Raw genomic sequence first — 56,328 nt, 5'->3', positions numbered from 1 at the left:
CATCAAGACCCAGTACATCGGGCCGGACGAGATGCTGGTGGCGGCCAAGATCGCGCTGAACCCGGGCCTGTCGATCGACGAGGTGGCCGAGGCCATCGACGCCGCGGAACAACGCGTCCGGGCCAAGGTCCCCGCCGCCCGCCTGATCTACCTGGAACCCGACCTGGACCGGTCGCTGACCACCAAGTCGTAGCCCTCGGGCGAGGAAGGGCGACGAGCTGCTGTGCGCAGCGCTCGTCGCCCTTCGCCGTTCGGTCCCTTTGGCTTCGTGCGGATGGCTCGGTGGCCGTCGAGGTCCGGCCGGGGACGGACTGTCCCTCGGTGCAGTCGGCTCGGTGGCCGTCGAGGACCGGCAGGGGACGGGACCGTCTCTTGGTGCGGTGGCTCGGTGGCCGTCGAGGATCGGCCCGGACGGACCGGTGCCACGGTGCCGGGACTCGACCGGGCCGTGGTCGTGCTCGCGCGGGCCCGGTGTCCGGTGGGCCGGGGGTGCGGGTCGAAGTTGAGAGGGGCTGCTGCCCCGCCGGCACCTCGACGCGCCCCCGGCCCACCGTTCGCGCCGTTACGGGATCTCGTCGTGCTTCACCACGGGCGTGGCGGTGGTGCCCTTGCGGCCCAGGAGGGAGTGGCGGCGGCTGTAGGCGAAGTACACGACCACGCCCAGCGCCATCCACACCAGGAACCGGACCCAGGTCAGGGCGGTCAGGTTCAGCATCAGCCACAGGCACGCCAGGATCGCCAGGACCGGGACCACCGGCACCCACGGCACGCGGAACCCGCGCGGCAGGTCGGGGCGGGTCTTGCGGAGCACCAGCACGCCCGCGGAGACCAGGATGAACGCGAACAGCGTGCCGACGTTCACCATCTCCTCCAGCTTGCCCGCCGGGAAGAAGCCGGCCGCGAAGGCGACCAGCACGCCGATGATCACGGTGATCCGGACCGGCGTGCCGCGCTCACCCGTGCGGGCCAGGCCGCGCGGCAGCAGGCCGTCGCGCGACATCGCGAACAGCACCCGCGACTGGCCCAGCATCAGCACCATCACCACGGTGGTCAGGCCGGCCAGCGCGCCGACCGAGATGACGGTGGCCGCCCAGTCCACGCCGTTGGCCGAGAACGCGGTCGCCAACGTCGCCCGCGTGCCGTCCGGCTGGGTCTTGAGCTGGTCGTACGGCAGCATCCCGGTGATCACCAGCGACACCGCCACGTACAGCACGGTCACGATCGCCAGCGACCCGAGGATGCCGCGCGGCACGGCGCGCTGCGGGTCGCGGGTCTCTTCGGCGGTCGTCGCGACCACGTCGAAGCCGATGAACGCGAAGAACACCAGCGACGCGGCGGCCAGCAGCCCCAGCACGCCGTACGTGCTGCCCTCGAAGCCCGTGAGCAGCGAGAACAGCGACTGCTCCAGGCCGGTCGCGGTGGTGCCGCCGGACTGGGCGGGCGGGATGTACGGGGTGTAGTTCGCCGCCTTGATGTAGCCGATGCCCAGCACGATCACCAGCAGCACGACGGCCACCTTCACCGCCGTGATCACCGCGCTGACCCGCGACGACAGCTTCGTGCCCAGCGCCAGCAGCACGGTCAGCACACCGACCAGCAGCAACGAGCCCCAGTCGACGTCCACGCCGCCGACGGCCGAGGTGGTCTTCACCTCCAGGCCCACGTGCGCCAGCACCGTCTGCAGGTACACCGACCAGCCCTTGGCCACGGCCGCGGCGCCGACCGCGAACTCCAGCACCAGGTCCCAGCCGATGATCCAGGCCATGAACTCGCCGAACGTGGCGTAGGAGAACGTGTACGCGCTGCCCGCCACCGGCACGGTCGACGCGAACTCCGCGTAGCACAGCGCGGCCAGCGCGCAGGCCACCGCCGCGAGCACGAACGCCAGCGACACCGACGGCCCCGCGAGGTTGCCCGCGGTGGACGCGGTGAGCGTGAAGATGCCCGCGCCGATGACGACCGCGACGCCGAACACCGTCAGGTCCCACGCGGTGAGGTCCTTGCGGAGTCTGGTGTCCGGCTCGTCGGTGTCCGCGATCGACTGCTCGATCGACTTAGTGCGCCACAGCCCGTTGCCTGGCACGGTGTCGCCTCCTGTGTTGGGTGGCCGGTGTCGTCCGCAGGCGGTCGCCTGGTTGGTCCGTTCAGACTAGAGGTGACCACCGACATCCGGCGTCACCGGTAGTTTCGCCGGCATGACCGTGCTCTGCCTCGACATCGGCTCGACGTGGACGAAGGGCGCCCTCGTGTCGGCGGACGGCGAGCTGCTGGGCACCGCGCAGCACCCGACCACCCCGCCCGAGGTGCTCCGAGGTATTGACGCCGTCGCGGGTGCGTTAAACCCCGCCGAGCGCACCCTGGCCTGCTCGTCGGCGGGCGGCGGGTTGCGGCTGGCGGTCGTGGGGCAGGAACGGCTGGTCAGCGCCGAGGCCGGGTACCGGGTGGCGCTGTCGGCGGGCGCGAAGGTGGTGCACGTCAGCGCCGGGCCGCTGGACGGCGCGGGCGTGCGGGCGTTGCGGGCGTCGAGGCCGGACCTGGTCCTGCTCGTCGGCGGCACGGACGGCGGCGACGCGTCGGTCCTGCTGCACAACGCCCGCGCGTTGAGCCGGGTGGCGTGCCCGATCGTGCTCGCGGGCAACGCCGAGGCCCAGCCGGAGGCGGCGCGGCTGCTCGCGGGCCGGACGGTGGTGCGCACCGCGAACGTGCTGCCGGACGTGGGCGAGCTGGCCCCCGGTCCGGCGCGTGCGGCGATCCGCGAGGTGTTCCTGCGGCACGTGATCGGCGGCAAGGGGCTCTCCCGCGGCAGGAGGTTCCGCGGGCTCGTGCGCGCGGTCACCCCGGACGCCGTGCTGCGGGGCGTGTCGCGGCTGGCCATGCAGGACCGGGAAGGCGCGGTGCTCGTGGTGGACGTCGGCGGGGCCACCACCGACGTCTACTCGGCGGTGTCCACAGTGGAAGGTCCGGAGCGGGCGGTCGCGCTGCCGCCGGACCGCCGCACCGTCGAGGGCGACCTCGGCCTGCGCTGGTCCGCGCCGGGCGTGGTGGCCGAAGCGCTGGCGGAGAAGCTGATCGACAAGGACGAGGCCGCCGCGCTGGAAGCGGAAGCCGCCGCCCGGGCCGCCGACGTGACCTGGCTGCCCGACGACCCGGCCGCCGACCACCGGCTGGCCGGGCTCGCCGCCGTGCTGGCCGTGCGTCGCCACCTCCGGCTCGTGGACGGCCGACTGGGGCCGCAGGGGGCGGGTCTGCTCGTGCTGTCCGGCGGGGTGTTCCGGCACGCCGAGTCCACCGACGACGTCGAACGGGTGCTGCGCGCCGACCCGGTCCTGCGCCCGGTCCTGCGCACGGCCGCGATCGCGGTCGACCGCGACTACGTGCTGGCCCCGGCCGGGCTGCTCGCCGAGGCGGGCCGCCCGGACGCCGCCGACCGCCTGCTCACTTCGGTTCGGGCTCGGGAGACCTGACCTGCGCTTGCCCGCTCGGTTCGGGCGCGGGCGACCTGATCGGTTCGGGTGCGGGCGACCTGACCGGGGCCTGTCGCGCCGTCGGCAGCACGGGTGGTGCGGGTGGTTCCGGCGTCTCCAGCCCGGCCGCGATGGCGATCGCCCGGTCCCACTCGGGGTCGGAGGTGTAGTCGGCGTGCCGGTTCACGCCCGGCGCCCACCGCCGTCCCGGGAACGGTCCCCGCTGCGGGTCCGGCAGCCAGTGGTCGCCGCCGAGCACCAGCGCGCCCGTCGGGCCGCGCAACGCCGGCGGCAACGCGCCCGACGTGCCGTCCGGCCGGAAGCCCGCGCCCAGCAGCATCCCGTCGAACACCTGCCGGTTCCACGTCATCACCGCGCCGCCCAGCGCGTCCGTGCCGCGGCACAGCGCGCGCCACCGCCCGGCCAACCCGCCGGCCAGTGACGCCAGCGAGCTGTGCGGCACCACCGCCGGGAACGCCCGCGGGTACGCCCACTGCAACTGCGACCCCGCCGTGACCAGGCCCACGCGTTCGGCCTCGTGGGGCGGCAGCTCCTCCAGCAGCCGCGCCGCCGCCACGGCCGCGAGCAGACTGCCCTGGCTGTGCCCGGCCAGCACCACCCGCGTGCCGGGGTCGGCCAGGTGCTCGCGCACCCGTGCCACCAGCTCCGGCACCACCTTCAACGCGTAGCACGGCGGCACCACGGGGTGCGCCTCCCGCGGCCAGAACGCGGCCAGGTCCGCCAGCACGCCGACCTGCCGTGCCTTGTCGGGCCGCCGTGCCGCCAGGTACACCGCCCTGAGCAGCGACAACGCCAGCACGGCCAGGACGACCACGCCGAAGGTGATGACCGGCTGCGCCCACGTCGGCGGGTGGACTCCCCGCAACCGCAGCAGCGCCGCCGGCACCGCGCCGACCGCCAGGACCGACGACATGACCAGCACCACGTGGTGGCTGTGCCGTCGCTGCCACCGCGCCCACCACCACGCCCGCGCAGCGCGCTTCGCGTCCCGTGCACGTCCCGCGTGCAACAAGGACGCCTCACGCGCCCACTCCTTGTCCCGCCGCAGGGAGCTCCACCGCATCATCCCGGTGGTCGCCGCCATGGCCACCCCGGCCAGGAACGCCAGCACCCCGGCCACGCCCCACAGCAGCGCGATGTAGTCGTAGCCGTCCGGCAGGTCGCCGTGCCCGAGCACCCGCTGGACGGCCAGCGCCACCCCCGCGCCGAACCCGCCGCCGAGCAGCGCGGCCACCGCCACCACCGGCGCGGCCATCCACCCGCCGGCCCACGGCCGCAGGTCGCGCGGCTGCGCCGACCAGGTGCGCCGGGCCAGCAGCGCGGCCGGGACCAGCAGCAACCCGATCAGCACGCACACCAGCGCGACCAGCGCCGCCACCATCTGCACGGCCAGGTCCGCGCCGGGCAGCCGGGCCGGCAACCGGACCAGCAACGCCGCCGCGGCCAGCAGCGACAGCCAGGCGACGGCCTGCAACACGCGCCGCGGCTTGCGCCCCAGTGCCGCCCTCAGCCACCGGCCACCGCGGTGGGGCGCGCCGCCGGTGGGGTCGTCCAGCAGCATCGCGCCCAGCGCGGCCACCGTGAGCAGCGCGAGCCCCGCGGTCCAGCACGCCGTGATCGCGACGCCGTGCCAGCCGGGCGCGAGCACCGGTCCGGGCGGCCCGCCCAGCGCGACCACCACGGCCGTACCCAGGCCCGCCACCACGTGCAGCACCCGCAACGCGGGCGTGTCCGGGTCGGTGGCCACGTGCGCGCCGGGCAGCCCGGACCGCCCGCCCTCGGCCGCGGGCACCTCCTTGCGCTCGATCCGCCAGTCCACACTGGACATCCGGTGCAGCACCAGCACGGCCAGCGCGATCGGCGCGAGCCCCACGACGGCCCGCACCCACGGCGTCGTGCTCAGCCACGACGGGCCCCACAGGCACGGCGAGCCGGGCGCGAGGCACTGCGCGGCCACCAGGTCGAGGCTGATCACCTCCAGCTGGGCGACCAGCAGCACGGTCAGCAGCAGTGCGGCCAGCCGAAGCATCGCGCGCAGCGCGATCCCCAGCAGGTGCGCGGGCGCGGAGCCGGTCGGCACGGGCGGCAGCATCCAGTGCGCCACGTTCGCCAGCGAGAAGGGGAACAGCAGCGCCCACGTCGCCTTGGCCCACCCGCCGGAGGTCATCGCGCCCCAGACGTAACCCTCGACCACCCTGGTCACGGGGCGTCCGGCGGCCTGCAACACCGGGCCGGGGGCGGGTCTGCGCAGCCGGTCGGCCGGGCGCACGACGCGGCCGAGCCCGTCGCCCGCCACGTCCACCGCCGCCACCGCGTCGACCAGCGACTGCGGGGTGGTGCCCTGCACACCGTGCACCCGCAGTTCGACCACCCGTGTGTCGGGCCCGGGAATCAGCACGAATCCTCCCGCGAACATCACTTCCGCCTGGTCCTACTCTGGTCCATCGGTGCGCAGATGCCGCCGACCTCCGTGGCCCGGCGTGGCGGGCGGTAGTGTCGGCTCGTCCTACCCGAATATGGAGGAACCCGCGATGACCGCCGAGAGGCTCCAAACCCGCAACGGCATCGACTTCGCCGTGGCGGACCTCTCCCTGGCCGAGTTCGGCCGCAAAGAGATCCGGCTGGCCGAGCACGAGATGCCCGGCCTGATGGCGTTGCGCCGCGAGTACTCGGAGGTCTACCCGCTCAAGGGCGCGCGGATCTCCGGCTCACTGCACATGACCGTGCAGACGGCCGTCCTGATCGAGACCCTGGTCGCGCTGGGCGCCGAGGTCCGCTGGGCGTCGTGCAACATCTTCTCCACCCAGGACCACGCCGCCGCCGCGGTCGTCGTCGGCCCCCACGGCACCGAGGACGAGCCCAAGGGCGTGCCGGTGTTCGCCTGGAAGGGCGAGACCCTGGAGGAGTACTGGTGGACCGCCGAGTCGATGCTGACCTGGCCCGACGGCGGCGGCCCGAACATGATCCTGGACGACGGCGGCGACGCGACGCTGCTGGTCCACAAGGGCGTGCAGTACGAGAAGGCCGGTGTCGTCCCGCAGCCCGAGGCCGACGACCCCGAGGAGTGGGCGCTGATCCTGGAGACGCTGCGCCGCTCGCTGGCGGCCGACAGCGGGAAGTGGACCAAGATCGCCGAGGGCATCCGCGGCGTGACCGAGGAGACCACCACCGGCGTCATGCGGCTCTACCAGCTCGCCGCCGCCGGTGAGCTGCTGTTCCCGGCGATCAACGTCAACGACGCGGTGACCAAGTCGAAGTTCGACAACCGCTACGGCATCCGGCACTCGCTGATCGACGGCATCAACCGGGGCACCGACGTGCTCATGGGCGGCAAGGTGGCCGTGATCTGCGGTTACGGTGACGTCGGCAAGGGCGCGGCGGAGTCGCTGCGCGGCCAGGGCGCGCGGATCATCGTGACCGAGATCGACCCGATCTGCGCCCTGCAGGCCGCGATGGACGGCTACGAGGTGCAGACCCTGGAGGACGTGATCGACCGCGCCGACATCGTGATCACCACGACCGGCAACAAGGACGTCGTGCGCATCGAGCACATGGCGGCCATGAAGCACCAGGCGATCGTGGGCAACATCGGCCACTTCGACAACGAGATCGACATGGCCGGCCTGGCCCGCTTCCCCGGCATCCGCCGGATCAACATCAAGCCGCAGGTCGACGAGTGGGTCTTCCCCGACGGCCACTCCATCCTGGTGCTGTCGGAGGGCCGCCTGCTCAACCTGGGCAACGCCACCGGCCACCCCAGCTTCGTGATGTCGAACTCCTTCTCCAACCAGGTGATCGCCCAGATCGAGCTGTTCACCAAGTTCCAGGAGTACGACAAGGAGGTCTACCGCCTGCCCAAGAAGCTGGACGAGAAGGTCGCCCGCATCCACCTGGAGGCGCTGGGCGGCAAGCTCACCAAGCTGACCAAGGACCAGGCCGAGTACATCGACGTCGACGTCGAGGGCCCCTACAAGCCCGAGCACTACCGCTACTGATCGAGTTCGCGGGCGACGGCCGGGGCGTCCACCGCCCCGGCCGTCGTGCTAGGTCCACTCGACGCTGATCCCGGCCACGCCGGGTCCGACGTCCTCGAAGTACGCGCTGGCGAACCCGCCCAGCCCGCACACCAGCTCCTCCAGGTCCACCGGCACGGCGTCGGCCTCCACCCGGAACTGCTTGGTGCACCGGGCGGGCAGGGCGCGGCGGTTGAAGGCCAGTTGCAGCAGGTAGCCGCGGCACGGTTCGCGGAACGCCCGGCGGTGGCCCGGCGTCGGCCCGCCGGTGTCGTCCACCACGGTGAAGCTGAACACGTGCTCCTCGCCCTCGGCGAGCCTGCGGTCGAACAGCAGCTCGAACGCCAGCCCGCGGGTGGCCAACTGCCTGCGCACCCGGCCCAGCCGGCACCCCTCGCCCGGTCGCACGAGCGCGTTGTCGATCAGGCACCCCTCGTCGCCCTGGTGCACGGCCAGGTACCGGTCGGGTCCGGCCTTCGCCGCCCGCACCACCAGCCGCGTGCTGATCGACCGCTGCTCCCGTTCCGGGCCGATGAGCACGGTGTCGTGCACGGACAGCACCTCGATGTCGGTGTTCGCGCCCACGTCGGTGACGGCCTCGAACTCCGACAGCACCGGCACCGGCGACACCCAGCCGCTGGGCCTGGTCAGCCGGGGTTGCGGCCGGTTGCCGACCAGCGCGACCAGCGACTCGGGCGGCAGCTTCAGCACGGTCTCCAGGGCGCGCACGGTGGCGATGGCGCGGGGCACCTCGGGGTGGCGCAGGCCGCGCTGCCAGTAGCTCAGGGTGGACTGCCCGACCTGCACGCCCAGCTGCTCCAGGTGCGCGCGCAACCGGGCCAGCGACAGGCCGCGGTGCGCGATGGCGTCGTGCAGGGCCCGGTGGAACGGCCCGTACCGCAGGGTCTCGGCGAGGCCGCCGGGCAGGTTCCCGGGCGGGTGCTCGTCAACCGGTCTGGCGTGCCCGGAATCCGCGGTCACCGCGGCACCACCCTTTCGCGCAACCGGAAATGGGGTTCACCGTAGTCACTCAATCTGGTGACGCAAAGGATCTCTTGTCACCCGACTGGGCGATGTGATGCCGCCGATCGTGAGCAGGGGGTGCCCCTTAGGGTGTTCTCGTGGGAAAACTCGTCGTGATCGAGGGCCTGGACGGCGCGGGCAAGCGCACCCTGGCCAAGGCGTTGACCGACGCGCTGGGCGCACGGGGGGCGAAGGTCGCCACGGGCGCGTTCCCGCGCTACGACGAGGACGTGCACGCCGACCTGGTGCGCGACGCGCTGCACGGCAGGCTGGGTGACCTCACCGACTCGGTGTACGGCATGTCCGTGCTCTACGCGCTGGACCGGCGCGGCGCGGCCGACCGCATCCGGGCGGAGCTGGACCAGTACGACGTGGTGCTGCTCGACCGGTTCACCGCCTCCAGCGCCGCGTACGGCGCGGCCCGGCTGCACCAGGGCGCGGACGGCGAGTTCGTCGAGTGGGTGCGGGCGCTGGAGGTGGACCGCTTCGGGTTGCCGATCCCCGACTTGCACCTGTTGCTGCGCGTGCCCTCGGGCGTGGCGGCGGAGCGCGCGGCGCACCGCGAGGCGGAAGAGGCCAGGGGGCGTGACCTGTACGAGTCGGACGGCGGGCTGCAAGCGCGCTGCGCCGCCGTGTACGACGGGCTGGCCGCGGCCGGGTGGCTCTCGCCGTGGGAGGTGCTGGACGGCACGGCTGACCTGCGCGTCGAGGAGTTCCTCGACCGGTGGTTCACCCATTAGTGTAAGAAAGTAACGAAACGTCACCACCGTGCCGATGAGTCGCTGAGGATTCTCGTTTCAGCGGGACGAGGTGGGCACGTGGATCGGCGGCAGAGACTGGCTACGGAGTGGACGCGCACGACGACCAGCAGCGATGACCGCTGGGCGGTGCGTGGACAGCCGGCCACTAGTGGGACGATGTTGGGTATGAAGGCACGCGTGCTCGTCGTGGACGACGACCCCGCTCTGGCGGAGATGCTGACCATCGTGCTGCGGGGCGAGGGCTTCGACACCGCTGTGGTGGCCGACGGCGCCCGCGCGCTGCCCGCGCTGCGCGAGTTGAAGCCCGACCTGGTGCTGTTGGACCTCATGCTGCCCGGCATGAACGGCATCGACGTCTGCAAGGCGATCAGGTCGGAGTCGGGCGTCCCGATCGTGATGCTGACCGCGAAGAGTGACACGGTGGACGTGGTGCTCGGCCTGGAGTCGGGCGCGGACGACTACGTGGTCAAGCCGTTCAAGCCGAAGGAGCTGGTGGCCCGCATCCGGGCGCGCCTGCGCCGCACCGAGGCCGAGCCCGCCGAGGTGCTCCAGATCGGCGACCTGACCATCGACGTGCCGGGGCACGAGGTGCTGCGCGAGGGCAAGCCGATCCAGCTCACGCCGCTGGAGTTCGACCTGCTCGTGGCGCTGGCCCGCAAGCCGCGCCAGGTGTTCACCCGCGAGGTGCTGCTGGAGCAGGTGTGGGGCTACCGGCACGCGGCGGACACCCGGCTGGTGAACGTCCACGTGCAGCGGCTGCGCTCCAAGGTCGAGCGCGACCCGGAGCACCCCGAGGTGGTGCTGACCGTGCGCGGCGTCGGGTACAAGGCCGGCCCTCCGTGATCGGGACCCGTCGGACATGATCGGACGCCGGCTCGACCCCGTGGTGCGCGAAGTGCGCCGCGGGGTCGAACGCGCTCGTCGCCAGATGGTCGCGTTCGGCGAGCTGTGGCGGCGCTCGCTGCAACTGCGCGTCGTGGTCAGCACGCTGGCGCTGTCGTCGGCGGTGGTGTTCGTGCTGGGCATGGTGCTCCAGGTGCAGATCACCGGCCAGCTGCTGGAGACCAAGATCGAGGCGGCGGTCCGGCAGACCGAGGCGAGCGCCGCGGCGATCCAGCCCGACCTGGCGGGCCTCAACCCCGGCCCGGACAGCGTGAAGACCCGGTTCACCACGGCCCTGAACAAGATCAACACCTCGGGTGTGGACCTCGACCCGACCAGTTCCGGCGCGGGCGCGTTCGAGCCGGTGCTCCGCGACCCCGTCGGCACGGGCTCCGACGGCCTCCCGGTCGCCGTCGGCCAGTACGAGGACGTGCCGGACGGGCTGTTCAAGATGCTCGAACGGGGCAGCGCCGGCTACCAGATCACCACCGTGGAACGGGAGACCGGACCCACCACGCTGCTGGTCGTGGGCAAGCCGGTGAACAGCTCCGCGCGCCCCATGCACCTGTACCTGCTGTTCCCGCTGACCAGCGAGCAGGCCACCGCCGACGTCGTGCAGAGCACCCTGGTCGTCGGCGGCGTGGTGCTGCTCCTGCTGCTCGCGCTGATCGCGAACCTGGTCACCCGGCAGGTCGTGCGGCCGGTGCGGCAGGCGGCCGAGATCGCCGAGCGGTTCGCCGACGGCAGCCTCGACCAGCGCATGCCCGTGGTCGGCGAGGACGACGTGGCACGGCTGGCCGAGTCCTACAACGAGATGGCCGCGAGCATCCAGCGCCAGATCCACCAGCTGGAGGAGTTCGGCCAGCTCCAGCGCCGCTTCACCTCCGACGTGTCGCACGAGCTGCGCACGCCGTTGACGACCGTGCGGATGGCCGCCGACGTGCTGCACGCCTCCCGCGAGCAGTTCCCCGGCGGCCTGGCCCGCTCCACCGAGCTGCTGGTCGACGAGCTGGACCGGTTCGAGTCGCTGCTCGGCGACCTGCTGGAGATCAGCAGGCTCGACGCGGGCGTGGAGGAGCTGGCCGCCGAGCTGGTCGACATCCGCGTGCTGGCCCGACGCGCCCACGACGCGGTGCGCGCCATCGCCAACAGCAGCGGCACCACGATCGTGCTGGACCTGCCCGACCACGAGGTCAACGCCGAGCTGGACTCCCGCCGCGTCGAGCGCATCCTGCGCAACCTGCTGGCCAACGCCATCGACCACGGCGAGGGCATGCCGGTCGAGCTGACCCTGCGCGGCGACGGCGAGGCGGTCGCGGTGACCGTCCGGGACCACGGCGTCGGCCTGCGCCCCGGCGAGGCCGACCTGGTGTTCAACCGGTTCTGGCGCGCCGACCCGTCCCGCAACCGCCGCACCGGCGGCACCGGCCTGGGCCTGTCGATCAGCCTGGAGGACGCCCGGCTGCACGGCGGTTGGCTGGAGGCGTGGGGCGAACGCGGCCTCGGCGCGGTGTTCCGGCTCACGCTCCCGTGCCGGCTGGGCCACGAGCTGACCTCCAGCCCGCTGCCGCTGGAGCCGCCCGACCTGCCGCCCGTGGTCGAGCCGGAGCCGGACGAGCCCGAGCCGGTGGAGGAGGTCGAGCTGACCGAGGAGGAGTTCACGTGGCAGCCCGCCCAGCCCGTCACCGGCGAACGCGAGGAGGTCCGGTGAGGCTGCTCGCCGTGCTCCTGGCCGTGCTCGTGGCCGCGGGTTGCGCCGCGATCCCCACCGAGACCTCGCCGATCGCGGTGAACCCCTCGGCGGGCAACGCCAGCGAGGCCGCCGCGCCCAAGCCGGTCAAGGACATCGACCCGTTGACGCTGGTCCGGGAGTTCGTCAACGCCTCGGCCAACCCCGAGGGCGACTACGCGGCGGCCAAGGCGTACCTCACCGAGGACGCGAAGAAGGCGTGGAACACCAAGGGCACGCCGACGATCATCGACACCACGTTCAACACCGTGCCCACGCCGGGCGTGACGGCGGACGACAAGCACCGGATCGTGCTGCTCCAAGGGCGCAACGTCGGCCGGTTGCAGCTCGAGGACAACTCGTTCATCCAGCTCATCGGCCCTCTCGACACCCCGATCGGGATCGAGCGCGACGCCGAGGACCAGTGGCGGATCTCCGCGCCGCCGGACGGCATCTACGTGCCGCTGGGCGGGTTCCAGCAGAACTACCGGCGCGTGACGCTGTTCTTCTACAGCCCGGACTTCAGCGTGCTCGTGCCCGACCCGCGGTGGGTGGTCATCGCGCCGTCCACGTCGATCCCGAGCCGGGTGACGAGCCTGCTGCTCAAGGGGCCCGCGGTGGGGATGAGGGGCGCGTTGGCCTCGGCCATCCCGAACGGCGCGGCGCAGCGCAAGAACACCTCCGAGGCCGACGACGGCGCGCTGGAAGTCGACCTGACCAAGGTCGGCGACATCACCGTGCAGGCGGGCAAGCAGATCGTGGCGCAGGTGGTGAGGTCGCTCGCGGGCGTCTCCAGCAGCCGGATCCGGGTGCTGGTCGAGGGCCAGTGGATCAACGCCGACCAGCACGAGTGGCGGCCCGCCGACGTGCAGACCGGCGAGGAGCTGGCCACCCCGATCGCCGGCCTGAACGGGATGCTGGTCGGCAACGGGCGGGTCAAGCAGGTCAACGGCGACCCCGTGCCCGGGCCCGCGGGCGCGGGCGACTACCAGGTGCTCAGCGCCGGGCAGTCGATGGACGGCAGCCAACTGGCGGTGGTGAGCCGGGCCGTCGACGGCTCCGCGCGGCTGCGGGTGGGGCCGGTGCACGAGCCGTTGGCCGAGGTCGACCTGCACGCGTCCGCCATGACCAGGCCGACGTGGCTGCTCAGCGGGCGGCAGGGCGAGCCGAGCAACGAGGTGTGGACCGTCGCCGACGGCAACAACGTGGTGCGCGTGATCAAGACCGACCGCGGGTGGACGGCGAACGCGGTCAACGCCTCGGAGCTGACCGAGCTGGGCGGCATCACCGAGCTGAGGCTGTCGCGCGACGGCACGCGGGTGGCGGCCGTGGTGGACGGCAAGCTCGTGGTGGCGGCCGTGGTGCGGGGCCAGGACTCGGCGGTGTCGCTGCGGTCGCCGCGCCACCTCCAGCCGTCCGTGCTGGGCACGAGCGCGTTGGCGCTGGACTGGCTGGCGCAGGACGTGCTGGTGGTGAGCACGTCGCTGGTGGCGTACCCGATCGCCAAGGTGAACATCGACGGCGTGCGCGTGGAGCGGTACAACACGTCGAACCTGACCGTGCCGGTGGCGTCGGTGACCGCCGCGCCGGGGCGCAACGTGCTGGCGGTGGACCAGAGCGGGTTGTGGAGCGCGAACGACGTGGGTGACGTGTGGCGTGCGTCGACGACGAAGGTGGAGCCCGGGACCCAGGCGTTCTACCCGGGCTGAGGGCTCGGCCCCATCTTCACCCGATCGTGCAAGCCTCGCACCTCGGCGGAGGGGCCTGGATTGTCGGTGGCCGCCGGCATCGTCGCGGGCATGGTGCTGATGAACCTGCTGTTCCCGCCCCGTTGTCCTGGTTGCGGCACGTGGGGCGCGCGCGTGTGCGCGCGGTGCCTGGCCCTCTTCGGGCTGCCGAAGCGGGTGCCCGGCGCCGGTCCGCCGGTGTTCGCGCTCGCGGCCTACGCCGGCGCGGCCCGTGAGCTGGTGCTCGCGTTCAAGGAGCGCGGGCGGCGCGAGCTGGCGGCCGTGTTCGGGGCGCTGGTGGCCGCCGCCGTGCCGCACCTGCCCGGCGTCGGACCCGACCCGTGGCTGGTGCCCGCGCCGTCACGGGCGTCGGCCGCCCGTGCCCGCGGCGGTTCCCACGTGATGAGAATGGCACGCGCGTCCGGCTTTTCCGTCGCGCCGGCACTCGCGTTCGCGAGAGGAGTTCGCGATTCGGTGAGCCTCGACGCGGCCTCCCGAAGGGCGAATCTGGCTGGTCGCGTCCGACTCGTGCCGGATCGCCTGCCACCACCGGGCACACCGGTTGTCCTGTTGGATGACGTCGTGACGACCGGATCCACGGCACGCGCCTGCGTTTCGGTGTTGAAAGCAGCCGGATTCGGGGTACCCGCAGTGCTCACGCTGACAACCGCACGCAGAACCCACCCACACGGGTGAATCGGGCCGGGAACCTCCCGGGACGCTCGCCCGTTGGCCGGATATGACGCCCGCGCAGAGGCCGTTCGACGCAACCACTCTGCTGGCGAGTGCCTGTGCTCGCCTCGGCCTTTCGGGTGAGCGGGAGGCGGCGTGGCGTCCGGGCGTGCCCGCGTGGCGCGCCGCCGGCACCGGTTTTTCGTCGCTCTGCGTCACGACAAGAAAATCTTGGACTTCCCCCGCCCCGGGGGCTGTCGCAGCGGCGAATACCGGGCTAACGTGCACCGCTATCAGCGTTCCCGGCACGCGGGGAGGAGGCGAACAGCCCATGACCCTGGCGCCGGTGGGGCGCTGAGGGGCCACCCTCAGCGACAAGTCCGCGAACATGATCGCGGATCCGGCGCCCAAGCGATCCGAAGCCATTGCTCGCAGCAAAGCGAGGGAGGTCGTGTATGGACATCGTCGTTAAGGGCCGCAACGTCGAGGTGCCCGATCACTACAGGGTTCACGTCGCCGAAAAGCTGGCCAGGCTTGAGCGTTACGACCGCAAGGTCATCCGCTTCGACGTGGAGCTTTTCCACGAACCGAACCGCAGGCAGTCGAAGAACTGCCAGCGCGTCGAGATCACCGGCAAGGGACGCGGTCCGGTGGTTCGTTCCGAAGCATGTGCGGGCGACTTCTACGCCGCCTTGGACTCCGCGGTGAGCAAGCTCGAGAACCGGTTGCGCCGCTCGCATGACCGCAGGCGCGTGCACCACGGGCGACGCGGCCCGACATCGGTCGCCGAGGCGACCAGCGGACTCGGGGAGCCGCTCCCCTTCCACCCCGACAGCGACGGCGGCCAGGCGCAGGGCATGTGGGTCGGCCACACCGCCCTGCTGGAAGCGGCCGAGCCGGAACCCGCGGACGAGGGCATGGCGGAAGTGCCCGCGCAACGCTGGGAAGACGGCGTCGAAGACAGACTGCCCGGCCAGATCGTGCGCGAGAAAGAGCACACGGCCAAGCCGATGACCGTCGACCAGGCCCTCTACGAGATGGAACTGGTCGGCCACGACTTCTACCTGTTCTCCGACGCCGACAGCGGCCGTCCGAGCGTCGTCTACCGCCGGAAGGGGTTCGACTACGGCGTGATCAGGCTGGCCTGAGCACCACCTGACCACTCTTCCCTCACTCGACTTCGCGCGACCCCCGGCGTCCTCGCACGCCGGGGGTCGCGGGCCGCGGACCGCCTTTTCGAAGATCGAACGGCGTGATCACCGGAAAATGCGTCACGGGACAACCCCGTGACCATGCGAACGACTAACGCCTCCGCATTCGACCTGTGTCGAACACCACCGCCGTGAATACCGTGATCACCTCTCGCGCGGTCCGTGCTCCGACCCCATTACGTCCAACCGGGTGGTACGCGGCCGTGACCGGTCACGGAACGCGATCTTGGCCGGCCTCCGTGACGCCGGAGCGGACCGTTCCGAAGCGTCCCCGGCCCCTCCGCCAACAGGCTTCCTACCTGTGTCTGTGCACACACCTTCACGACTTGCCTACGATGGTCGGTGGTGAAGGCTCGCCATGGCCGTGGCGAGCCCCTGTGGAAGGCGCCCGTCCCCCGGGCGCGTCGCGATGAGGTAATGAGGTCGACCCGGATGGTGCTGTCCCGACTGCTCCGCGCTGGCGAGGGCAAGATGCTCAAGCGCCTGCGCAACATCGCAGCGCACATCAACAACCTCGAAGACGACGTCGTCGACCTCTCCGATGCGGAGCTGCGCGCGAAGACCGAGGAGTTCCGCAAGCGCTACGCCGACGGCGAGACCCTGGACGAGCTGCTGCCGGAGGCCTTCGCGGTCGTCCGCGAAGGCGCCAAGCGCACCCTCGGCCAGCGTCACTTCGACGTCCAGCTCATGGGCGGCGCGGCGCTGCACCTCGGTCAGATCGCCGAGATGCGCACCGGTGAGGGCAAGACGCTGACCTCCGTGCTGCCCGCCTACCTGAACGCGATCGCGGGCGAGGGCGTCCACGTCGTCACGACCAACGACTACCTGGCCAAGCGTGACGCGGAGTGGATGGGTCGCATCCACCGCTTCCTCGGCCTGACCGTCGGCGCGATCCTGTCGGAGATGACGCCCGAGCAGCGCCGCGTCGCCTACAACGCCGACATCACCTACGGCACGAACAACGAGTTCGGCTTCGACTACCTGCGCGACAACATGGCGTGGAGCCGGGACGAGATGGTCCAGCGCGGCCACTTCTACGCCATCGTCGACGAGGTCGACTCCATCCTGATCGACGAGGCCCGCACGCCGCTGATCATCTCCGGCCCGGCCGACCAGTCCTCGCGCTGGTACGTCGAGTTCGCGCGGCTGGCCACGAAGATGCGCCGCGACACCCACTACGAGGTGGACGAGCGCAAGCGCACGATCGGCGTCACCGAGGCGGGCGTGCAGTACGTCGAGGACCAGCTCGGCATCGACAACCTGTACGACTCGACCAACACCCCGCTGGTCGGCTACTTCCAGAACGCGATCAAGGCCAAGGAGCTGTTCGCCAAGGACAAGGACTACATCGTCCGCAACGGCGAGGTCATGATCGTCGACGAGTTCACCGGCCGCGTGCTGGCAGGTCGTCGTTACAACGAGGGCATGCACCAGGCGATCGAGGCCAAGGAAGGCGTCGAGATCAAGGCGGAGAACCAGACGCTCGCCACGATCACCCTCCAGAACTACTTCCGGCTCTACGCCAAGCTCGGCGGCATGACCGGTACCGCCGAGACCGAGGCGGCCGAGTTCCACCAGACCTACAAGCTCGGCGTCGTGCCCATCCCGACGAACCGCCCGATGCAGCGCAAGGACGAGTCCGACCTGGTCTACAAGACCGAGGAGGCCAAGTTCGAGGCGGTCGCGGAGGACATCGCCGAGCGGCACGCGAAGGGCCAGCCGGTGCTGGTCGGCACGACGAGCGTCGAGCGCTCCGAGTACCTGTCCAAGCTCCTGGTCCGCAAGGGCATCCCGCACGAGGTGCTCAACGCCAAGCACCACGAGCGCGAGGCGCTGATCATCGCCAAGGCCGGCCGCAAGGGCGCCGTCACGGTCGCCACGAACATGGCCGGTCGCGGCACCGACATCGTGCTGGGCGGCAACCCGGACATCATCACCGACCACGAGCTGCGCGAACGCGGCCTGGACCCGGTGGAGAACCCGGAGGAGTACGAGGCCGCCTGGGCGAAGCTGATCGAGGAGATCACCTCCGAGGTCAAGGCCGAGGCGGAGGAGGTCCGCGCGGCGGGCGGCCTGTACGTGCTGGGCACGGAGCGGCACGAGTCGCGGCGCATCGACAACCAGCTGCGCGGTCGTTCGGGCCGTCAGGGCGACCCCGGCGAGTCTCGGTTCTACCTGTCGTTGAAGGACGAGCTGATGCGCCGCTTCAACGCGGCCATGGTCGAGTCCGTCATGACGCGGCTGAAGGTGCCGGACGACGTGCCGATCGAGCACAAGATGGTCACCCGGGCCATCCGCAGCGCGCAGACGCAGGTCGAGCAGCAGAACTTCGAGATCCGCAAGAACGTCCTCAAGTACGACGAGGTCATGAACGAGCAGCGCAAGGTGATCTACGCCGAGCGCCGCCGCGTCCTCGACGGCGAGGACCTGCGCGAGCAGGTCGAGCACATGATCACCAGCGTGGTCGGCGCGTACGTCGACGGCGCGACCGCCGACGGCTACGCCGAGGACTGGGACCTCGACCAGCTGTGGACGGCGCTCAAGACGCTGTACCCGATCACGCTCGACCCGAAGAAGGTGCTCGAGGAGGACGACGACCTCACCCGGGAGTCGCTGAAGGCGAAGCTGGAAGCCGACGCCCTGGCCGCTTACGAGGCGCGTGAGGCGGACATCGACGGCCGGGTCGGCCCGGGCGCGATGCGCGAACTGGAGCGCCGCGTCCTGCTCTCCGTGCTCGACCGGAAGTGGCGCGAGCACCTGTACGAGATGGACTACCTGAAGGAGGGCATCGGCCTGCGGGCGATGGCCCAGCGCGACCCGCTGATCGAGTACCAGCGGGAAGGCTTCGACATGTTCAACGGCATGCTCGAAGCCCTGAAGGAGGAAACCGTCGGCTTCCTGTTCAACCTGCAGGTCGAAGCCGCCGAACCCGAGCCCGCCGCCGAACCGCCGGTCCAGGTCTCGATCGCCAACGGCGGCCCCCTGGCCGGCAGCCGAGCCCGCGCCCGCGCCGCCGCCGCTGCGGCCGCCCAGCAGCAGGCCGAGGCCAACGCCAACCAGGCCCCCGCCGGCCCCGCCCTGGCTCAACTGCAGAGCGGCAACGCCATCCCCCCGGCCCTGCGCGGCAAGGGCCTGGACGGCCGCGCCCAACAGGGCCTGACCTACACGGGCCCGTCCGAGAGCGGTGACGCCGAAACCACCGGCAACACCGCCCAGCAGGGCGGCAACCAGCCAGGCGGCACCCGAAAAGAACGCCGCGCCGCCGCCCGCGCCCAGGCAAAGGGTCAGCGCAAGGGCCCGCGCCAGTAACCAACCCCAGACCCAACCCCAGCTGAACCCACGAAGCGGGCCACCGACCACCATCGGCGGCCCGCTTCCTCACATCCCGCCCCCTTCACTCACACCCCACCCGCGGCCCCCATCGCCGCCACCACCCGCACCCACCCATCTCCCACCCGCCGCGCGCTCCGCCACCTCCCCGACCCACCCTGCCGTAGGTCTGGACCTGCTCGACTCCACCCCCGCCGGCCCGGCGGGAGTGGCTGGCGGGGCGCTGGCTGGCGGGGCGCTGGTCGGCGGGGCTGGCTCGGCCGGGCTGGCTCGGCGGGGCGTGGTCCGGCCCGGTGGCTCAGGCCAGCCCGGCCTCGACCTGCCCGGCCTCGACCTGCCCGGCCTCGACCTGCCCGGCCCAAGCCCCAACCTGCCGCCCGGCTGGCCTGCCATCACCCGGCCCGGCGCGATCTGGTGCCACCCGTCCCAGCTCGGACCTGACCCCGGCCGTCCCGGCTCGGCCCGGCCCCACCCCGGTAGGCCCCGGCCTGGCTCAGCCCGGCCTCCCGGCGGCACGCGGCCTCAGGCCGTGTCAGCGGCCCAGGCTGCGCAAGCCGTCCTAGTTCGCGCGCTCAGGGCCCTATCCCGCTGCAACGCGCGATACCGGATCACACGCTGCGGTGGCGGTCGGGTTGCGTCGAGCGTCTCAGCGGTGTCGGGGGCGTCATTTGTGGCTCCTCTGGGGCCTGACTGCGGCGGGGTGGTCGAAGCGGTCGGGGGTGGTTGCGGGGCTCCGTATTAACAACCGAGGTACGAGAACAGTGTTTCCGTACATTTTTGAGTAAATGTCACTCGATCGTGTTCGGCTGGCGTTAGGGGAGCAGGTGGAATTCGGTGCAGTGCCAGCGGGAGCCTTGGCGTTCGACCCGGGCGGCGAAGGCGCGGACTTTGGTGGGCAGGTGGAGGGTGCCCGCCAGTTCCGCCGCGTCCGCCGACACGTGGCACAGGCGGTAGCGGCCCAGGCGGGTTTGGGTCGGGGTGGCGGCGCTGGTCACGGTGGACAGGGCGCGCGGGGTGAAGGTGGCCGACAGTTGTTTCGGTGGTCGGCGGCCACTCAGGGCCTCCACCAGTGGGAACAGGAAGTGGCGGGCGTCGAGCGGGGTGAGGGTGGGCGCGGCCGGTGAGGGGGTGGGCGGGGCGTTGTCGGTGTCGGTCGGCTTCGTCGACGCCAGGGCGCGCAGTTGAGGTGGCATGCTGAACCGAGGGCGGACACCCCGGGTTTCGTACCAAGATCACCCGATGGAGGCACGGTGCGGGGACTGGTTCTGGACTTCGGCGGTGTCCTGACGGACCTCGGCGACGACCACGCGGCCGCCGAACCGCCCCTGCTCTCGGCCACGCGCCAGGCTCGTCACCAGGGCATCCTCACCGCGATGCTCTCCAACGCCGACTTCCTGTGGCGACGGCCGGCGGGCTGGGAGGGCCTGTTCGACGTCGTCATCACCTCCGGCGAGGTCGGCATGGCGAAACCCGACCGCCGCATCTACCTGCTCGCCGCCGAACGGCTCGGCCTCCCGGCCCACGAGTGCGTCTTCGTGGACGACCTCGCCGTCAACGTCCGGGGCGCGGCGGCCGCCGGAATGGTCGGCGTGCACCACCAGTCCGTGCATTCCACGCTCGAGGAACTCGAAACTTTGCTCCAGATCCCTCTGCAGGGTTAATCGGTCACGAACGGCCACGAACAATGCACCTGGGCGGTGAATTGCCGCTCACTCGACTTCCACCGTACGTTCTGAGCGATACGGACGGATGTCACGCGATGAACAGCACGACCGCGTGCTGCTGTTCCGCACCCGGTGCCGTACGAGGGGCGCGGGTGCGGGACGTCGAGGGCTGATCGGGACGGCCCGACGGGTACCGCGTCGGGTGGCTGTGGTGAGCCGCCGATCAGCCGGGTTAGGCAGCGCGGGTGTCTGAGCGGCCCTCCGGCACCCGCGCTGCGCACCCGCGCGCCCGAGCGCCTACGACACCCGCCGGCGGACCACCTCGAAGCACAGCACCGCCGCCGCGCTGGCCACGTTCAACGACTCCACCCCGGCCGCCATCGGGATCGACAACCACCCGGTCACGTGCGGCCGCACGTCGTCGGAGATCCCGGCCGTCTCACTGCCCAGCACGAACGCCGCCCGCGCCGGCAACTCCGCCGAGTACACCGACGACCGCGCCGCCGCGTCCAGCGCGAACACCGGGTAACCGGCCTCCCGCAACTCGGCCACGGCCTCCGCCGCCGTCGCGCACCGCAGCACCGGGGCCCGGAACGCCACCCCCGCCGACGCCTTGACCACCATCGGGTCGATCGACGCGACACCCCGCCGCGGCACGACGATGCCGTCCATCCCCGCCGCCGTCGCCGTGCGCAGGATCATGCCGACGTTCGCCGGGGTGGTGATGCCGTCGAGCACCAGCACCGACCGCGGCCGGTCCCGCAACGCCGCAGCCAACGGCCGCATCCGCGGCGCGACGACGTCCGCCAGCACGCCCTGGTCCTGCTTGCCGTTCCCGGCTAGCACCTTGACCCGCTGCGCGGAAGCCCGCTGCACCGCGACGCCACGCCGACCGGCCGCGTCCAGGATCTCCCGGGCGGCCGGGCCGCGGGCCGTGTCGGCGAGCACGACCTTGTCGACCTCGAGCCGCGGGTCGTCCAACGCCTCCAGCACGGGCTTGCGGCCGTACACGGTGACGAACTTGTCCTTGGGTGACACATCCACGGAACAAGTGTCCTCTACCCGTTTGGGGCTTGTTTCTTCGCTGTCAATCATGATGATCGTCACATGACATCGCGCGACGAGGCGCACCGTCTGCTGGCCAGCGGCCGGGAGGCGGACGTCTACCTGCGTCCCGACGGCCTGCTGGTCAAGCGCAGCCGGGCGGGCCGCGACCTGGGGCCCGAGGCCGAGCTGATGCGTTACCTGCGGCGGCACGGCATACCGGTGCCCAGGGTGGCCGACGCGTCGGAGACGGACCTGGTCATGGAGTACGTGCCCGGCCCGCGCATGTCGCAGGAACTGGACGCCAAGCCGTGGCGCGCGGGCGCGTTGGGCCGGGAGCTGGCCGAGCTGCACCGCAGGCTCGACGGCGTGCCCGCGCCGACCTTCCTGCCCGGTGACGGCGACCTGCTGCACCTCGACCTGCACCCCGGCAACGTGGTGCTGGGGCCGGAGGGCGCGGTCGTGGTCGACTGGGGCAGCGCGCGCAAGGGTGACCGGAAGGTCGACGTCGCGCTGAGCTGGCTGGCGATGGCGGTCGCGCCGCTGCGGCCGTTCAAGCGGCTCGCCCGGTCGCGGATGGTGCGCGGGTTCCTCGCCGGGGTCGACCACTCGGTGCGGGTGGAGGCGCGGCGCGCGATGCCGGCCGCCGCGGCGATCAGGCTGGCCCGGCACGAGCGCGACGAAGCCGAGGTCAGCGCCGTGCACCGGCTGGTGCGCGACTGCACCGACTAGCCTGGACCGCATGCCCGACCGCCTGTCCGCGCTGGACGCCTCGTTCCTGTACCTGGAGGACTCCACGACGCCGATGCACGTCGGTGGGGTGGCGGTGTTCCGGCGACCGCGCACGGGCTTCGACTACGACCGCCTGGTCGACCTGATCGAGCAGCGGCTGTCGCTGGTGCCCCGGTACCGGCAGAAGGTCGTGCACGTGCCCGGGCGGCTCGCGCGGCCGGTGTGGGTGGACGACGCGGACTTCGACGTCACCTACCACGTGCGGCGGTCGGCGTTGCCGAAACCGGGCAGCGACCAGCAGTTGCACGACCTGGTGGCGAGGTTGATGTCCCGCCCGCTGGACCACACCCGGCCGTTGTGGGAGGTCTACCTGGTCGAGGGCCTGGCCCGGAACCGGACCGCGGTGATCACCAAGACCCACCAGGCGATGGTGGACGGCATCGGCGCGCCGGAGATCGGGCAGGTGATGCTCGACGTGTCCGCCACGCCCCGGCCGCCGGTGGAGTCGCTGTGGATGCCGTCGCCGGAGCCCAGCGGGTTGCAGCTGGTGGCCGACGCGGTCGCGGAAGCCGTGCAGCGGCCCGGCGAGGTGGTGGAGAACGTCCGCTCGGCGGCGATGGACACGGTCGCGACCGTGCGCAAGGTCGCCGGGGTGTTCGGCGGGTTGGCGTCGGCGGTGCGGACCGCCGCGACGCCCGCGCCCGGCAGCCCGTTGAACGTGCGGATCTCGCCGCAGCGGCGGTTCGCGGTGGCGCGGACCAGGCTGGACGTGTTCCGCGCCATCCGGCGCGCGCACGGCGGCACGGTCAACGACGGCGTGCTGGCGGTGTTGTCGGGCGCGTTGCGGAACTGGCTGCTGTCGCGCGGCGAGGTCGTGTCGGCGGGCACCACGATCCGGGCGATGGCCCCGATGTCGGTGCGCGACGACGAGACGCAGGTGTCGGCGTACCTGGTCGACCTGCCGGTGGGCGAGCCGAACCCGGTCGTGCGGCTGCACCACGTGTCGCACGCGATGCGCGCGCACCAGGAGTCGGGGCAGTCGGTGGCGGCGCAGACCTTGGTGCGGTTCTCCGGCTTCGCGCCGCCGACGTTGCACGCGTTGGGCGCGCGGGCGGCGTCGTCGTTCTCGCGGCGGCTGTTCAACGTGGTGGTGACGAACGTGCCCGGTCCCCAGGTGCCGCTGTACGCGGCGGGGGCGAAGATGATCGAGATGTTCCCGGTTGTGCCCCTGGCGAAGAACCAGGCGCTCTCGATCGGCGTGACGTCTTATGACGGTGGCGTGTACTTCGGCCTGAACGCCGACCGTGACGCGATGTCCGATGTGGACGTGCTGGCGGCGATGGTCGAGGAGTCGGTGGAGGAACTGATGGGAACGGTGTCCGCATGAGGGTGTACCTCCCGGCGACCGTCGCGATGTTGCGCGACTTGGCGGAGAAGGGCGAGTTCGTCGCCGTGGGCGGCACGGCGTTCGCGCTGACGCCCGCGTTGCGCGAGTCCTACGCGACCGGTGACACGGAGGAGCTGGAGTACTCGGCCATGCTCGACGCGGCACGGGGTTCGCTGCGGTTGATCGCGGGCGACGAGAAGGCCGTGCCGAGGCGTGCGGTCGTGTCGGCGGACGTCGACGACGTGAAGCTGAGGCCGGACCTGGACTTCTCGGTGGTGAAGCTGTCGGCCCCGGTGCCGATGAAGGCCGTTGCCGCGATCCACTTGGACACGTCGGAGGCGGAGGAGGACGTGCGCGCGGCGGCGGAGGTGATCGACGCGGCGGACCTGGGTGATCCGGACGCGGAGTTCGCGCTGGGCGGGGCGGAGGACCACGAGTTGGCCTGGTACGCGCCGCAGGAGCTGCCGTTCCTGTTGGAGTTGATGTAGGGGCGGGTCGCTTTTGATCTTCTGCTCTTTCAACCTCTCCGCCCCCGCCAAGCCGTCACATGCCATCCGCCGGCTGCCACAGCTCGATCCGGTTGCCCTCGGGGTCGACGCACCACCCGAACCGCCCGTACTCGGAGTCCTCGGTCTGCGGCAGCACCTCGACCCCTCGGCTGCGCAACTGCGCCAGCAGCTCGCCCAGGTCGTCGACCCGGAGGTTGATCATGGCGCGTTGGCCCGGCTCGCCGAAGTAGTCCGTGTCATTGGCGAACAGGGCGAACGTCGTCGTCTCGGCCTCACCCCAGTGGAACGTGATGGCGCCGCCGTCGCTCATCGGCACGCCCAGGTGCCGGCGGTACCACTCGGCCATCCGCTCGGGGTTGCGGGCGCGCAGGAACACGCCGCCGATGCCAGTCACCTTCGCCACGGCTGGGCACCGTACTACCAGTGACGGTGACGGGCCCATGGAAGCGGTCACGGCGCCACCCGATCCGGGCAACCGAACAGCGCGGGCGTACCCACCCGGCCGTGCCGGCCGTGACGCTCCGCTGTTGCCGCCGACCCCCGTGAGCTCCCACCACCACGCCGAGCGCGCGTTCTGAGTGTTGAACTCGGGGGTTCTGAACGTAGGACACACGCGACCTGGGCGTAGGACTCGCGGGGTTAGTCGTATTCCTCCAGTTTGCCGCGGGAGGCGAGGAGGCGGCGCAGGGAGGCCAGGCGGCCGGGGGATGCCTCACCCGTGCGGACGAGCTCGTCCAGCATGCAGTCGGGGTCGTCCGGTTCGCCCAGGTGGCCGCAGCCCGACGGGCACTCCTCGGCCATCGCCTTCATGTCCGGGAACGCGCCGACGATGTCGTCCGGCGTGATGTGCGCCAGGCCGAACGACCGGATGCCGGGCGTGTCCACGGCCCAGCCGCCCTCGGGCAACGGCAGCGCGACCGTCTGCGTGGACGTGTGGCGGCCCTTGCCGACGCCGCTCACCACCCCGACCGCCCGGTGCGCGTCGGGCACCAGCTTGTTCACCAGCGTCGACTTGCCCACGCCCGAGTGCCCGATCAGCGCCGACAACCGGTTCACCAGCCGGGACCGCAGCTCCTCCGGGTCCTGGTCCGACCGCGTCACGACCACCGGCAGGTCCAGCTCGGCGTACGCGGCGACCAGCTCGTCCGGTGGCGCGAGGTCCGACTTCGTCAGGCACAGCAGCGGTTCCAGGCCGCCCGCGTAGGCCGCCACCAGGCAGCGGTCGATGAAACCTCGGCGCGGCTGCGGGTCCGCCAGCGCCGACACGATCACCAGCTGCCCGGCGTTGGCCACCACCACCCGCTCGAACGGGTCGGTGTCGTCGGCCGTGCGCCGCAGCACGCTGCGCCGCTCCTCCACCCGCACGATCCGCGCCAGCGTGTCCGGCTGACCGGACGTGTCGCCGACCAGCCCCACCTGGTCGCCCACGACGACCGGTGTGCGGCCGAGTTCCCGTGCGCGCATGGCGACGACCAACCGCGCCGGGTCGTCGTCCAGCGCGCACGTCCACCGCCCCCGGTCGACCCCGACGACCATGGCGGGCACCGCGTCCGCGTGCTCCGGCCTGCGCTTGCTGCGCGGCCGGGTCCCCTTGCCCGGTCGCACCCGCACGTCGGACTCGTCCAACCGCCGCCAGTCGCCGCGTGCCACGTCAGCGCGCTCCCGGCTGCGACAGCATGGCCGCCCACATCCCCGGGAAGTCCGGGATCGTCTTGGTGGTCGACCCGATGTCGTCCACCGACACGCCCTCGACCACCAGGCCGATGATCGCGCCGGCCGTGGCCATCCGGTGGTCGGCGTAGGCCCGCCACACGTCCCCGCGCAGGGGGCGCGGTGTGATGACCAGGCCGTCCTCGGTCTCCACCGCGTCGCCGCCCACCCGGTTGATCTCGGCGGCGAGCGCGGCGATCCGGTCCGTCTCGTGGCCGCGGATGTGCGCGACGCCGCGGATGCGGCTGGGGCCGTCGGCGAGCGCCGCCAGCGCCGCCACGGTCGGCGTCAGCTCGCTCTCGTCGCGCAGGTCCACGTCGATCCCGGTCAACCGGTCGGGCCCGCGCAGCTCCAGGCCCGCGTCCGACAGCGTGACGTGGCAGCCCATCCGCTCGAACAGCTCCCGCGCCGCCCCGCCCGGCTGGGTCGTCTCCGCGGGCCAGCCGGGGATCGTCACCCGACCGCCCGTCACGGCCGCCGCCGCCAGGAACGGCGTGGCGTTGGACAGGTCCGGCTCCACGTGCCACTCCCGGCCCCGCACCGCGCCCGGCTCGACCCGCCACACGTCGGGCGTCGCGTCGTCCACCACGACGCCCGCCTGCCGCAGCATGGTCACGGTCATCTCGATGTGCGGCAGCGACGGCACCGGCTTGCCCGAGTGGCGCACCGTCACGCCGCTCTCGTACCGCGCGCCCGACAGCAGCAGCCCCGACACGAACTGGGACGACGCCGACGCGTCGATGGTGACCTCACCGCCGGGCACGCCGCCCTTGCCGTGCAGCGTGAACGGCAGCGCGGCGCCCGCCACGTCGGCGCCCAGCGCGCGCATGGCGTCCAGGATCGTGGTCATCGGCCGGGTCCGCGCGTGCGGGTCGCCGTCGAAGGTGATGTCGCCGACCGCGAGCGCGGCGGCGGGCGGCAGGAACCGCATCACGGTGCCCGCGAGGCCGCAGTCGACCTGCGCCGGGCCGCGCATCTCGTGCGGCGTGACCAGCCAGGAACCGTCGGGGCCGTCGGCGACGTCGACGCCGAGCGACCGCAGCGCGGCGACCATCAGGTTCGTGTCGCGGCTGCGCAGCGGGGCGTGCAGGGTGGACGCGCGGTCGGCCAGGGCGGCGAGCACGAGCGCGCGGTTGGTGATCGACTTGGAGCCGGGCACGGGTACCGTCGCGTCGACCGGGCCGTCGGCGGTGGGAGCGGACCACTGCTGAGTCATGGCCTGATGATTCCGCATCGGGTGGTCGACAGCTCGCACCGGGCTTTCCGACGTGCGACGATGGCACTGCCCGAGGGTGACCCGTGGAGAGGTGATCGGTGTGTGCGGCAGGTACGCGTCCACCAAGAACCCGGCGCTGCTCGCGGCGGAGTTCGACGCGGTCGACGGCACCGAGGGCGCGGCGCCCGGGCCGGACTACAACGTGGCGCCGACCAAGCAGGTGCTCGCGGTGGTCGAGCGGCACCCGCGCGACGACGAGGGCAACCCCGACCCGGAGACGACCGAGCGCAGCATCCGCGTGATGCGGTGGGGCCTGGTGCCGCACTGGGCCAAGGACCTGTCCGGCGCGGCGAAGATGATCAACGCGCGGGCGGAGAGCGTGCTGGACAAGCCCGCCTACCGCGACTCGGCGGCCAAGCGCCGGTGCATCGTCCCGGCCGACGGCTGGTACGAGTGGCAGCCCGGCGAGGGCCGCAAGCAGCCGTACTTCATCAATCCCGGCGACGGCTCCAGCCTGGCCCTGGCCGGGATCTGGTCGGTGTGGTGGCAGCAGGAGGGCGACGAGCGCAAGCCCGTCATCACCTGCGCCGTGCTCACCACGGACGCGATCGGCGAGATGGCCTCCGTGCACCACCGGATGCCGCTGGTGCTGCCGAAGGACCGCTGGGCGGCGTGGCTCGACCCGGACAACGCCGACCCCAAGGACCTGCTCCAGCCCGACCTGGGACTGGTCGACGCGCTGGAGCTGCGCCCGGTGTCGATGAAGGTCAACAGCATCAAGAACAACGACCCGTCGCTGATGGACGCGGTCGCGCTGGGGGAGTCCGAGAAGCCCGAGCCCACGTTGTTCGAGCTGACATGACCTCGCGGGTGGTCGACACCCCGTACGGCCCGGCGCGGGCCGAGCTGCACTGCGCCTCGGAGAGCCGCGCCGCGCTGCTGCTCGGGCACGGCGCGGGCGGCGGGATCGCCGCGCCCGACCTGGTGGCGGCGGCCCGCGCGGCGGTGGACGTGGGCGTGCACGTGGCGCTGGTGGAGCAGCCGTACCGGGTGGCCGGCCGCCGCGCGCCCGCGCCCGCCAAGCAGCTCGACGCGGCGTGGCTCGCGGTGGCCGACGCGCTGGGCACGACCTGGTTCGACGACCTGCCGCTGGTGTTCGGCGGCCGGTCGTCGGGCGCGCGGGTGGCGTGCCGGACGTCGTCGGAGGGCCAGGCGGTGGCGGTGCTGTGCCTGGCGTTCCCGGTGCACCCGCCGGGCAAGCCGGAGAAGACGCGGATGCCCGAGCTGGACGGCGTCGAGGTCGCGACGCTGGTCGTGCAGGGCGAGAACGACCCGTTCGGCCGACCGGGGGCGGCGCACCACCGGGACGTGGTGCTGCTGCCCGGCGACCACAACCTGAAGGCCGACGTGGCCGCGGTGGGCCGGGCCGTGGGCGAGTGGCTGGACCGCGTGCTGCGCCCGCTGGAGGTGTAGGTCAGGCCGAGATCGGCGCCACGACCGCCTGCGTCAACCGGACGAGGTCCGCCGGCGCGATCTCGACCTCCAGCCCGCGCCGCCCGGCCGAGCAGTAGACGGTCTCGAAGCCCTCCGCCGAGGCGTCCAGCGCCACCGGCAGCCGCTTCTTCTGCCCCAGCGGCGAGATGCCGCCCGCCACGTACCCGGTGGCGCGCTCGGCCGCCGTGACGTCGGCCATCTTCGCCTTCTTGCCGCCCACGGCGGCGGCCAGCGCCTTGAGGTCCAGCTGACCGGTGACGGGGACCACGCCGACGGCCAACTTGCCGTCCACCTCGGCCACGAGCGTCTTGAACACCCGTTCGGGTGCGATGCGCAACGCCTCCGCCGCCTCCAGCCCGTACGACTCGTGGCGGGGGTCGTGCTCGTACGCGTGCAGCGTGTACGCCACCTTCTGCTTGTCCAGCAACGCGGTGGCGGGCGTCCCACGTCCGGCCATGATCGCGCACGATAGTGCAGGCCGTGCCGGGGAATGCGCGGCGAGGTCGCCGCGTTGGTGCGAGCGTGGCTACCGAGGTGATGGATCAGCAGGTCGGCAGGCAGGTCAAGGCGCGCCCGCCGCGTGGCTCGGCTCACTGCCGTCCGGGTGACCGCCGCGTATCCTCGACTGCGTCCCAGACAGTTCCGACCACCGCGCTGACCAGCCGGTGGGAAGGGAGCGCGGTGCCAGCCACGCGAACGCAGGACACGCCGACTGACGAGACAACGGCCGAGCGCGCCGCCAGGTTCGAACGCGACGCCATGCCGATGCTCGACCAGTTGTACTCGGCGGCCCTGCGGATGACCCGCAACCCGGCCGACGCCGAGGACCTGGTCCAGGAGACCTACCTCAAGGCCTACGCCGCCTTCGCGTCCTTCTCGCAGGGCACGAACCTCAAGGCCTGGCTGTACCGCATCCTCACCAACACCTACATCAACGGCTACCGCAAGAAGCAGCGCCAGCCGATCCAGCAGCCGACGGACGAGATCACCGACTGGCAGCTGGCGCAGGCGGAGAGCCACACGTCGACCGGGCTGCGGTCGGCGGAGGTCGAGGCGATGGACCGGCTGCCGGACTCAGACGTCAAGGAAGCCTTGCAGCGACTGCCGGAGGAGTTCCGGATCGCGGTGTACCTCGCGGACGTGGAGGGCTTCGCCTACAAGGAGATCGCAGACATCATGGGCACCCCCATCGGCACCGTGATGTCCCGGTTGCACCGGGGCCGCAGGCAGCTTCGCGACCAGTTGGCGGACACCGCGCGCGAGCGCGGCATCATCCGCGACGGCCACCAGGAGGTGGCGGGCTGATGAGCTGCGGCAAACCCCACGAGACGGACTGCTCCGAGGTCCTGTCCGAGGTCTACCTGTTCCTCGACCACGAGTGCGACGAGAAGCGCAAGGAGCTGCTCCAGACCCACCTGGAGGAGTGCCACCCGTGCCTGGAGCAGTACGGCATCGAGGAGCACCTGAAGGCGCTGCTGGCCCGCAAGTGCGGCGGCGAGCACGCCCCCGAGGAGCTGCGGCGGCGGCTGCGCGCCCGGCTCTACCAGACGGCGGAGCAGACGACGGTGGAGGTCGAGGTCACCACGACGGTGACCAGGACCGAGACGTCGAACAGCTGACCGGCGGCGGGGCACCCCGGTAACCCCGAACCCCCGGCAAGTCGAAGGCCCCGGAGCGGTGCTCCGGGGCCTTCGCACGCCGTGACACGGGTCAGGCGTTGGGGCGCTTCCCGTGGTTGGCGCCGCCCTTCTTGCGGTCGCGGCGCTTGCGGGCACGCTTCGACATGGGGTTCTCCTAGTGCTCGAACTACCTCCCGTCAGTGTGTCACGCGGTCACCTGGGCACGGCACCGGGTCTGAATCGTGGTTGGATGGGACCGGGAGAAGGAGGACCATGGCCGAGGAGATCCGGGCCGAGATCGTGGCGAACGTGGCCCAGGTCACCGTCGCGGAGGGTGACGAGGTCACGCACGAGACCACGGTCGTGCTGCTCGAGAGCATGAAGATGGAGATCCCGGTCCTCCCCGAGGGCGCAGGCAGGATCACCCGCATCGCCGTGTCCGCCGGGGACGTGGTCCAGGAAGGCGACCTCATCGCGGTGGTGGAGTAGCTGTCCACGCTCACCGACCTCCTCGCCGAGCACACCAAGCTCTCCGGCGGCGCCGTCGACCACCTGCAACTCGTGGTGGCCGAGTGGCAGCTGCTGTCGGACCTCAGCTTCGCCGACTTCCTGATGTGGGTGCCGCTGGACGACACGACGTTCCTGTGCGTCGCCCAGGCCCGCCCGACGACCGCGCCCACCGCGCACCCCGAGGACGTCGTGGGCAGCATGGTGGACGTCGAGGAGCACCCCCAGCTGCGCCGCGCCATGACCGAGGCCCGCATCTGCCGCGAGGAGGACCCGCGCTGGCACCTGGGCGTGCCGGTGCGCCGCGAGGCGATCCCGGTCAAGCGCGACGGCGAGGTCATCGGCGTGCTCAGCCGCAACACGAACCTGGCCGTGCCGCGCGTGCCGAGCCCGTTGGAGATCTCCTACCTGGGCAGCGCCGCCGACCTGTGCCAGATGATCTCCGACGGCACGTTCCCGACCACCGAGCCGTCCCCGGACGTGCACACCAGCCCCCGCGTCGGTGACGGCCTGATCCGGCTGGACGCCTCGGGCGCGGTGGTGTTCGCCAGCCCCAACGCGCTGAGCGCCTACCACCGCATGGGCCACGCGTCCGACCTGGTCGGCGTGCACCTGGCCCCGTTGACGCGGTCGCTGATCGGTGACCCGTTCGACGCCACGGAGGTGGCGCAGCGCATCCGGTCCGCCCTGGACGGCCAGCCGTCGATGCGCATCGAGGCCGAGTCGCGCCGCGGCGCGGCGGTGCTGTTCCGCGCCCTGCCGCTGCGGCCGCGGGGCAGCGCGGCGGGCGCGCTGGTGCTGTGCCGCGACGTCACGGAGGTCCGCCGCCGCGACCGAGCCCTGATGTCGAAGGACGCGACGATCCGCGAGATCCACCACCGGGTGAAGAACAACCTGCAGACGGTGGCCGCGCTGCTGCGCCTGCAGAGCAGGCGGACCAGCAGCGAGGAGGCCCGCGAGGCGCTGGCCGAGTCGGTGCGCCGCGTCACGTCCATCGCCCTGGTGCACGAGACGCTGTCCATGTCGGTGGACGAGCGGGTGGACCTCGACGACGTGGTGGACAAGGTCATCCCGATGATGTCGGACGTGGCCGCCACCGAGTCGCAGGTGGTGGTGCGCCGCGAGGGGCCGTTCGGCATCGTCCCGGCCGAGCTCGCGACCCCGTTGGTGATGGTGCTGACCGAGCTGGTGCAGAACGCGTTCGAGCACGCGTACGCGGCGGGCCAGCGCGGCGAGGTCGTCGTGCACGCCGAGCGGTCGGCCAAGTGGCTGGACGTGGTGATCTCCGACGACGGCCGCGGCCTGCCCCAGGGCTTCTCGCTGGAGCGCACCGACCGGCTCGGGTTGCAGATCGTCAGGACGCTGGTGGAATCCGAACTCAGGGGCTCGTTGAGCTTGCGGAGGCGGCCCCGAGGCGGTACAGAGGCGGTCCTGCGCGTACCGCTCAGGGCGCGGCGTTAGACTGCTCCCGTGCACACGTGACGACCTACCTCAGCGGAGTCACGTGGTCATGCGGGAGGGTGTGCAACACAAGCGAAAGGCCCGACACCTGGCACGGTGTCGGGCCTTTCGTGTGCTTGCGCTCGGCTGCGGCTCAGGCGTTGCTGCGAGCCCGGGTGCGAGCGTTGCGGCGCTTGAGGGCGCGACGCTCGTCTTCGCTCATCCCGCCCCACACGCCGGCGTCCTGGCCGCTCTCCAACGCCCACGCGAGGCAGTCGGCAACGACGGGGCAACGGCGGCAGACGGTCTTCGCCTCGGCGATCTGCAGGAGCGCAGGACCGCTGTTCCCCACGGGGAAGAACAGCTCGGGGTCCTCGTCGCGGCAGATCGCGCGGTGGCGCCAGTCCATTGGAACTACTCCTCAGCTAGGCGCGCGCGAAGGCGCGCCACTCGTCAGCGGTCGGTTTTGGGGTGCTTGTGAATGCTTTCACGAACGGCGGGGATGTCAAGGGTTTAGCCCCAACCCGGTGAGTGAACTCACCCGAAAGATCGACTCAGTTCACCTGGGCTTTCACACAGCGACGTCACACCAGGTCACAACATCGCGGATGGGTACCGAGGCGGTCACACCACGGTTACACAGCGACCGTGAGCGCGCCCGGCACACCGGTGAACTCCACCTCGGTGCACGCGCCGAGCAAGTCGCCGTCGACCTGGAGGTTGACGGCTTCCGGGCTCGTCACCCGGACGAACTCGACGTCGTCGCGCCGGAGCAGGTTCCCGCCTTTGGGGTTCCCATCCGTGGCCAAGAGATGCGCGACATAGCGAAGAACTGTCGGCAATCCCATCCCGTGGAGCGCGAACAGGCCGAGACCGCCGTCGAACGACGTGCTCGGGTTGAGCCGGATCGCCTTGTCGCCCAGGTAGGTCCACGGGTCGGTGTTGGAGATGAACGCCAACCGCACGTCCTCGAACGGCGCTTCGCCGGGGATCTGCACGGTGAGCGTCGGCGGCTGCCTGCGCTGGGTGAAGTAGCTGGTCAACGCGGTGCGCGCGTAGAGGGTGGGTGACGCCTGGCGGCCCTTGGCGCGTTGCTCCTCCACAGCCGCGACCACGTCGGCGTCCCAGCCGACGCCCGCGTTGAAGGTGAACCAGCGGTCGTGGTCGAGACCCGCGCCGGTGGCCGCGACGCGCCCGACGCTGACCTTGCGGCTGGTGCCGTGCTCGATGGCCTGCAACAGGCGGTACGTGGCCTCGACGGGGTCGCGGGGCAGGCCGAGGGCGCCCGCGAACACGTTCGCCGACCCGCCGGGCACGACGCCGAGCATGGGCAAGCCGGGCCGCGCGCCCTCGCGCAGCACGCCGTTGACCACCTCGTTCACCGTGCCGTCGCCGCCGTGGGCCACGACCAGGTCGTACCCGTCCACGACGGCCCGCGCGGCGGCGTCCGCCGCGTGACCGCGGTAGTCCGTCTCGACGACGTCGAGCTTCACATCGCTGGCCAGTGCGTGCGCGAGCACGTCCCGACCGGCAGGCGTGGTTGCCGTCGCCTGCGGGTTGACCACCAGAAGTGCGCGCACTCCTGCAGGGTAGGACAGCGCGTGACCTCGGACAGGTTGCGTGTCACCCGGTAGGAGGGGCATTCGCGCACGAAAGTGGCCGACATCTCCTTTCCGTGTCGCGTTCCGGTCCTGCGTCTCGCGACAAGTGCACCCCGGCCCGACCGCCGGCTCGCCGAAGAGACTGGTGTGATCATCGCCCCTGGGGCGGTCGAAAGGGACACGCCAACCGGGTGGCCTACGATGCGTGACGAGTACGCACCGTGAGGAAACGCCCAGTTGAAAGGCGGAGCGTGTCGACCCAGAGCAAGGTCCCACCGGCCGTCCGGGTGGCGGGCGCGCTGACCGCGTTGCAGGGCTTGGCCGGGTTGGCCTTCGCGGTGGCGCTGGTGGTGCGGTCGTTCAGCGCGGAGAAGTCCGGCGAGGTGCTCGGCGAGGCCGCCTACTTCGCGGTGCTGTCGGCCGGCGTGCTGGCGGCGGGCGGCGGGCTGGTGCTCGGCAGGCACTGGGGTCGCACGCCCTCGATCGTCGTGCAACTCCTCCTCCTGGGTGTCGCCTGGTACATGTACGGGCCGTCCGGTCGCCAGCTCTGGGGCGCGCTGCTGGGCGTGTACGTCGTGATCACGCTCGTGCTGCTGTTCACGAACCCGGTGCGCCGGTGGGCGCTCGGGGTGGACGACGAACAGTCGGACGAATAGGGCAATCCGGTCGTACGGGGCCATTCGGCCGCGCGACCATCGGCTGGCTGTTCGCCGACTAACGGCGGGTGGTCCGAGTCACTCCAACAGGTGACGCTGTGCGTGGTGAATTCACCACTCCCTGCGTTCGTTGAGGTGACAACTCCATGCGATTCACTCGCGCCCTGTCCGCGGTGGTCGGAGCCACTACCGCCCTGCTGTCCGCGTTCGCCCTGACCGCGATCGCACCGACCGCGTCGGCCCAGGAGGCCGGCGGCGTCGAGCCGTACATCATCGGCGGTGGCACGGCCACCGACGCCCCGTGGGCGGCCCGCCTGTTCCGCAACGGCCAGCAGAACTGCTCGGCCACCATCATCGCCCCGACGTGGGTCCTGACCGCCCAGCACTGCGTGGCGAGCTCGGGCACCTACACGTTCCGCATCGGCAGCCTGGACCAGACCACCGGCGGCACCCTGGCCACCGCCACCCAGATCATCCAGCACCCGTCGGTGGACCTCGCGCTGGCGCGGCTGGACCGGTCGGTCTCGGCCACCTACGCGCCGCTGGGCACCACCACCGCCGTGCAGGTCGGCCAGACCGTGCAGCTCTACGGCTGGGGCGCCACGTGCACCAACCAGCCGGAGATCAACTGCCAGTCCCGCTACCTGAAGTACGCCAACACCCGCGTGACGTCGGTCAACGGGCGTGACTACCGGGGTGGCATCGCGATTTCGGTGTCCCGCATCGACGGCATCGCCGCCGGCGGCGACTCGGGCGGCCCGATGTTCGCCACCAGCCCGGTCGACGGCCGCCGCTACCAGGTGGGCGTGGCCTCCACCAGCGACCGCTCGACCCGCTCGAACTACACCGCCGTGACCCGCTACCGCGACTGGATCCGCTCCTACGCGGGGGTCTGACCGGATTCCCCGGCCGAAGGGGTTGGATCCTCTCCCCCTGCGCCGCCCCTTCGGCCGGGGCGCCATCGTTTGAGTTCGGCGCATCCACCAGTCACAATCACCCTGCGTGTTCACACTCGGCAGATGGACACGAACGGAGTAGCCAGATACGGTCTGGCAGGCGTTCACGCCGCTCCGGGTGCAGGCAGGGTGAGGTGCGCAGTGCAGAACCCCCCGAGGTGGGTGTCGACCAGCGGTGACGTCGAGCGCCCCAACGTGGCCCGGCTGTACGACTACTACCTCGGCGGAGCGCACAACTTCGCGGTCGACCGCGAGTTCGCCGACCGGTCCATGAGCGAGATCCCGACCGCCGCGATGGTCCAGCACACCCGGTCGTTCCTGCGCCGGGCCGTGCGGCTGTGCGTGGCGCACGGCATCCGCCAGTTCCTCGACCTCGGTTCCGGCATCCCCACCGCGGGCAACGTGCACGAGGTCGCCCAGCGGGCCGACCCGAAGTGCCGCGTGGTGTACGTGGACAACGAGCCCGCCACCGTCGCCCACAGCCGCACGATGCTGCGCGACAACGCGGGCGCGGCCATCGCCGAGGCCGACATCCGGGACGTGGGCGCGGTGCTGGACGCGCCGGAGGTGCGCGCGCTGCTCGACCTGAGCAGGCCGATCGCCCTGCTGATGGTGGCGATCCTGCCCTACCTCGCCGACGCCGACCGGCCCGTGGAGCTGGTCCGCCGCTACCGCGACGCGATCCCGGAGGGCAGCTACCTGGTGCTCACCCACCTGACCGCGGACGAGCAGCCGGAGCTGGTGCGCAAGGTGGTCGGGGTGGCCGCCGAGACCGAGTCGCCGATCGTGGCGCGGACCAAGTCGGACGTCGAGGCGATGCTCGACGGGTTCGACCTGCTCGAACCGGGGCTCGTGCTGGCGACGAAGTGGCGTGGCGAGGGCGAGCCGGAGACCGGCGCGGAGGCCGTGACGTACGGCGCGGTGGGCGTGAAGCGGCCGGTCGGCTGACCTCGGGCCCCGTGGTCACGGCCCGTCGGGTGCGGGCTTCCCGGTCTCGGTGAGCAGCCGGGTCTGCTCCTTCAGCACGGCGATCGTGCGGACCACCCAGTCCCCGATGATCTGCTGCTCCTCCGGGGTGTAGCGCGCGCTCAGCTCCTGCATGGCCGTGCTCAGACCCGCGAAGACCTTCCCGAACGCGCCGGGGACCGCGCTGATCACCACCCGCCTGCGGTCGCCGGGGTCGGGCTCGCGCCGCACCAGGCCCGCGCGTTCCAGGCGGTCCGCGAGGCCGGTGACCGCGCCGGGGGTCAGGTTGATCTCCTTGGCCAGCTCGCCCGCCGTGAGCGGGCCCTTGCCGGCGATGAGCGCGAGCGCCCGCTGGTCCACCGCCGTCACGCCCAGCCGGGCGCCGACGGCCTCGTGGAACGCGACCACCGCCGTGCTCAGCTCGCGCCCGAAGTCCCGCCCGTCCATGCCGTCACTTTACCGCGCCCGATATTTCAGTACACTGAACTAAAATATTCGGCAGGTGAGGGGTTGGCATGGCGGAGTTCCGGCTGGCGATGGAGGTGCCGCGGTGGGCGGCGCGGTTCTACCGGCGGCACTGGGCGGTGGTCGTCGGGTTGTCGCTGATCGCGTCCGTGCAGCGGTTGTTGGTGGTGAACCGGGGTGACCACGTGCCGGGCGCGGTGGCGTTCGCGTCGGAGGTCGTCGTGCTGGCCGCACGGGTGCTGCTGGTCGCCGTGATCTGGCGGTCGGCGACCCGGGGCGAGCGGCTGACGTGGGCGGGCGCCCGGTCGTTCGCGGCACGCCACTGGCGCAGCCTGCTGTGGCAGGGCGTGCTGCTGACCGCGGCGTTCCTGGTGTTCGACGTCGTCGCGGAGCAGGTCGTCGGCGGGCTGCTGCCGGAGTCGGCGCGGCAGACCTACCTGGCCGTGCTGCTGTTCGTGAAGAACCCGACCGTGATCGCGTTCACGCTCGTCTGGTGGGTGGGGCTGATCCGGCAGGTCGCGGTCAGTCGCCCCGCGCCAGTCCGGTGAGCGCGTCGTCGGTGAGGCGGAAGACGGTCCACTCGTCCATCGGGATCGCGCCGAGCGACTTGTAGAAGCCGATCGCGGGCGCGTTCCAGTCGAGCACCCACCACTCCAGCCGCGCGTAGCCGCGGGCGACGCACTCCTCGGCCAGCGCGCGCAGCAGCGCCCGGCCCAAGCCGCTCTTGCGCTGGTCCGGTCGCACGTAGAGGTCTTCGAGGTAGATGCCGTGCGTGCCGCGCCAGGTGGAGAAGTTGAGGAACCACAACGCCATGCCGACGACCCGACCGTCCACTTCGGCCACGTGGCCGAACAGGGCGGGCGAGGGCCGGAACAGCGCGTCGTGCAGCTGCTCGGCGGTCAGGTGGCACTCGTGCCGGGCGCGCTCGTACTCGGCCAGCTCCTCCACCAGGCCGACGACCGCGGGCACGTCCTCCTCGCGGATGCGGCGGACCCGGTGGTCAGTCAACGTCCACCTCCCAGGCGGGCACGTTCAGCCGGCGGACCTGCGGGTCGCCGCGCTCGTCGCCGAGCACCGTCGTGCCGGCCGGGTCCAGTCCGAAGTGGACGCCCTCGCTGGGCGGCAGGCCGAGCCAGGTGGCGATGAGCACGCGGCTGAAGTGCCCGTGCCCGACCAGCACCACGTCACCGCCGGACAACGCCTGCCGCGCCCGGTCCAGCACCTTCGCGGCGCGCGCGTGCACCTCGTCGTGCGTCTCGCCGTTGGGCACGTCGTGGGTCCAGACCGTCCAGCCGGGGTCGGTCTCGCGGATCTGCGGCGTGGTCAGGCCCTCGTAGTCGCCGTAGTCCCACTCGGCGAGCTCCTCGGTGCGCTCCACGTCGTGCAGCCCGGCCAGCTCGGCGGTCCGCCACGCCCGCTGCCGGGGGCTGGCCAGCACGAGCGCGGGCGGCAGGTCGGTGCCGCGCAGCCGCGCCAGCACCGCGCCGGCCCGCCGGGCCTGCTGCACCCCGGCCTCGGTCAGGGGCACGTCGGTCAACCCGGTGTGCCGCCCGCTCTCGGACCACTCGGTTTGCCCGTGCCGCAGCAGGTAGACGTGTGAGGTCACGGCCCGAGCTTACGGACGCGCGTGCCCGGACAGGGGGTGGGGTGGAACACCATCGGGCGTGGCGGGGCGGGTGGTGCGGGTGATCGCGCAGGTCAGGAGGCGAGGCGGGCCCAGCGCCCGTCCGGCCCGCTCCCGCTTCCCCGACCGGGTCACGTCACGGGAGATGGGGGCCGCCACGGCTGATCGCGCGTCGCCCGGGCATGAAGAACGGCGCTGACCGGTCGGAAGGGCTTCCGGCGGTCAGCGCCGTCTCGGCACGGGTGATCAGGCCGCGGCCTTGGTCTCCCAGAAGATCTTGTCGATCTGGGCGATCAGGTCGAGCAGCTCCTGGCCCTTGGCCGGGTCCATGGAGCCCTTCGCGCCGGACGCGCCGGCGGCCTTGGTGGCCCGGTTGAACAAGTCGTGCAGCTCCGGGTACTTCTCGAAGTGCGGCGGCTTGAAGTAGTCGGTCCACAGCACCCACAGGTGGTGCTTGACGAGCTCGCTGCGCTGCTCCTTGATCAGGATGGCGCGGGCGCGGAACTCGGGGTCCTCGTTCGCCTGGTACTTCTCCTGAATCGCCTTGACCGACTCGGCCTCGATCCGGGCCTGGGCCGGGTCGTAAACACCGCACGGGAGGTCGCAGTGCGCGGTGGCCTCCAGGAGCGGGCGGCGGAGTGAACGGATGCGCGACAGAAGTCGCATCTTTCCTCCCTGACAGTGGATGCTCCGACGTGACGAACCCTACTCCGGGGCCTCGGCGCGAGCAGGTGGAGGTGATCGTTGGCACGGTCGGAGGCGAACCCGTTGCCGCTGGTTCGGGTGGTCGGACCCTCGATGGTCCCGACGCTGCGCAGCCGTGACGTGGTGCTGGTCCACTACGGGAAGCCGCCGGCCGCGGGTGATCTCGTGCTGGTCAGGTGGGCGGCGCGGCCCGGGCAGCTGTCGGTCAAGCGCGCGGTCCGGCCCGACGGCGACGGGTGGCACGTGGAGGGCGACAACCCGTTCGCCTCCACCGACTCGCGCACCCTGGGCGCCGCCGAGGTGCTCGGGGTGATCCGCGCCCGGCTCTGGCCGCGGCCGGGGCTGCTGCGGTCAGCCCCGCCGAGCTGACCGCGACCGCCTCAGTGGCTCAGCTTCGAGTACCAGGCCACGCACTCGTCGTAGGACGGCAGCAGCCCGGCGTCGCGCGCCTGCTCGAACGTCGGCGCGGCGGCGTCCTTCGGTGACAGCAGGGGCGTCACGCCGGCCGGCCACGGCAGGTCCATCGACAGCGGGTTCACGGCGTGCTCGGCCTTCGGGTTGAACCCCTCCGAGCACAGGTACGACGCGACCGTGCCGTCCTCCAGCGCCATCAGCGCGTGCCCCAGCCCCTCGGGCAGGTACACGGAGTTGAACACCCCCGCCGACAGCTCCACCGCTTCCCACTCGCCGAACGTGGGCGAGCCGACGCGCAGGTCCACGACGATGTCCAGCATCCGCCCCCGCGGGCAGTGCACGTACTTGGCCTGCCCGGGCGGCGTGTCGGCGTAGTGGATGCCGCGCACCACACCGCGCCTGGACTCGCTGTGATTGGTCTGGGCGACCCTCAACGGGTGCCCGACCGCCGCCACGAACACCGCTTCCTGGTACGGCGCGACGAACAAACCGCGATCATCGGGGAACACCGAAGGGGTGAACTCGAAAGCGCCGGAAATTTTCAACTCACGTACCTGCATGGCGCACACCCTAGGGCCCGCCCGCTCTTGACCGATCCTGCCTGCGAAAACTGACCGGTCAGTCTAGAAAACCGGACGTACGTTCTGTCGTAGTCCCTCTGACCTGCGGAAAATCTGTGATCCCCGCCGCAGACAGCCACCGGCGACGCTGCCATGCTTGCCCGCACCGCCCTCTGGAGAGTCGTCCCGCCGACCGCGTGGACGACTCCGCAATCAGGCCCCGTCGACCCGCGTGACAACGCTGGTCCCGGTGCGCCGCAGGCACCGCGCACCGCAGGAGGACTTTTGTGACCGCAGTCAACGACCCCGTGACCACCGAATTGAGCGACGAGGAAATCTTCCGCGCCCACGAAGGCGGGAAGCTGGCCGTTGGCATGACCGCGTCGTTGGCCGACCCACGCGCGCTCTCCATCGCCTACACCCCCGGTGTGGCCAGGGTCAGCCGGGCCATCGCGGACGACCCGGCGCTGGCCGCCAAGTACACGTGGGCGCACCGCCTGGTCGCCGTGGTCAGCGACGGCACCGCCGTGCTCGGCCTGGGCGACATCGGCCCGAGCGCGTCGCTGCCGGTCATGGAGGGCAAGGCGGCGCTGTTCAAGACCTTCGGCGGCCTCGACTCCATCCCGCTGGTGCTGAACACCACGGACGTGGACGAGATCGTGGAGACGCTGGTCCGGCTGCGCCCGTCGTTCGGCGCGGTCAACCTGGAGGACGTCGCCGCGCCGCGCTGCTTCGAGCTGGAGGCCCGGCTCATCGAGGCCCTGGACGTGCCGGTCATGCACGACGACCAGCACGGCACCGCGGTCGTGGTGCTGGCCGCCCTGCGCGGCGCGAACACCGTGCTGGGCAAGGACGTGGCCAACCAGCGCGCGGTCATCTCCGGCGCGGGCGCGGCGGGCGTGGCGTGCGCGAAGATCCTGCTGGCCGCGGGCATCGGCGAGGTCACCGTGGTCGACTCGCGCGGCATCGTGCACGTCGGCCGGGACGGGCTGAACCCGGTGAAGGCCGAGCTGGCCGAGGTCACCAACGGCAGCGGCCTGCGCGGCGGCATCGCCGAGGCGCTGCGCGGCGCGGACGTGTTCGTCGGCGTCTCGTCGTCCCAGGTGCCCGAGGACCTGATCGCGAGCATGGCCGACGACTCGATCGTGTTCGCCCTGTCCAACCCCGACCCCGAGGTGCACCCGGACGTGGCCGGTCGGCACGCCGCCGTGGTCGCCACCGGGCGCAGCGACTTCCCGAACCAGATCAACAACGTGCTCGCGTTCCCCGGCATCTTCCGCGGCGCGCTGGACGCGGGCGCGACGAGGATCACCGAGGGCATGAAGCTCGCCGCCGCGGAGGCCATCGCCGCGGTCGCCTCCGACGACCTGGCGGTCGACCGGATCGTGCCCAGCGCCCTCGACCCGCGCGTCGGTCCGGAAGTGGCCGCCGCCGTGGCCTTGGCAGCCCGCGAAGACGGAGTAGCCTGACTCCCAAGTCGGAGTTGGGAGAGCTCCGGCCGCATCCGTCCGTACCCCTCGACGGAAAACGAAACCACCACCGAGTTGTTTCGTTAGCCCGTTGAGGGGTGGGCGATGACGCTCCGAAGCGCTACCGTCCCTCTCCTCGGGTGAATATTGCCCGTGGAGAGGGACGCCGTCTTTGGGTGCGGTCGGGCCGGTCATCCCTGCCGTAGACACGGGAAGGTGGGACCGTGCCCAAGCGGGTAGGACGCGCTCCGGTGGTGCTGGACCCAGCGCGTCCGCAGAACGGCGACGTGACGCTGGACGGCATCGCCCTGCCCGAGGCGCCCACGCTGCTGTGCGACCCCAAGGGCGTCGTCATGCGGGCCAGCGCCGCCGCGGTGGCGCTGACCAAGGCGCGCTCCGCCGACGACCTGGTCGGCCGCTCGCTGGCCGAGCTGCTGCTGGGCGGCCCCGACGACCTGCGCCTGCACCAGGCCGACGGCGCGCTCGTGCCGGTCCGCGTGGTGCGCACGCCGGTGCCCGGCACCGGGCTGCACGCCGTGCTGCTGGTCGACGTCTCCGACCTGGCTCGGGCCGCCGAGGACCTCCGCGACGAGCAGCGCAGGCTGCGCACGGTGCAGCGGGTCGCGCAGATCGGCTCCTGGGAGTACGACCCCGACACCGGCGTCACGGTCTGGTCGGAGTCGCACTACGAGATGCTGGGCCTGCGGCCCGACGAGGTGGTGGCCGGCGCGCAGGCCGTGCTGGACGTCGTGCACCCCGACGACTACGAGATGGTGGCCCGCTACTGGGCCAACCGCGAGCTCGACGGCAACCCGATCGACATCGTCTACCGGATCATCCGGCCCGACGGCGAGCAGCGCTGGATCCGCGGGGTCGCCGAGGCGAAGCTGAGATCGGACGGCCGGACGCAGTTCATCACCGGCTACATCCGCGACATCACCGACCAGTGGCGCTCCGACCGGGCCCTGGAGACCGAGCGCGCCAGGCTGCTGGAGGCGCAGCGCATCGCGCGCATGGGCAGCTGGAGCTACGACGTCTCGTCCGGCGCGGTGCACTGCAGCGAGGTGCTGCTGGAGATGTACGCCGAGGTGGGCGTGCAGGCCCACGACCGGTTGCTGGCCGTGCACCCCGACGACCGGGCCGCGCTGGAGGGCCTGATGCAGCGGGCCCAGGACGGCAGCACGGTCGAGGTCGAGGTGCGCAGCGAGAACGGCGAGCGCGTGTACGTGTGCCGGGCGCGCGCCGAGTTCGAGGGCACGAAGGTCACCAGGCTGCACGGCACCGTCCAGGACGTCACCGAGGCCCGCGCGCTGGAGCGCCAGCTCCGCGACGACCGCCGCCGGCTGGCCGACGCGCAGAAGGCCGCGCAGCTCGGCGTCTGGGAGTGGAACCTCCAGACCGGCGACGTGGTGTGGTCGGACATGCTGCACGAGCTGTTCGGCGTGCCGCGCGAGGAGCGCACCCGCTACCAGACCTACCTCGACCTGGTGCACCCCGACGACCGCGGCTGGGTCGACGACCTGTGGCAGCAGTTGGCCACCGAGGAGGTGCCGATCCAGCTGGAGCACCGGATCGTGCGCCGCGACGGCAAGCAGCGCGTGTTCCGCAGCTACGGCGTGGTGGTCAAGGGCACGGACGGCCTGCCGCTGGCGGTCGGCACCGCGCAGGACATCACCGAGCAGCGCGCCGCCGAGACGAGGATGAAGCGGTCCAGCCAGCGCTTCGCGGACCTGGTCTCGCTCACGCCGGTCGGCATCGGCCTGTTCGACGAGGGCGAGCGGCTGGTCGACGCCAACGACGCGTTGTGCGACCTGCTCGGCATGGACCTGGAGCAGTTGCGCGGCATGACCGCGCGGCAGCTCACCCACCCGGACGACACGAGCGCCGAGCTGCCGTCCATCGACGAGATGTCGGCGCCGGACGCCGAGCGCACGCACAAGATCCCGCAGCGCATCCTGGTCCGCCGCGACGGCGTGCAGGTGTACTGCGAGCTGCACATCGCGCTGTCGGTGCAGGACGACGGCCGCCGGTTCTGGCTGATCGTGTTCCAGGACATCACCGAGCGCCGCCGCACGGCCGAGGCGCTGCGCCACCAGGCCACGCACGACGAGCTGACCGGGCTGCCGAACCGGGCGCTGGTCAAGGAGATGCTGGGCGAGCTGCTGGACTCGCCCGCCCGGTCGAAGGTCGCGGTGCTGTTCTGCGACATCGACAACTTCAAGCGGGTCAACGACTCGCTGGGCCACGACGCGGGCGACGAGCTGCTGGTGGCGCTGGCGCGGCGGCTGGAGGGCGGTCTGCCCGAGGGCTGCACGGCGGCCCGCCTGTCCGGCGACGAGTACGTGATCATCTGCGAGGACCTCGACCGGGTCGGCGGCGTGGACGCGCTGGCCACGAAGGTCGCGGGGCTGCTGCGCACGGCGGTGCCGGTGCACGGGCAGCTGGTCCGGGTGTCGGCGTCGATCGGCGCGGCCGTGCCGAACGGGTCGCGCGCCACCGGCAACGACCTGCTGCGCTTCGCCGACGCGGCGATGTTCGAGGCCAAGCGGGCCGGCGCGGGTCGGGTGTCGCTGGCCAGCGCGGCGCTGATCGCCTCGGCCGACCGCCAGGTGCACCTGGAGGGCCAGCTGCGGGAGGCGTTGCAGCACGACGGGTTGGCGCTGCACTTCCAGCCGGTGGTCGGCGTGGACGGCGTGGTGCAGACCGCGGAGGCGCTGGTGCGCTGGCCGCACCCGGATCGCGGGCTGCTGCCGCCGGACATCTTCCTGCCCGTGGCCGAGCAGGGCGACCTGCTGCGCGAGCTGGACCGGTGGGTGCTGCGGACGGCGTTGAAGGAGGCTTCGACCTGGCCGGAGCCGGGTGGCAAGCCGGTGTCGGTGGCGGTGAACCTGGCCGGTCTGGTGCCGGGCGACCCGGAGTTCGCCGACATCGTGGCCAACGCCATCGCCGAGGCGGGCATCCCGTGGGACCGGGTGGTGCTGGAGCTGGTCGAGACCGCGTTGGTCGACCTGCCGTCACGGGTGCGCCAGGCGATGGGCGAACTGGTCGAGCGCGGCATCCGGTTCGCCGTGGACGACTTCGGCACCGGCTACTCGTCGCTGGCCCGGCTCAAGGACCTGCCCGCGCAGATCATCAAGGTGGACCGGCGGTTCGTCTCGGGCGTGGGCAGCGACTCGTCGGACTTCGCGGTGGCCAAGGCCGTGGTCGACATGGCCCGGGCGATGGACCGCAAGTGCGTGGCCGAGGGCGTGGAGACCGCGACTCAGTTCCACGTGCTGCGCGGCATCGGCGTGGACACCTACCAGGGCTGGCTGTTCTCGCGCCCGGTGCCGCCGAAGGAGTTCCGCGCGGTGCTGGCACTTGGCCCGTTGCACATCCCCCGCGCCGGTTGATCGGCGATACTGGCGTCCCGATGGACGCGACAGGTGCAGCCCGGTGAACCCGGAACGGATGATCGCCGACCTCGAGGCCAGGGCCCGTGAGCTGGCCGAGCGGTCCCGTGAGCTGCGGGACCGGATCCGGGGCGCGCAGGCCACGCAGCGCTCGCCCGACGGCGTGGTGACGGCGACCGTCGCGCCGAACGGGTCGTTGCGGCACATCGAGTTCTCGCCGCGCGCGGGGGAGTGCTCGCCCGCGCGGCTCGGCGAGGTCGTGCTGGAGACGGTGCGGCGGGCGCAGGAGCAGGCCGCGCGCCAGGTGGCCGCCGCGGTCGAGCCGCGGTTCGGCGGTGCGGCGGCGCCGGGTTTCGTGACCGGCCCGGCGCCGGAGCCCGACGACGTGCCGCTGCCCCGGAGCCTGCGCGCGCCCGACGACGAGCCGGGGCCGACGCCTTCGTGACCGGTTCCCCAGTGCTGCGGTCCGCCGGGTCGGACCGGCTCGAAGCCGACCTCGGCGTGCCGACCGCGGCCGCCGACCCGGTGGGCCTGCTCGACGTGGCCGGCCTGGGGTGGCTGGTCGGGCAGGTCGACGTGCTGCGCGAGCCGCTGGACTGGCTGGCGGGGCACGGCGACCGGTTCGAGGACGCGGTGGCCACCTGGCGGCAGGTCGCCACCACGTTGGACGGCATCGCGCGGCGGCGCGCGGGCGGGCGGCTCACCGCCGAGATCGCCGCGATGAGCCGAAGGTGCCTCGCGGTGGCGTCGCACGTCGCCGAGGTGGGCGCGATCACCGCCGCGGTGCACGGCGTGTTCCGCGACGTGGTCGCGCTGTTCGTGCGGGAGGTGCTCGTCAACGCCGAGGTCGCGCTCGCCGGGGCGGAGCTGACGGCGGGCGGTTCGGTGGCCGAGTTCGAGGCGTGGGCGGTCGGGCGCGGCGCGGTCGTGCTCGACCGGATGACCCGGCGGTTGGCCGAGGTCGCGGTGGTGATGGTGCGGATCCTGAGCGCGCTGAAGGCGTTGTTCGGCACAGCGCGCGCCATGCTGAAGGAGATCACGCGCCTGGGCGAGTGAGCCTGCCCGATCAGGCCCACCGACCGCGGACCGGCGGCGTCTTGGGCTTCGCGCCGCGCATCGCCCGCCCGACCGGCGGCAGCGCCGCGACCAGCCACAGCAGCAGTGCGATCGCCGGCATGAACCCGGTGGACGGCGGCAGGTTCGACGCGATGTCGGCGAGCAGGAGCGCGAAGTGCACCGCGGCCGGCACCGAGATCGCCACCAGGCCCCAGCGCACGCCCGGAACCCGGCACATCAGCAGCACGGCCAGCACCAGCGCCGACACCGGCAGCACGAACGACACCGCCGACGCGACCGCGAAGCTGCCGTAACCGCCGGGGAACGGCGGCACGAGGATCGCGCCCCACAGGTCGAAGGCGAACCCCGAGCGGCTCGCGAGCCCGAATGAGCCGACGAGGGCGAGGAGCACGCCCGGCAGGTACAGCAGCCCGGCGACCACGGGCATCGCCTTGCCCGGCGGCCGGGGCGGACCGGGGTACGCCTGTCCCGGGTACGGCGGCTGGCTGGGGTACGGCGGCTGCCCCGGGTACGGGTGCGGGGGACTGCCGGGGTACTGCTGCAAACCCGGGTACTGCTGGGGACCCGGCTGCTGACCGGGCTGGGGGTGAGTCATGCGCGCGCCTCCAGCACCAGAAGCCACCGCCGCACGCACCCCTGACGCGGTCGTTCGCCGGATCCCGGCCCGTTACGCCGACGCCGACGCGCGGATCAGCGGCAGCAGCTCGGCGATCCGGTGCCGGGGCAGGTCGATCAGCCGCAGCTCCAGGTCGTCGTGCTCGCCGACCCGCTCCCGCGCCTCCCGCTTGGTCAACGCGCCGCGGGTGACCGTGACCAACGCCTCACGCCACACGTTGCCCAGCTTGCCGTGCGCCCGCATCAGCACCTCGCGCACGGCCAGCCCGCCCACGTCCAGCGTGCCCGCCAGGACCTGGTCGGCCACCACGACGCAGTGCTTGCCGTCCGGAGTGGACCGCATGAACCGCAGCGCGAACCTGGTGTCCACCAACGACGTCAGCCCTCGCTGGCCCGCCGCCGACGCCACGTCCGGGTGGTTGTTCGGCACGAGCGCCGCCATCCGGCCGGGCGAGCACGCCAGCAACGTCCGCAGCAGCCACGGCCCGGGGTCGCCGGACAGGTCCACCGCCAACGACGCCGCGCCCTTGCCGATCGGCTCGGCCCACCCCGGCGCGCGCGGCTTCGGCGGCGGCGAGGACTCCGGCCGCGGTGCGAGGTCGACCAGCGCGGCCAGCGCCGTCGAGCCCGGACCGCTCGCCTCCACCGACTGCGGACCGTGCGTGTAGATGGCCGTCCTCGCCGAGGCGGGTGACGCCGAACGGCGCGACGTGGGCCGGCACACGTACAGGTCGGCGGCGCTGCCGATGGCCTGCGCGCCGTCGAACCGGTGGAACGCGGGCAGGATCGCCTCGAACACCAGCCCGAGCCGCTGCAACTCCTGCTGCACCTTCAGCCCCAACGCCGGGGTGCGCTCGCTGAACCCGTAGGCGAGCAGCACCCGCCCGCGGCCGAGGTCGGCCAGGCACTCGATCGCCCGCGCGGCGAACAGGCCCATGCCCTCCGGCGTGTACGGCGGGTCGCTGAACACCAAGTCCGCGGACTCCAGCACGGCGGGCGGCAGGCCGAACCGGAAGTCCGCGTGCACCGTCCGCACCGGCCACCCGCGTTCGGCGGCACGGGTCGAGATGTGCTCCAGCAACCGGTCGTCCACGTCCACCACGACCACCTCGACCGACGGGTTCACCGCGCACACCGCGAGCGAGGTCAGGTCGTGGTCGCCCAGGCACAGCAGCGTGCGCCCGGCCAGGTCGTACGTCGTGTCCAGCCACAGCGCGCGCTTCAACGCCGTCTCCGCCGTCGCCTGCACGTGGTCCAACGCGGACAGCGGCGGCGGCACGTCCGCGATGTCGGCCCGGATCGCGCGCAGGTGCTCGCCGTGCCGCGACACCAACGCGTCCACCGGGTCCACCAGGGCGTCACCGGTGCCGAACACCGCGTAGTCGGCGGCCTTGGCGGGCGCGAGGCGGAACCGGTCGCCCTTGGCCTCCAGGTCGTCGCCGACCGCGGTCAGCACCTCCTGCACGGTGCGCCGGGGCACGGCGGGAAGCCGAACCAACTCGGCCAACGTGTGCCAGTCGCCCGCCAGCAGGTCGAGCACGCGCCGCAGCTTGCGGGCGTGCGGGCCGCGTTCGGCGAGGAGTGCTCGCACCTGTTCGGTAGCCACAAGCGGTGCAGCCTACTGACCGGATGGTGAAACGCCGTGCCGCGGTCGGACCGACGGGCTAGGGTCGTTCGACGCTTGATACCCATCGGCAGGAGGACCACGGGTGATCGAGTTCCGCGACGTGACCAAGCGGTTCGACGACGGGACCACCGCGGTGAACGGCCTGGACCTCGTGGTCGAGGCGGGCACGATCACCGTCTTCGTCGGACCGTCCGGGTGCGGCAAGACCACGTCCCTGCGCATGGTGAACCGGATGATCGACCCCACGTCCGGCACCGTCCTGGTGGACGGCCGGGACGTGCTCGGTGTGGACCCGCCCACACTGCGGCGCGGCATCGGGTACGTGATCCAGCAGGCCGGCCTGTTCCCGCACCGGACCGTGCTGGACAACGTGGCCACCGTGCCGCTGCTCACCGGGTGGACGCGCCGCAAGGCCAGGCAGCGCGCCGCCGAGCTGCTGGAGCTGGTCGGCCTGCCCGCCGAACTGGGCCGCCGCTACCCCGTGCAGCTGTCCGGGGGCCAGCAGCAGCGCGTGGGCGTGGCGCGCGCGTTGGCCGCCGACCCGCCCGTGCTGCTGATGGACGAGCCGTTCAGCGCGGTCGACCCGGTGGTGCGCGAGGGGTTGCAGGACGAGCTGCTGCGGTTGCAGGCCGAACTGGACAAGACCATCGTGTTCGTCACGCACGACATCGACGAGGCCATCCGCATCGGCGAGAAGGTCGCGGTGATGCGCACCGGCGGCTTCCTCGCCCAGTACGCGCCACCCGCCGAGCTGCTGACCCGCCCGGCCGACGACTTCGTGGCGAGCTTCGTGGGCAAGGACCGCGGCTACCGCCGCCTGTCCTTTGTAGACTCCTCGGGCGTCGAGGTCGCCGAGGTGCCGACCATCGCGGAAGGCGCGCCCGTCGAGTCCTCTTCGGACTGGCGACTCGTGGTGGACGCGGACAAGCGCCCCCAGGGCTGGGTCGCGCCGGACTCGTCCTCGGTGCCCGGCGGCTCGCTCTACGAGGTCGGCGCGTCGATCCGGGGCGCGCTGGACGCCGCCCTGTCGTCGCCCTCGGGCCTCGGCGTGGCCGTCGACGCCGAAGGGCGACTGGCCGGCGTCGTGACCGCTCGGCAGGTGCTGGACGTGATCGAGAGCCGCCGTGGGTGACATCCCGAAGTACCTCAGCGACGCCGGCACCAGGGCGGCGCTGCTGGAGAAGCTGCTCGACCACGTCTACCTGTCGCTCGTGCCGCTGGTCGTGTCGATCGTGCTGGCGATCGTGCTCGGCTTGCTGTGCCACCGCTTCCGGCCGGTCAACGCGGTGCTGGTGTCGTTGTCGAACGTCGTCTACACGATCCCTTCGCTGGCGCTGTTCGCGCTCATCCCGGCGATGATCGGCACGAGGGTGCTCGACCCGGTCAACGTGATCATCGCGTTGACCCTGTACACCACGGCGCTGCTGGTCCGGCCGGTCGCCGAGGCGCTGGCCGCCGTGCCGTCGCACATCACCGCCTCGGCCACCGCGATGGGCTTCCGGCCCTGGCGCAGGTTCCTCGCCGTGGAACTGCCGCTGGCCGTGCCGGTGCTCGCGGCGGGTGTCCGGGTCGGTTCGGTCAGCAACATCAGCCTGGTCAGCGTGGGTGCGTTGATCGGCACGGGCGGCCTGGGCACGTTGTTCACCGACGGGTTCCAGCAGCGCTACCTCGCACCGATCATCGTCGGCATCGTGCTGACGCTGGTGCTGGCGCTGGTGGTCGACCTGGTGCTGGTGCTGCTGCGCAACCGGTTGACGCCGTGGGTGAGGGCGGGGGGCAAGCCGTGATCTTCGCGGACGCGTTCGGGTGGCTGCTGGACCCGGCCAACTGGTCGGGCGGCAAGTCGATCCCGGTGCGGATCGGCATCCACCTGCTCTACTGCTTCGGCGCGGTGCTCGGTGCCGCGCTGATCGCCGTCCCGCTCGGCCTGTTCGTCGGGCACACCGGGCGTGGCGGCCTGGTGCTGGTCGGCGGCAGCAACGCGTTGCGGGCGCTGCCGACGTTGGGCCTGGTGACGTTCCTGTACCTGGTCGTGGGCGGCAGCACGGTGAGCGTGCTCATCTCGTTGGTCGTGCTGGCGGTGCCGCCGATCCTGGCCGGCACGTACGCGGGCGTGCAGGACGTGGACCGGGGTGTGGTCGACGCGGCGCGGGGCATGGGCATGACCGGTGCGCAGCGGCTGTGGCAGGTCGAGGTGCCGAACGCGATGCCACTGCTCGTCGGTGGTCTCCGCAACGCCATGTTGCAGGTGGTCGCCACCGCGTCGGTGGCGGCGTTCGTGGGCGTCGAGACGTTGGGTCGCCCGCTGCTGGACGGCATCCGCGTGCTGGACTACCCGCAGTTCGTCGGGGGCGCGATCCTGATCGCGCTGCTGGCGGTCGTGCTGGACGCGGTGCTCGCCGTCGTCGGCAGGCTGGTCGTCCCCGCCGGTGTGCGGCTGTCGGCCCGCACCGGGAAAGCGCGGCCGGGCTCGGCCGCGTCGAGGCGTCGGGAAGTGCCGACGCCCGTCGAATCTGGAGGAAGCACGGCATGAAGCGCACGTTGGCCGTTGTCGTCGCCGCGGCCGCCCTGGTCGTCTCCGCCTGCGGGTCCAAGGAGGACCTGGGCGGGACGGGTCAGGACGCTGGCGCGTCGGGTGAGGTCGTGGTCGGTTCGGCCGACTTCACCGAGAACAAGATCCTGGCCGAGATCTACGCCGGCGCGTTGAAGGCGACCGGCGCCAAGGTGACGGTGAAGTCCGGCATCGGCGCCCGCGAGCTGGTCGTGAAGGCGTTGCAGGACAAGTCGCTCGGCGTCGTGCCGGAGTACACGGGCAACCTGCTCAACTACTTCGACAAGACCAACACCACCACCGAGGCCGAAGAGGTCTACACGGCGCTGAAGGCCAAGACGCCGTCCGGCTTGGAGGTGCTCGAGAAGTCCGAGGCGGAGGACAAGGACGTCCTGGTGGTCACCAAGGCGACCGCCGACGGTGGCGTGAAGTCGATCGCCGACCTCGGTTCGGGCAAGTACGCCCTCGGTGCGGCCGGCGAGTGGGCCCAGCGCTGGGAGACCAAGATCAAGGAGCTGTACGGCGTCACGTTCACCGAGATCAAGACCACCGACACGGGCGGCCCGATCACCGTGGACGCGCTGAAGGACGGCACCGTCCAGGTCGCCAACCTCTACACGACCTCGGCCGACATCAAGGCGAACGACTTCGTCGAGCTGGAAGACCCGAAGGTCATGTACCCGGCCCAGAACATCGTGCCGCTGCTGCGCTCGGACGCCGTCGACGCCAAGGGCAAGGACGCCCTGGACAAGGTCTCGGCCGCCCTGACCACGGAGAAGCTGGCCGAACTGGTCAAGCGGGTCGACGTGGACAAGGAGACGATCGCGAACGTGGCGGCGGACTTCCTGAAGTCCGTCACGCTGTAGTACCCCGGCGCTCGGCGGGTCGGGGCTTCCCCGGCCCGCGAGCGCCGTCGCTCGGCGGGTCAGCGACCGGTGGTGGGCAGCTCGAGGATCGGCGGCGGGCCGGTGTAGACCGGCGGCACGGCTTCACCGCCCTCGCGCACGGTGAACGACATGTCCGGGTAGCGCTCGCGCAGCGCGCCGGCGAAGTCGCCCGCCTCGCCCGCGGTCGTCACCTCGACGCCCGACCCGTCGACCGCCGGTCCCACCGCCGACACGGTCACACCGCGACTCCTCCAGTGCTCGCGGTCGGCCATGACCCGCTCCCCGGCCGCCTGCATCTCGACCAGCGCGTACTTCGCGTCGCGGAACTCCACCCGCACGCCGGGCGCGACCCCGGCCACCTCCGCGTCCAGGCGCGGGTCCGGTTTGCGGTGGATCACCATCCCCGGCACGTCGTGGCGGAGTTCGAGCCCGGCGAAGGTGTCGGGGAACGACGCTTGCAGCAAGGGCTGGACGACCGCGGCGGCCGAGGTCAGGGCGGGGTCCTCGACCGCGCCGGTGGTCGGCGGGCCGCCTGGCCCGATGGCGTTCCTCCCGCAGGAGGCCACGACGAGGACCACCGCTGCCAGCAGCGCCGCCACGACAGTTCCGCGCACCATCTCGACTCCACGCCCGGTCTGGTTCCGTCCTGCCCGCAGGACGGAACCAGACGCCTCCGAGGTTGCTCGCCGCTCAGCCGGTGGAGGTGTTGAGCCGCACGCCGACCCGCGCCATCGAGAGCTGGAGGTCGGCGAAGAACACCACCCGGGAGCACACCCGTCCGGCCGGCACCCAGCCCTGGCACGGCTGCTCGAACTCGGGCCCGGTCGCCATCCCGCTGATCACACCACGCGCCAGCACCCCGCCGTCGCTGGTCGGGCTGACCACCGGTCCTCCGCTGTCGCCGTTGCCGACGATGCCGATGCCGCGCGTTCCGGTCACGTCGGAGCCCTGGACGAGGTTCGTCACCCGCGCGACGCCGTTCGACGGCGGGTCGTACGTGATCGTGATCCCGGTGCCGGTGATCCGGATGTCGGCACCCGGGCACACCGTGCCGGAGAACGAGCCGGACAGGCAGAACGCGTTGCCGGTGCTGTTGGTCGTCGAGCCGCGGACCGGCACCCCGCTGTTCGAGCCCGGGTCACCCGCGGGCGGGTTGGTGTAGGTGCCCCAGTAGATGTGCGCGCCCGCACCCGCCGAGGTGAGGATGAGTTGCGCGTCGAGGTCGGTCGCACGGCCGGCCGGGATCGTGCTGCCGTAGACGTTCTGCTGGACGTTCCCGCTCGCGTCGCGGTACAGCGCGCTGCCCCAAGTCCCTTCACCGCAATGTGCCGCGGTCAACAGGTAGGTGGCGGCGCCGTTGAGGCCGGTCGTGCCGAATGCGCTCGTGCACGCGTTGCCGTTGGCGCGGCGATAGATGTAGCTGCCGCCCCAGTACGGCGCGGTGTCGATCGCACGGGAGGTGAAAGACACCTGATCGGTGAAGGTGACGTTCAGCGGCACCGCGCTGTCGAGGGCGGGAACGACCTGCCGGGCCTGGTGCGGTGCGACCTCCGGCGGCAGGCCGTGCAACCCGACGTCCAGCCCGGTGCCGTCCGGGCGCGGGCTGACCTTCATCATCCGCTGCCCGGTGCGGTGGCCGTTGAACAGCGGTTTCCGCGAGATGCGGTCCGCTTCGGCCAGCAGCTCGGCTTCGGTGTACGGCGCCTGCCGCACCGCGACCTCGATGCCGTCGGCCGCCGCCGCCTTGATCCGGTCGGTGACCGCCGCGGGCGGCGTGCCCTTCCAGTACAGCGACACCTTGCCGTTCTCCGGGTCGACGACGACCCCGGAAATGCCGTCCGAGGCACCACTCGTGCGGATGTCCTGGACGACGTGGTCGATTTTTTCCTGCTTCTGCCAGATCGGGCTCGAGTTGTCGATCCGCACCGCGCTCTTGCCGTCGTCGCCGGCCAGCGCGGGCGAAGAGGGTGCGATGAGGAGAACAGCGGCGCACGTGAGCACAGTGGTGCGCCTCAAAGAAGATCTCACGAATGACCCCCCGGTCTCATGTGATTCACCTTGATCGTGTCAGCGCTTTTCGGTGTCACAAGGAGCTGTCCGGAGCAACCGCGGGCGTCGAACGGCTGACGTTCCCGGCGCGGAGATGCCCGCGGTGCCCGTCGGCGTCACCGCCGGGGTCGTGCCTCCACCGCCGGGCCGGTCAGGGCCGGCCGCCCAGGCGGGTGGTCAGTTCGGCCGCCGCGCGCCGCGCCTCCGCCGCCAGCTCCGGCCACGTCTGCCCGCACTCGGTCTCGCACAGGTGCCGGAACGTCACCGTGATCGCCGCGATCGGCCGCTCACCCCGGTCGAACACGGGTGCGGCGACCGAGGCGAACCCGGCCGTCACGTACCCGTCCTCCACCGCCCACCCCCGCCTGCGCTCCACCGCCAGCAACCGCCGCAACGCGGGCAGGTTGTGCGGCCCCCGCCCGGTCCGGTCCACGAACGGACCCGGGAACAACGCCCTGACCTGCGCCGCGGGCAACCGGCCGAGCATCGCCCGCCCGGACGCGGTCAGGTGCGCGGGCAGCCGCACCCCGACGTCGGACACGATCGTGGTCGGCTGCCGCGGCTGCTCGCGGACCAGGTACAGCGCCTCCGAGCCGTGCAGCACGCCCAGGTGCGCGGTCTTGCCGACCACGTCCACCAGCCGCCGCAGCACGGGCCGCGCCAGCCGTTCCAGCGGGTCGTGCCGCAGGTAGGCCGACCCGAGCTCGAACGCGGCCACGCCCAGCCCGTAGCGTCGTTCCTCGGGGAAGTGGGTGGCCAACCCGGCTTCGGTCAGCTCGGCCAGCAGGTGGTAGGTCGTCGACCGGGGCAGGGACAGCTCCCGCGCGACCGCCGCCGCCGACAGCGGCCCGGGCCTGCCGGCCAGCAGTCGCAGCACCGCGAGCCCTCGGCGCAACGCCGGCACGTCGCTGCTGCCTCCCACGCGACCCATTCTCAACAAATCCCGGCGGGGGCGCATTGGAGGGGTATGACGGACAGCTTCGAGGACTTCGCCACCCGGCAGGTCACCCCGCTGCTGCGCTACGCCACCGTGCTCACCGGCGACCCGCACCTGGCCCAGGACGTCGTCCAGGAGAGCCTGCTCCGCGCGCAACAGCGCTGGGCTCGCATCGCCACCCTCGACGCGCCCGCCGCGTACCTCAAGCGGATGGTCACCAACGAGTACCTCGGCTGGCGTCGCCGCCTGAGGCCGCACCTGCCGCTCACCGGCGTGGACCCGCCCGGACCCGACTCCACCGACCACTACGACGAGCGGGAGGCGATGCTCCAGCGCATCGACAAGCTCCCGCGCAAGCAGAAGGCCGCCGTCGTCCTGCGCTACTACGAGGGCTGCGACGACGCCGAGATCGCCGCGATCCTGGGCTGCGCCCAGGTCACGGTCCGCAGTCACATCTCCCGCGCGCTGGCTGTGCTGCGCGCCGACGAACGCGTGAGGCAGTCGCTGTGAACGACACCACCGAATCCCTGATCACCGACGCCCTGCACCACCGGGCCGAGCGCACCCCGCCGCCCGGAGCGGTGCTGGCCGCGCTGCGCCGGCCGCGCCGGTCGCGCCGGCCGCTGCTCGTGGTGCTCGCCGCCGCCGGCACGACGGCCGCCGCGGCCGCGCTGGTGGTGACCACCGTGACCGGGCCGACAGCCGGGCAGGCCCCGGTCGCCCGGCAGCTCGGCACCACGTCCGAGCCCACCGCCGCCCCGGTCGCCGACGTGCCCACCCGTGCCCTCGAGTACCGGCCCGGGGAGATGCTCGACGGCTACACCGAACGGGAACGCGCCATCGCCCCGTGGGGCACGGCCCGCGTCTACGCCCCCGGTGCCACCGATCCCGGCTCGCCGATGGTCCGCTTCGCCGTCCTCACCTCCATCTCCGGTGACGTGAGCGCCAAGGTCGTGGACGCGCCGGTCGCCGACCGCACGACGGTGGGCGGCGCGCCGGCGGCCTGGTTCGGCGACAACCTGTACTGGAACGCCACCCCCGACCGCGTGCTCAGCGTCAGCCTGGAGAACGTGACCGGCGTGGACGTCCGGGCGCAGGTGCGGCGGATCGCCGACTCCGTCACCGCGGACCCGGCCTCGATGCGCGTCCCGTTCTCGCTGAACCAGTACCCGTACGTCGAGGTGCGGGGCTCCGGCCCGACCGACTGGGCGGTCACCGGCACGAGCGACGTCGACAACGTCCGGTACGACGTGGAACTGGTGCGGACCGCCGAGGCGCCGGCCGGCTCCACCCCCACCACCGTGGGCGGCAAGCCCGCCCACTACACCGCCGACCGGTTCGGCCTGCTCGCCGTGCAGCTCGCGCCGAACCTCCAGGTCCGCGTGAAGCCGGACGAGTTCGACACCCGCAAGGGCCCGGTGCCGCCCGGCGTGGAGACCAAGCACGCCCCGGTCGAGGTGCTGGCCGGAGTGGCGGCGGCGCTGGTGGTGGACGTCAACCCGGACGTGGCCTGGATCGGCACGCGGTAGGGCGGCACACCACGCACGATCGGGTGATCGTGCGGACCCGACGTGGTGGGGGGGCCCCGGGGCGGGGAGGGGTCAGGCGGAGGGCTTGCGGAA

Annotated in this window: 58 protein-coding genes (1 of these 58 only partly in view); 35 read left to right on the top strand and 23 right to left on the bottom strand. The window is 72.0% G+C overall.

What is annotated here, in order from left to right; all coding sequences use genetic code 11:
- On the top strand, positions 1 to 193 hold the end of the coding sequence (locus LZG04_RS31650; RefSeq protein WP_233823875.1) for a cation diffusion facilitator family transporter. Its footprint begins 731 nt before the window's first position; only the last 193 of its 924 coding nucleotides appear in the window; the start codon falls outside the window, past its left edge; it ends in the stop codon at positions 191 to 193.
- Between the two features lie 369 nt (positions 194 to 562).
- Here LZG04_RS31650 and LZG04_RS31645 read toward each other — a convergent pair whose 3' ends face one another.
- Positions 563 to 2,083 carry an amino acid permease gene (locus tag LZG04_RS31645; RefSeq protein ID WP_233823873.1) on the bottom strand — a complete coding sequence of 507 codons (1,521 nt, stop codon included), beginning with the start codon at positions 2,081 to 2,083 and terminating at the stop codon, positions 563 to 565.
- Between the two features lie 112 nt (positions 2,084 to 2,195).
- Here LZG04_RS31645 and LZG04_RS31640 point away from each other — a divergent pair, with 112 nt between their 5' ends.
- Positions 2,196 to 3,464 (top strand): glutamate mutase L, encoded by a 1,269-nt coding sequence (locus LZG04_RS31640; RefSeq protein ID WP_233823871.1) that lies wholly within the window; start codon positions 2,196 to 2,198, stop codon positions 3,462 to 3,464.
- Here the strand turns inward: LZG04_RS31640 and LZG04_RS31635 are convergent.
- Entirely contained in the window at positions 3,436 to 5,883 is a 2,448-nt protein-coding gene (locus LZG04_RS31635) for a hypothetical protein (RefSeq protein ID WP_233823869.1), read from the bottom strand. The genes LZG04_RS31640 and LZG04_RS31635 overlap by 29 nt on opposite strands.
- Positions 5,884 to 6,016: 133 nt before the next feature.
- On the opposite strand from LZG04_RS31635, the gene ahcY reads away from it, so the two are divergent.
- A complete protein-coding gene (gene ahcY, locus LZG04_RS31630) occupies positions 6,017 to 7,480 on the top strand; it encodes an adenosylhomocysteinase (protein ID WP_233823867.1) in 1,464 nt (487 codons plus the stop codon).
- Positions 7,481 to 7,528: 48 nt separating this feature from the next.
- On the opposite strand, the gene LZG04_RS31625 is transcribed toward ahcY, so the two are convergent.
- Complete coding sequence (locus tag LZG04_RS31625) at positions 7,529 to 8,479, bottom strand: hypothetical protein (RefSeq protein WP_233823865.1); 951 nt, start codon at positions 8,477 to 8,479, stop codon at positions 7,529 to 7,531.
- A gap of 140 nt (positions 8,480 to 8,619) precedes the next feature.
- Between LZG04_RS31625 and LZG04_RS31620 the strand changes: the two genes are divergently transcribed.
- From LZG04_RS31620 to secA, 7 genes are all read left to right on the top strand, one after another.
- On the top strand, positions 8,620 to 9,261 hold the full coding sequence (locus tag LZG04_RS31620; protein WP_233823863.1) for a dTMP kinase: 642 nt from the start codon (positions 8,620 to 8,622) through the stop codon (positions 9,259 to 9,261).
- A gap of 186 nt (positions 9,262 to 9,447) precedes the next feature.
- Positions 9,448 to 10,125, top strand: coding sequence for an MtrAB system response regulator MtrA (gene mtrA / locus LZG04_RS31615; RefSeq protein ID WP_015104936.1), 678 nt, complete (start codon positions 9,448 to 9,450; stop codon positions 10,123 to 10,125).
- Between the two features lie 16 nt (positions 10,126 to 10,141).
- Entirely contained in the window at positions 10,142 to 11,875 is a 1,734-nt protein-coding gene (gene mtrB, locus LZG04_RS31610) for an MtrAB system histidine kinase MtrB (RefSeq protein ID WP_233823861.1), read from the top strand.
- Entirely contained in the window at positions 11,872 to 13,602 is a 1,731-nt protein-coding gene (locus LZG04_RS31605; protein ID WP_233823859.1) for an LpqB family beta-propeller domain-containing protein, read from the top strand. The genes mtrB and LZG04_RS31605 overlap by 4 nt, the downstream gene beginning before the upstream one ends.
- Before the next feature lie 66 nt (positions 13,603 to 13,668).
- The gene (locus LZG04_RS31600) at positions 13,669 to 14,316 is read left to right on the top strand and encodes a ComF family protein (RefSeq protein ID WP_233823857.1); all 648 of its coding nucleotides are present in this window, start codon (positions 13,669 to 13,671) and stop codon (positions 14,314 to 14,316) included.
- 431 nt (positions 14,317 to 14,747) lie between these two features.
- The gene (gene hpf / locus LZG04_RS31595; RefSeq protein WP_233823855.1) at positions 14,748 to 15,440 is read left to right on the top strand and encodes a ribosome hibernation-promoting factor, HPF/YfiA family; all 693 of its coding nucleotides are present in this window, start codon (positions 14,748 to 14,750) and stop codon (positions 15,438 to 15,440) included.
- Between the two features lie 495 nt (positions 15,441 to 15,935).
- Positions 15,936 to 18,812, top strand: a complete 2,877-nt coding sequence (gene secA / locus LZG04_RS31590; protein WP_233823853.1) for a preprotein translocase subunit SecA — start codon at positions 15,936 to 15,938, stop codon at positions 18,810 to 18,812.
- 319 nt (positions 18,813 to 19,131) lie between these two features.
- Here the strand turns inward: secA and LZG04_RS42105 are convergent, their stop codons facing one another.
- Positions 19,132 to 19,254, bottom strand: a complete 123-nt coding sequence (locus tag LZG04_RS42105) for a hypothetical protein (RefSeq protein WP_267938441.1) — start codon at positions 19,252 to 19,254, stop codon at positions 19,132 to 19,134.
- A gap of 391 nt (positions 19,255 to 19,645) precedes the next feature.
- A complete protein-coding gene (locus tag LZG04_RS31585; RefSeq protein ID WP_233823851.1) occupies positions 19,646 to 20,026 on the bottom strand; it encodes an Rv3235 family protein in 381 nt (126 codons plus the stop codon).
- A gap of 57 nt (positions 20,027 to 20,083) precedes the next feature.
- Between LZG04_RS31585 and LZG04_RS31580 the strand changes: the two genes are divergently transcribed.
- Positions 20,084 to 20,494: an HAD-IA family hydrolase gene (locus LZG04_RS31580; RefSeq protein WP_233823848.1), complete on the top strand. Its 411-nt coding sequence runs from the start codon at positions 20,084 to 20,086 to the stop codon at positions 20,492 to 20,494.
- A gap of 300 nt (positions 20,495 to 20,794) precedes the next feature.
- On the opposite strand, the gene LZG04_RS31575 is transcribed toward LZG04_RS31580, so the two are convergent.
- Complete coding sequence (locus LZG04_RS31575; RefSeq protein ID WP_374202930.1) at positions 20,795 to 21,541, bottom strand: TrmH family RNA methyltransferase; 747 nt, start codon at positions 21,539 to 21,541, stop codon at positions 20,795 to 20,797.
- Positions 21,542 to 21,604: 63 nt separating this feature from the next.
- Between LZG04_RS31575 and LZG04_RS31570 the strand changes: the two genes are divergently transcribed.
- From LZG04_RS31570 to LZG04_RS31560, 3 genes are read left to right on the top strand one after another with little or no spacing between them, the layout of a single operon-like run.
- Complete coding sequence (locus LZG04_RS31570; RefSeq protein WP_233823844.1) at positions 21,605 to 22,273, top strand: phosphotransferase; 669 nt, start codon at positions 21,605 to 21,607, stop codon at positions 22,271 to 22,273.
- A 10-nt stretch (positions 22,274 to 22,283) separates the two neighbouring features.
- Positions 22,284 to 23,660 carry a wax ester/triacylglycerol synthase family O-acyltransferase gene (locus LZG04_RS31565; RefSeq protein WP_233823842.1) on the top strand — a complete coding sequence of 459 codons (1,377 nt, stop codon included), beginning with the start codon at positions 22,284 to 22,286 and terminating at the stop codon, positions 23,658 to 23,660.
- Complete coding sequence (locus LZG04_RS31560; RefSeq protein WP_233823840.1) at positions 23,657 to 24,148, top strand: hypothetical protein; 492 nt, start codon at positions 23,657 to 23,659, stop codon at positions 24,146 to 24,148. Before LZG04_RS31565 ends, LZG04_RS31560 begins: the two co-directional genes overlap by 4 nt.
- A gap of 55 nt (positions 24,149 to 24,203) precedes the next feature.
- On the opposite strand, the gene LZG04_RS31555 is transcribed toward LZG04_RS31560, so the two are convergent.
- The 3 genes from LZG04_RS31555 to aroA form a co-directional block, all read right to left on the bottom strand.
- Positions 24,204 to 24,572, bottom strand: coding sequence for a VOC family protein (locus LZG04_RS31555; protein ID WP_233823838.1), 369 nt, complete (start codon positions 24,570 to 24,572; stop codon positions 24,204 to 24,206).
- A gap of 236 nt (positions 24,573 to 24,808) precedes the next feature.
- Entirely contained in the window at positions 24,809 to 25,819 is a 1,011-nt protein-coding gene (gene rsgA, locus LZG04_RS31550) for a ribosome small subunit-dependent GTPase A (RefSeq protein ID WP_233823836.1), read from the bottom strand.
- 1 nt (position 25,820) lies between these two features.
- Complete coding sequence (gene aroA, locus LZG04_RS31545; protein ID WP_233823834.1) at positions 25,821 to 27,095, bottom strand: 3-phosphoshikimate 1-carboxyvinyltransferase; 1,275 nt, start codon at positions 27,093 to 27,095, stop codon at positions 25,821 to 25,823.
- A 100-nt stretch (positions 27,096 to 27,195) separates the two neighbouring features.
- Between aroA and LZG04_RS31540 the strand changes: the two genes are divergently transcribed.
- Together LZG04_RS31540 and LZG04_RS31535 are read left to right on the top strand one after the other, a co-directional pair.
- Positions 27,196 to 27,957 (top strand): SOS response-associated peptidase, encoded by a 762-nt coding sequence (locus tag LZG04_RS31540; protein ID WP_233823832.1) that lies wholly within the window; start codon positions 27,196 to 27,198, stop codon positions 27,955 to 27,957.
- Positions 27,954 to 28,568, top strand: coding sequence for an alpha/beta family hydrolase (locus LZG04_RS31535; RefSeq protein WP_233823830.1), 615 nt, complete (start codon positions 27,954 to 27,956; stop codon positions 28,566 to 28,568). Before LZG04_RS31540 ends, LZG04_RS31535 begins: the two co-directional genes overlap by 4 nt.
- A gap of 1 nt (position 28,569) precedes the next feature.
- Here the strand turns inward: LZG04_RS31535 and ybaK are convergent, their stop codons facing one another.
- A complete protein-coding gene (gene ybaK, locus LZG04_RS31530) occupies positions 28,570 to 29,046 on the bottom strand; it encodes a Cys-tRNA(Pro) deacylase (RefSeq protein WP_233823828.1) in 477 nt (158 codons plus the stop codon).
- A gap of 224 nt (positions 29,047 to 29,270) precedes the next feature.
- Here ybaK and LZG04_RS31525 point away from each other — a divergent pair, with 224 nt between their 5' ends.
- Positions 29,271 to 29,894, top strand: coding sequence for a sigma-70 family RNA polymerase sigma factor (locus LZG04_RS31525; RefSeq protein WP_141980630.1), 624 nt, complete (start codon positions 29,271 to 29,273; stop codon positions 29,892 to 29,894).
- Complete coding sequence (gene rsrA / locus LZG04_RS31520) at positions 29,894 to 30,208, top strand: mycothiol system anti-sigma-R factor (protein WP_233823826.1); 315 nt, start codon at positions 29,894 to 29,896, stop codon at positions 30,206 to 30,208. Before LZG04_RS31525 ends, rsrA begins: the two co-directional genes overlap by 1 nt.
- A gap of 91 nt (positions 30,209 to 30,299) precedes the next feature.
- Here rsrA and LZG04_RS43155 read toward each other — a convergent pair whose 3' ends face one another.
- A complete protein-coding gene (locus LZG04_RS43155) occupies positions 30,300 to 30,374 on the bottom strand; it encodes a 50S ribosomal protein bL37 (protein WP_096498094.1) in 75 nt (24 codons plus the stop codon).
- 107 nt (positions 30,375 to 30,481) lie between these two features.
- Here LZG04_RS43155 and LZG04_RS31515 point away from each other — a divergent pair, with 107 nt between their 5' ends.
- Together LZG04_RS31515 and LZG04_RS31510 are read left to right on the top strand one after the other, a co-directional pair.
- Positions 30,482 to 30,697: a biotin/lipoyl-binding carrier protein gene (locus LZG04_RS31515; protein WP_233823824.1), complete on the top strand. Its 216-nt coding sequence runs from the start codon at positions 30,482 to 30,484 to the stop codon at positions 30,695 to 30,697.
- Positions 30,698 to 32,176, top strand: coding sequence for a PAS domain-containing sensor histidine kinase (locus tag LZG04_RS31510; RefSeq protein WP_233824207.1), 1,479 nt, complete (start codon positions 30,698 to 30,700; stop codon positions 32,174 to 32,176).
- A gap of 133 nt (positions 32,177 to 32,309) precedes the next feature.
- Here the strand turns inward: LZG04_RS31510 and LZG04_RS31505 are convergent, their stop codons facing one another.
- Together LZG04_RS31505 and LZG04_RS31500 are read right to left on the bottom strand one after the other, a co-directional pair.
- Positions 32,310 to 32,564 (bottom strand): WhiB family transcriptional regulator, encoded by a 255-nt coding sequence (locus tag LZG04_RS31505; protein WP_233823822.1) that lies wholly within the window; start codon positions 32,562 to 32,564, stop codon positions 32,310 to 32,312.
- Positions 32,565 to 32,790: 226 nt separating this feature from the next.
- Complete coding sequence (locus tag LZG04_RS31500) at positions 32,791 to 33,735, bottom strand: diacylglycerol kinase family protein (protein ID WP_233823820.1); 945 nt, start codon at positions 33,733 to 33,735, stop codon at positions 32,791 to 32,793.
- 272 nt (positions 33,736 to 34,007) lie between these two features.
- Here LZG04_RS31500 and LZG04_RS31495 point away from each other — a divergent pair, with 272 nt between their 5' ends.
- The 3 genes from LZG04_RS31495 (at position 34,008) to LZG04_RS31485 (ending at position 36,316) form a co-directional block, all read left to right on the top strand.
- Positions 34,008 to 34,412, top strand: a complete 405-nt coding sequence (locus LZG04_RS31495; RefSeq protein ID WP_233823818.1) for a hypothetical protein — start codon at positions 34,008 to 34,010, stop codon at positions 34,410 to 34,412.
- A gap of 146 nt (positions 34,413 to 34,558) precedes the next feature.
- Entirely contained in the window at positions 34,559 to 35,308 is a 750-nt protein-coding gene (locus LZG04_RS31490; protein WP_233823816.1) for a trypsin-like serine protease, read from the top strand.
- Positions 35,309 to 35,509: 201 nt separating this feature from the next.
- Positions 35,510 to 36,316: an SAM-dependent methyltransferase gene (locus tag LZG04_RS31485; protein WP_233823814.1), complete on the top strand. Its 807-nt coding sequence runs from the start codon at positions 35,510 to 35,512 to the stop codon at positions 36,314 to 36,316.
- A gap of 15 nt (positions 36,317 to 36,331) precedes the next feature.
- Here the strand turns inward: LZG04_RS31485 and LZG04_RS31480 are convergent, their stop codons facing one another.
- Positions 36,332 to 36,781, bottom strand: coding sequence for a MarR family transcriptional regulator (locus LZG04_RS31480; protein WP_233823811.1), 450 nt, complete (start codon positions 36,779 to 36,781; stop codon positions 36,332 to 36,334).
- Between the two features lie 68 nt (positions 36,782 to 36,849).
- Between LZG04_RS31480 and LZG04_RS31475 the strand changes: the two genes are divergently transcribed.
- Positions 36,850 to 37,347, top strand: a complete 498-nt coding sequence (locus LZG04_RS31475) for a hypothetical protein (protein ID WP_233823809.1) — start codon at positions 36,850 to 36,852, stop codon at positions 37,345 to 37,347.
- Here the strand turns inward: LZG04_RS31475 and LZG04_RS31470 are convergent.
- The 3 genes from LZG04_RS31470 to sodN all read right to left on the bottom strand — a co-directional run bounded on the left by LZG04_RS31470 (position 37,322) and on the right by sodN (position 39,089).
- Positions 37,322 to 37,807 (bottom strand): GNAT family N-acetyltransferase, encoded by a 486-nt coding sequence (locus tag LZG04_RS31470; RefSeq protein ID WP_233823807.1) that lies wholly within the window; start codon positions 37,805 to 37,807, stop codon positions 37,322 to 37,324. The genes LZG04_RS31475 and LZG04_RS31470 overlap by 26 nt on opposite strands.
- The gene (locus tag LZG04_RS31465) at positions 37,800 to 38,405 is read right to left on the bottom strand and encodes a histidine phosphatase family protein (protein WP_233823805.1); all 606 of its coding nucleotides are present in this window, start codon (positions 38,403 to 38,405) and stop codon (positions 37,800 to 37,802) included. Before LZG04_RS31465 ends, LZG04_RS31470 begins: the two co-directional genes overlap by 8 nt.
- Positions 38,406 to 38,669: 264 nt before the next feature.
- The gene (gene sodN / locus LZG04_RS31460) at positions 38,670 to 39,089 is read right to left on the bottom strand and encodes a superoxide dismutase, Ni (protein WP_073891370.1); all 420 of its coding nucleotides are present in this window, start codon (positions 39,087 to 39,089) and stop codon (positions 38,670 to 38,672) included.
- Between the two features lie 78 nt (positions 39,090 to 39,167).
- Between sodN and LZG04_RS31455 the strand changes: the two genes are divergently transcribed.
- Positions 39,168 to 39,497 (top strand): S24/S26 family peptidase, encoded by a 330-nt coding sequence (locus LZG04_RS31455; RefSeq protein WP_267938439.1) that lies wholly within the window; start codon positions 39,168 to 39,170, stop codon positions 39,495 to 39,497.
- Between the two features lie 11 nt (positions 39,498 to 39,508).
- Here the strand turns inward: LZG04_RS31455 and LZG04_RS31450 are convergent, their stop codons facing one another.
- Entirely contained in the window at positions 39,509 to 40,102 is a 594-nt protein-coding gene (locus LZG04_RS31450; protein WP_233823803.1) for a dTDP-4-dehydrorhamnose 3,5-epimerase family protein, read from the bottom strand.
- Positions 40,103 to 40,389: 287 nt separating this feature from the next.
- On the opposite strand from LZG04_RS31450, the gene LZG04_RS31445 reads away from it, so the two are divergent.
- The 4 genes from LZG04_RS31445 (at position 40,390) to LZG04_RS31430 (ending at position 46,019) form a co-directional block, all read left to right on the top strand.
- A complete protein-coding gene (locus LZG04_RS31445; protein ID WP_233823800.1) occupies positions 40,390 to 41,571 on the top strand; it encodes an NADP-dependent malic enzyme in 1,182 nt (393 codons plus the stop codon).
- Positions 41,572 to 41,795: 224 nt separating this feature from the next.
- Positions 41,796 to 44,963, top strand: a complete 3,168-nt coding sequence (locus tag LZG04_RS31440; RefSeq protein WP_233823798.1) for an EAL domain-containing protein — start codon at positions 41,796 to 41,798, stop codon at positions 44,961 to 44,963.
- Between the two features lie 43 nt (positions 44,964 to 45,006).
- Positions 45,007 to 45,408: a YbaB/EbfC family nucleoid-associated protein gene (locus LZG04_RS31435; RefSeq protein ID WP_233823796.1), complete on the top strand. Its 402-nt coding sequence runs from the start codon at positions 45,007 to 45,009 to the stop codon at positions 45,406 to 45,408.
- Positions 45,405 to 46,019, top strand: coding sequence for a hypothetical protein (locus LZG04_RS31430; RefSeq protein ID WP_233823794.1), 615 nt, complete (start codon positions 45,405 to 45,407; stop codon positions 46,017 to 46,019). The genes LZG04_RS31435 and LZG04_RS31430 overlap by 4 nt, the downstream gene beginning before the upstream one ends.
- 10 nt (positions 46,020 to 46,029) lie before the next feature.
- Here the strand turns inward: LZG04_RS31430 and LZG04_RS31425 are convergent, their stop codons facing one another.
- The gene (locus LZG04_RS31425) at positions 46,030 to 46,635 is read right to left on the bottom strand and encodes a hypothetical protein (RefSeq protein WP_233823792.1); all 606 of its coding nucleotides are present in this window, start codon (positions 46,633 to 46,635) and stop codon (positions 46,030 to 46,032) included.
- A 72-nt stretch (positions 46,636 to 46,707) separates the two neighbouring features.
- Positions 46,708 to 48,261 carry a bis-aminopropyl spermidine synthase family protein gene (locus tag LZG04_RS31420; protein WP_233823790.1) on the bottom strand — a complete coding sequence of 518 codons (1,554 nt, stop codon included), beginning with the start codon at positions 48,259 to 48,261 and terminating at the stop codon, positions 46,708 to 46,710.
- 103 nt (positions 48,262 to 48,364) lie between these two features.
- Here LZG04_RS31420 and LZG04_RS31415 point away from each other — a divergent pair, with 103 nt between their 5' ends.
- Genes LZG04_RS31415 through LZG04_RS31400 form a run of 4 tightly spaced genes read left to right on the top strand, consistent with a single transcriptional unit; the run spans position 48,365 to position 51,699 of the window.
- Positions 48,365 to 49,414, top strand: a complete 1,050-nt coding sequence (locus LZG04_RS31415; RefSeq protein ID WP_233823788.1) for an ABC transporter ATP-binding protein — start codon at positions 48,365 to 48,367, stop codon at positions 49,412 to 49,414.
- A complete protein-coding gene (locus LZG04_RS31410) occupies positions 49,407 to 50,069 on the top strand; it encodes an ABC transporter permease (RefSeq protein WP_233823786.1) in 663 nt (220 codons plus the stop codon). The genes LZG04_RS31415 and LZG04_RS31410 overlap by 8 nt, the downstream gene beginning before the upstream one ends.
- The gene (locus LZG04_RS31405; protein ID WP_374202933.1) at positions 50,069 to 50,815 is read left to right on the top strand and encodes an ABC transporter permease; all 747 of its coding nucleotides are present in this window, start codon (positions 50,069 to 50,071) and stop codon (positions 50,813 to 50,815) included. The genes LZG04_RS31410 and LZG04_RS31405 overlap by 1 nt, the downstream gene beginning before the upstream one ends.
- Entirely contained in the window at positions 50,812 to 51,699 is an 888-nt protein-coding gene (locus LZG04_RS31400; protein WP_233823782.1) for an ABC transporter substrate-binding protein, read from the top strand. Before LZG04_RS31405 ends, LZG04_RS31400 begins: the two co-directional genes overlap by 4 nt.
- A gap of 59 nt (positions 51,700 to 51,758) precedes the next feature.
- Here LZG04_RS31400 and LZG04_RS31395 read toward each other — a convergent pair whose 3' ends face one another.
- The 3 genes from LZG04_RS31395 to LZG04_RS31385 all read right to left on the bottom strand — a co-directional run bounded on the left by LZG04_RS31395 (position 51,759) and on the right by LZG04_RS31385 (position 54,691).
- Positions 51,759 to 52,337 carry a hypothetical protein gene (locus LZG04_RS31395; protein ID WP_233823780.1) on the bottom strand — a complete coding sequence of 193 codons (579 nt, stop codon included), beginning with the start codon at positions 52,335 to 52,337 and terminating at the stop codon, positions 51,759 to 51,761.
- Positions 52,338 to 52,410: 73 nt separating this feature from the next.
- On the bottom strand, positions 52,411 to 53,748 hold the full coding sequence (locus LZG04_RS31390; protein WP_233823778.1) for a S1 family peptidase: 1,338 nt from the start codon (positions 53,746 to 53,748) through the stop codon (positions 52,411 to 52,413).
- A gap of 172 nt (positions 53,749 to 53,920) precedes the next feature.
- Positions 53,921 to 54,691, bottom strand: a complete 771-nt coding sequence (locus tag LZG04_RS31385) for an IclR family transcriptional regulator (RefSeq protein WP_233823776.1) — start codon at positions 54,689 to 54,691, stop codon at positions 53,921 to 53,923.
- A 45-nt stretch (positions 54,692 to 54,736) separates the two neighbouring features.
- Here LZG04_RS31385 and LZG04_RS31380 point away from each other — a divergent pair, with 45 nt between their 5' ends.
- Positions 54,737 to 55,216, top strand: coding sequence for a SigE family RNA polymerase sigma factor (locus LZG04_RS31380; protein WP_233823774.1), 480 nt, complete (start codon positions 54,737 to 54,739; stop codon positions 55,214 to 55,216).
- Complete coding sequence (locus LZG04_RS31375; RefSeq protein WP_233823772.1) at positions 55,213 to 56,235, top strand: hypothetical protein; 1,023 nt, start codon at positions 55,213 to 55,215, stop codon at positions 56,233 to 56,235. Before LZG04_RS31380 ends, LZG04_RS31375 begins: the two co-directional genes overlap by 4 nt.
- Positions 56,236 to 56,328 lie beyond the last annotated feature (93 nt).

This window comes from Saccharothrix sp. S26, assembly GCF_021390395.1.
GTDB lineage: Bacteria > Actinomycetota > Actinomycetes > Mycobacteriales > Pseudonocardiaceae > Actinosynnema.
Note: the sequence above shows the minus strand (reverse complement) of the source record. Positions and strands in the feature narration are given on the sequence as shown.

Coding starts and splice junctions, on each gene's coding strand:
- LZG04_RS31640 (WP_233823871.1), top strand. CDS start 2,196: ATGACCGTGCTCTGCCTCGACATCGGCTCGACGTGGACGAAGGGCGCC.
- ahcY (WP_233823867.1), top strand. CDS start 6,017: ATGACCGCCGAGAGGCTCCAAACCCGCAACGGCATCGACTTCGCCGTG.
- mtrA (WP_015104936.1), top strand. CDS start 9,448: ATGAAGGCACGCGTGCTCGTCGTGGACGACGACCCCGCTCTGGCGGAG.
- mtrB (WP_233823861.1), top strand. CDS start 10,142: ATGATCGGACGCCGGCTCGACCCCGTGGTGCGCGAAGTGCGCCGCGGG.
- hpf (WP_233823855.1), top strand. CDS start 14,748: ATGGACATCGTCGTTAAGGGCCGCAACGTCGAGGTGCCCGATCACTAC.
- secA (WP_233823853.1), top strand. CDS start 15,936: ATGGTGCTGTCCCGACTGCTCCGCGCTGGCGAGGGCAAGATGCTCAAG.
- LZG04_RS31585 (WP_233823851.1), bottom strand. CDS start 20,026: ATGCCACCTCAACTGCGCGCCCTGGCGTCGACGAAGCCGACCGACACC.
- LZG04_RS31570 (WP_233823844.1), top strand. CDS start 21,605: ATGACATCGCGCGACGAGGCGCACCGTCTGCTGGCCAGCGGCCGGGAG.
- LZG04_RS31565 (WP_233823842.1), top strand. CDS start 22,284: ATGCCCGACCGCCTGTCCGCGCTGGACGCCTCGTTCCTGTACCTGGAG.
- LZG04_RS31560 (WP_233823840.1), top strand. CDS start 23,657: ATGAGGGTGTACCTCCCGGCGACCGTCGCGATGTTGCGCGACTTGGCG.
- aroA (WP_233823834.1), bottom strand. CDS start 27,095: ATGACTCAGCAGTGGTCCGCTCCCACCGCCGACGGCCCGGTCGACGCG.
- LZG04_RS31535 (WP_233823830.1), top strand. CDS start 27,954: ATGACCTCGCGGGTGGTCGACACCCCGTACGGCCCGGCGCGGGCCGAG.
- ybaK (WP_233823828.1), bottom strand. CDS start 29,046: ATGGCCGGACGTGGGACGCCCGCCACCGCGTTGCTGGACAAGCAGAAG.
- rsrA (WP_233823826.1), top strand. CDS start 29,894: ATGAGCTGCGGCAAACCCCACGAGACGGACTGCTCCGAGGTCCTGTCC.
- LZG04_RS31515 (WP_233823824.1), top strand. CDS start 30,482: ATGGCCGAGGAGATCCGGGCCGAGATCGTGGCGAACGTGGCCCAGGTC.
- LZG04_RS31505 (WP_233823822.1), bottom strand. CDS start 32,564: ATGGACTGGCGCCACCGCGCGATCTGCCGCGACGAGGACCCCGAGCTG.
- LZG04_RS31490 (WP_233823816.1), top strand. CDS start 34,559: ATGCGATTCACTCGCGCCCTGTCCGCGGTGGTCGGAGCCACTACCGCC.
- LZG04_RS31480 (WP_233823811.1), bottom strand. CDS start 36,781: ATGGACGGGCGGGACTTCGGGCGCGAGCTGAGCACGGCGGTGGTCGCG.
- LZG04_RS31475 (WP_233823809.1), top strand. CDS start 36,850: ATGGCGGAGTTCCGGCTGGCGATGGAGGTGCCGCGGTGGGCGGCGCGG.
- sodN (WP_073891370.1), bottom strand. CDS start 39,089: ATGCGACTTCTGTCGCGCATCCGTTCACTCCGCCGCCCGCTCCTGGAG.
- LZG04_RS31450 (WP_233823803.1), bottom strand. CDS start 40,102: ATGCAGGTACGTGAGTTGAAAATTTCCGGCGCTTTCGAGTTCACCCCT.
- LZG04_RS31425 (WP_233823792.1), bottom strand. CDS start 46,635: ATGACTCACCCCCAGCCCGGTCAGCAGCCGGGTCCCCAGCAGTACCCG.
- LZG04_RS31400 (WP_233823782.1), top strand. CDS start 50,812: ATGAAGCGCACGTTGGCCGTTGTCGTCGCCGCGGCCGCCCTGGTCGTC.
- LZG04_RS31395 (WP_233823780.1), bottom strand. CDS start 52,337: ATGGTGCGCGGAACTGTCGTGGCGGCGCTGCTGGCAGCGGTGGTCCTC.
- LZG04_RS31380 (WP_233823774.1), top strand. CDS start 54,737: ATGACGGACAGCTTCGAGGACTTCGCCACCCGGCAGGTCACCCCGCTG.